A 56,822-nucleotide genomic window follows, 5' to 3' on the forward strand; every position below is an offset into this window, starting at 1 on the left:
ATTTCGTCAGCGAAATGTTTCATGACCAGGCGGATCGGGTTCGGGGCCGCCTGCCCCAGACCGCAGATCGAGGCATCGCCCAAGACCTGGCACAGGTCTTCCAGCAGGTCCTGATCCCACTTGTCGGCCTGCATCAGCTTCACGGCCTTTTCGCAGCCTGCCCGGCAGGGCGTGCACTGGCCGCAGCTTTCATCCTCGAAGAAGCGCAGCATGTTCAGTGCCGCATCACGTGCGGTGTCCTGATCGGAGAGAACCACCACGGCGGCGGACCCGATGAAGGTGCCCAGCGGCTGCAGCGTGTCAAAGTCCAGCGGGACGTCATCGATGGATGCAGGCAGCAGACCCGAAGACGGCCCGCCCGGTTGATATGCCTTGAACACGTGGCCTTCAGTCATACCACCGGCGGCCTCGATCACATCGAGAATGGTAGAACCCGCCGGCAACAGGTAAACACCCGGCTTGGCTACGCGACCCGAGATTGAGTAGCTGCGCAGACCCTTACGGCCATTCTTTTCTACGGAACTCAGAATCTGCGGACCTTCGCGGCAGATTTTAGAAACCCAATACAGCGTCTCGACATTGTGCACCAATGTCGGACGATTAAAGACCCCAACCTGCGCCACAAACGGAGGACGGTGACGCGGCAGGCCCTTCTTGCCCTCGATCGACTCGATCATCGCGGATTCTTCACCGCAGATGTAAGCGCCAGCACCCCGGCGCAGGTCGATGTAACCCGGCTCAACGATCCCGGCCTCTTCCAACGCAGCGATCTCGCGGGCGAGGATTTCCAGCACCGCCGGGTATTCATCACGCATGTAGATAAAGCAGGTCTCTGCCTCGACCGCCCAAGCGGCGATCAGCATGCCCTCGAGGAAGACATGCGGCGTGCGCTCCAGATAGTAACGGTCCTTGAACGTGCCGGGTTCGCCCTCGTCACCGTTCACGGCCAGATAGCGGGTGCCTTCGTTCATGCGAACAAAGCCCCATTTCTTGCCGGACGGGAAGCCAGCACCACCCAGACCGCGCAGGCCTGAGGACAGAACGTCTTCTTGTACTTTCTCCCAGTCGCCGCTCTCGCGCAGCTCTTTCAGCTTGGCGTAGCCACCGTTTGCCGCATAGGCACCAAAGGTTTCGTAATCGGGCAGATGGGCGTGAGTATCACCGGCGGCAATTGCGGCCTGCACCTTTTCAGGGGTCGCATGATCGATGTGGTTGTGACCAATCTCAAGCACCGGGGCCGTATCGCAACGCCCCATGCAAGGCGCGCGCACCACACGCACTTCGGATACATCCAAGCCATCTTCCAGCGCCTTCTGCAACTGCTGGGCACCGGCCATTTCGCAGGAGAGAGAGTCACAGACACGGATCGTCAACGCAGGCGGCGGCACCTCGCCTTCTTTCACCACGTCGAAATGGGCATAAAACGTCGCGGTCTCATAGATCTCGGCCTGACCGATCCGCATCTCAACCGCCAGCGCGGCGATATGGTCGGCGCTGATATGGCCGTGCTCATCCTGGATCAAATGCAGGAATTCGATCAACAGATCGCGACGACGCGGGCGGTCGCCCAGTAGGCGCGCAATCTCGGCCTGCGCCTCATCCGTGAACTGACGGCCTTTGGGCGTATGCCGCCCTTTGCCTTTACCTGACTTCCAGACGCCCTTGGGTGCGCCTGATGGCTTGGTATCTAATGGTGCCATGATGCCCTCCGATTAAGGCTCCGTGTCTCATCAGAATAGTATATCGTCAAATCGCTTATCGCTATCGCACGATAACGACACCTTATCACCGCAAAGACGTCACAACAGCGCGCAAAGCCCCGACCGTCGGCAATTCCGGGTCTCGGCTTAAGGTGGCCAGACAAATCGGTTTACTTACAACAGGATCGACCAGAGGCAGCACACGCGTCCCCTTAAGATCACCCAGCGCACGCACCAGAACGCGGGGGACAACTGTGGCTGCCAGCCCTTCACGCGCCATGACCATTGAGGCAGTAAAGCCACTGGTTTCAGCGACCACTTGGGGGTGGAGACCCTGCTCAGCGAAGATGCGGTCCAGTATGCGACGATTCTGCATCTGCGGCTCAAGCAGGCTGAGTGGAAACTCGGCGACCTGTGTCCACGGGATCGGCCCGGTTTCTTCGGTCATATGCGACGGTATCAACAGCACGTAAGTCTCTTCGTACAACGGCTGAACCTGCCGCAAGTCGGTGCCAATGCTGTCGCCATAAGTGATACCCGCATCCAGACTACCCTCATCCAACCGGTGCTGAATGGACGAGGCCGACATGGTTTCGATCCGTGTGACAACGCGCGGATGCGCCTGATGCAGCCGCTTGATCAGCCGTCCGGTAAAGGCAATCGCGGTTGGGATTACACCCAGTTTGAGTGTCCCGGTAATCTCTCCCTTCGAGGCCAGAACCTGCTGTTCCAGCGCCTTTGTCTCATCCAGAATGCGCCGCGCGCGCTGGACGATCATCTCGCCTTCTTCAGTCAGGCCCTGAAACCTGTTGGCGCGGCGCACGATTGAGACACCCAGCCGGTCCTCGAGATTCCGAATACGCATGGAAAACGCTGGCTGAGAAATTCCGCATTCCTCGGCCGCTTTGGCAAAATGGCGATGCCGGGCCAAGGCGCTAAGCAATTGCAGGTCGCGGATTTCGATCATGTTTCGGTATCCCAAGGTGAGGCCAGAAACCCAGATTAGCGGCTTTTACGTTGGGGGAAAGCGATGCGTTCAGGTCAAAGACAAGGCATAGACATTGTTGAGATAGCCCTGGTCTGCAATCCGGAACTGGGTCTCGCCAATCTGTACAAACCCATTGGCCAGATAGAAGGCGATGGCCGGATCGTTTTCTGCATTGGTGGTCAACCAGACGGAATCGGCCCGTTTCTCTCGGCAATGCGTCAGCGCTGCCGCAAGCAGGCGCGTGCCGATCCCTTTGCCGTGATGACGCGGCTGAACATAGAACGTCGAAATTTCCATACCCGACCACCCCACGACAGGGGCATCACAGACCGGAGAGACGCGAATGAACCCGTCGATCCCCTGTGTATTATTCGACACCAGAATGAACTCTTCCGGATCGCTGATCAGGGCACCGATACGCGCTGGCGTGAACTCGGTCAGCGCGTAATCCGCGAAAAAACCGCTAACCCCGCGTTTGAGATAGGTGCCAATCCAGACTTCAATCGAGATCGCAGCGATGCTTGACGCATCTGAATGGTCCGCTTCACGCAGGGTCAATCGGCACTCAGGTATTGAACAAAAAGTGCATCACATCGCCGTCTTTGACGATGTAGCCCTTACCCTCGGCCCGCATCTTGCCTGCTTCCTTTGCGCCTTGTTCACCATTGGCAGCGATATAGTCGTCATAGGCGATCGTCTCAGCGCGAATGAAACCTTTTTCGAAATCCCCATGGATCACACCAGCGGCCTGCGGCGCGGCGGTGCCCGTGCGAATGGTCCAGGCGCGGGCCTCTTTCGGGCCAACGGTGAAATAGGTTTCCAGCTTGAGCAGGTCATAGCCGGCACGGATCAGACGGTCGAGGCCGGGCTCTTCCAGACCCATTTCTTCCAGGAACATCTGTGCCTCGTCTTCTTCCAGAAGGCTGATCTCTTCTTCGATCTTGGCACTGATGATGACGTGTGAATTGCCTTGAGCAGCGGCCATTTTAGCCACTTTGGCGGAGTATTCATTGCCGTCGGCCGCTTCTTCTTCGGACACGTTGCAAACATAGAGAACCGGTTTTGTGGTCAGCAGCTGCAGCATCGTCCATGCTTTGGCGTCTTCGTCGGAAACTTCGACCAGACGCGCGGGTTTGCCGTTTTCCAGCATCGCTTGCGCCTCGGCCAGCAAGCGTTCCTGCTGCTGCGCCTCTTTGTCATTGCCTTTCAGCTTGCGCACCAGATTGGCGCGGCGCTTTTCGATGCTCTCCAGATCGGCCAGCATCAGTTCGGTCTCGATGGTGTCGGCATCGGCCACAGGATCAACGCGGCCGTCCACGTGGGTCACATCGCCATCTTCGAAACAGCGCAGCACGTGGGCAATGGCGTCGGTTTCACGGATGTTCGCCAGAAACTGGTTGCCCAGCCCTTCACCTTTCGAGGCACCCTTCACCAGACCCGCAATATCCACAAAGGTCATGCGCGTCGGAATGATTTGCTTGGAGCTTGCGATAGTGGCCAGCTTGTCCAGCCGGTCGTCGGGGACGGCCACATCGCCCACATTGGGTTCGATCGTGCAGAACGGGAAATTCGCCGCCTGCGCAGCTGCGGTTTTGGTCAGCGCATTGAAGAGGGTCGACTTACCCACATTCGGCAGACCCACGATTCCCATTTTAAAGCCCATGACGGCCTCCTGCATAGCATTCGAGCGCAGCTTCTATGCAGGTCGGGCACAATGCGCAAGCCAGCGGGCGCATTAGGTACGCAAGAGCGTTTTGACAACACAATTGATTGTCACGGCTTTGTGCGCTTGCGCACATTGAAACGAGAGCACTAGAATCACCAATTAGCAATCTAGAAAAATTGAATAGTGAATGCTGACATGAGATCTTTCGTTCTTGCCCTTGGGGTTCTTTTCGCCACGACCTCCGCACACGCACAATCAGTTGTCTTCGGTGCCGGATATGCAGATTTTTCCGAAAGTGACGCAAAAGACCAGGCCGCCTTTTCGGTCGAATACCATCATCGCCCTTTCTACGAGGCAACGCGCCTGTCCGCGACATGGGGCGGTGCGCTGACCGTGGACGAAGCCGGTGACGTCCATGTGGGCGCTGGCCTTATCGGTACATATAGCTTCGCGGAACGCTGGTTCGTAGAGGGCAGCGTCATGCCCGGCTATTTCTCTGAATCAGAGGAACTGAACGACCTCGGCGGCAGTTTCCAGATCCGCAGCCTGTTGGGCGTCGGTTATACGCTGAACAGCGGCAACAAAGTCTCTCTTGCGATTACGCATAAATCGAATGCAAGCACGCAACAGGAAAACCCGGGCGTCAATTCTGTGCTGCTGCGATACCACCTTGCGTTCTAGGGGCTTCGCAGCGAACCGGGATTGATTTCTTTTCAAAGTTTCTGCACATCAGGTCTGAACCTGATTGCAAGGACAGCTTATGACCCGTATCGACGCCAAGTTCGCCTCTCTGAAAGAACAGGGAAAGAAGGCGTTCGTCGCCTACATCATGGCCGGAGACCCAGATTTTGAGACTTCGCTTGAGATCGTAAAGGGCCTGCCCGGCGCAGGTGTCGATGTCATCGAACTGGGCCTGCCCTTTACCGATCCAATGGCAGACGGCCCGACGATCCAAGCCGCCGGTCAACGCGCACTGGACGGTGGAATGACCTTGCAGCGAACCTTGGATCTGGCCCGCGCCTTCCGCGAGACCGACGATACCACTCCGATTGTGCTGATGGGCTACTACAACCCGATCTATAACCGCGGCGTCGATAAGTTCCTTGCAGATGCCAAAGAGGTCGGCATTGACGGTCTGATCGTCGTCGACCTGCCACCAGAAGAAGATGAAGAGCTATGCCTGCCCGCACAAGCTGCAGGTCTGAACTTTATCCGTCTGGCCACGCCAACAACCGATGACAAACGCCTGCCGCGCGTTCTGCAGAACACATCGGGTTTTGTGTATTACGTGTCAATCACCGGCATTACCGGTGCGGCCGAAGCCCAAGCTACAAATGTTGGCCCCGAGGTCGCCCGCATCAAATCCGCAACCGATTTACCAGTGATCGTCGGGTTCGGAATCAATACACCTGAAAAATCACAGGCAATCGCAACTGTTGCTGATGGTGCAGTGGTCGGCTCTGCTATCGTCAGCCAGATCGCTGCGGGCAAGCCCACCGGCGAAGTATTGGATTTCGTGAAATCTCTGGCTGACGGCGCACACTCAGCCTGATCGAGACCTGATCAATTTTCAACGCGGTCGGCCCTGTCCGGCCGCGTTTTTTTCTTGCCCGGAATACATGGCGTCGCATCGCAAAGTCTCGGCGTTGCGAGGGCCTCAAATGGTTGGTAAACAAAAAGAACCAATCCTGCGAAGGCCGAAAAATATGCCCGTTATTACCAATATCGAAGACCTGAAACGCATCTACGAACGGCGCGTGCCACGCATGTTTTTCGACTACGCCGAAAGCGGCAGCTGGACCGAACAAACCTTCCGCGAGAACAGCTCGGATTTCGAAGATATCAGGCTGCGCCAGCGGGTCGCCGTGGACATGGACAGGCGCTCGACCGCATCGCAGATGATCGGACAGGATGTTGCGATGCCGGTGGCTCTGGCCCCCGTTGGCCTGACAGGCATGCAGCACGCGGACGGTGAGATGAAGGCCGCAAAGGCTGCCGAGGAATTCGGCGTGCCCTTCACCCTGTCAACCATGTCGATCAACTCGATCGAGGATGTCGCAGGGCATACAAGCAAACCCTTTTGGTTTCAGCTTTATGCAATGAAGGATCAGGATTACGTCGGTCGCCTGATCCAGCGCGCCAAGGATGCCAAATGTTCGGCATTGGTCATCACCTTGGACCTGCAAATTCTGGGGCAGCGCCACAAGGATTTGAAAAATGGCTTGTCCGCGCCGCCGAAACTGACCGCCAAGACAATTGCAAACCTCATGACCAAATGGGCTTGGGGGATCGAAATGCTGGGTGCACATCGGCGCGAATTTGGCAATATCGTTGGCCATGCCGAGGGCGTCTCTGACGCCTCATCGTTGGGCGCGTGGACGGCAGAACAATTCGACCCCAGCCTCGACTGGAAGAAGGTCGAAAAGCTGATGGAACAGTGGGGCGGCAAGGTGATCCTGAAGGGCATTCTGGATGCCGAGGACGCCAGGATGGCAGCTAAACTGGGCGCAGATGCCATCGTTGTTTCAAACCACGGCGGGCGACAGTTGGATGGAGCGCTCAGTTCGATCCGTGTTTTGCCTGAAATCATGGACGCAGTTGGTGGTGACGTCGAAGTCCATCTGGACAGCGGCATCCGGTCCGGGCAGGACGTTCTCAAAGCGCTGGCACTTGGGGCCAAGGGCACTTACATCGGTCGCGCTTTTGTCTATGGGCTGGGTGCGATGGGCCAACAAGGTGTCACGACTGCGCTGGACATTATCCACAAAGAGCTGGACACCACGATGGCCCTGTGCGGCGAGCGGGATGTGAGCAGTCTGGGTCGTCACAACCTGCTGATCCCCGAGGATTTCGGCGGCCGATGGCAAGCCTGATCTCGCAAGACCTTCCAGCAAACCTTGTTAAAGGGGGCTCTGCCCCCACCGCAGCAAGCTGCGATTCCCCCGGGATATTTTCTGCCAGATGAAGCAGGGGATCCGATCTTCATCTGGCCCCAAATATCCCGGAGCGCGAGGCAGAGCCTCGCAAAGTATGAAGACCGCTAAAAACCCCTTTTCAAACCTGACAATTCAAGCTAAGGACGCGGCTTCACGCGGGCATACAGCCTTGGAGGATGCCCGCCCTAACATTGGAGAATTATCATGGCTGGAGAGATTCCTGATCTCGTAGCTCTGGAACGGACGGGGACAGGCAAGGGCGCCGCTCGTCAGGCACGCCGCGACGGCATGGTTCCGGGCATTGTATTTGGTGGCGACAAAGAACCGCTGCCGATTCAGATCCCGTTCAACGAACTGTTCAAGCGCCTGAAAGCTGGCCGGTTCAAGTCGACCCTGTGGAACCTGAAAGTTGAAGGCCAGGAAGACGTTCGCGTCATCTGCCGCGACGTTCAGCGTGACGTCGTCAAAGACCTTCCGACCCACCTGGATCTGATGCGCCTGCGTCGGACCACTAAGATCGCGCTGTTCATCCCGGTTGAGTTCATCAACGAGGAAGAAGCACCCGGCATCAAAAAGGGCGGCGTTTTGACGGTTGTCCGTCCGGAAGTCGAACTGCTGTGCACCGCTGGTGATATTCCTGAGAAGATCACTGTTGACGTGACCGGCATGAACATCAACGACGTTGCCACCATTTCGTCGGTCGACCTGCCCGAAGGCACCAAGCCGACAATCGACCGTGACTTCGTGATCGCGAACATCTCGGCACCGACTGGTTTGTCGACAAGCGACGACGAAGAGGGTGAAGAAGGTGAAGTGGCCGCAGACGAAGTTGAAGTCGTCGGTCAGGAAGCCGAAGAGTAAGTTCAGGCTTAACTGTACTGGAAATGAAACGGGGTTCCATCGGAGCCCCGTTTTTTTCAAATGCACATTTTCGCATTTGATCGCAGACTGTGCTAAGTTCGCTGCCAGTGGCCCAATTGGAATGCCACCAGCTCATCGAATAGTTCAGCGTAGCACGCGATCATGAGACCCCAATCAAATTTTCTACCAGCCCTAATTTCAATGGCCGTCAGCGTCGGTTTCGGATCTTCGGTCACTGCGCAAGTGCAGGACACTCTGCCCAGTAAGGATGACGTTGCTGAACGTTTCACGTCTGATCATTTCTCGCCATATGCCGGTAGAAACTTTCCGACCCGACCGCTTTGGGGTGACACACATCTTCATACCCAGGTGTCCGTTGACGCCGGAACCATGACCCGTCTTAGCCAAGAGGACGCGTTTCGGTTCGCGCGAGGCCACGAAGTCACTACGACGCATGGATTGCAGGCAAAGCTTTCCCAACCACTGGATTGGCTTGTAGTCTCGGACCATGCCGAAATGTATGGGCTAATGCCCCAGTTACTTGGCGGGGATCAGAATGTTCTGTCGACCCCGCAAGGCAAAGCCTGGTACGACGCGCTTACCAGCAACGACAACGACATTGTCTTTGCCACCGCTATGGAAATCGTGGCGTCGTTGTCCGGGAATGAGCCCCCGATCGACAATCCCAAAGCCATCAAGGACGCTTGGCAGAACTATACGGCCCTTGCGGACCAGTACAACGAGCCCGGCGTCTTTACCGCTCTAATCGGTTACGAGTGGACGTCTGAGGGCGGAGACAACATCCACCGCAACGTGATCTTCCGGGATGCTGCGGCCAACGCCAATCAGGTACTTCCGTTCTCGCAATTCGACAGTAAGAACCCTGAAGACCTATGGGCACACCTGGCCGACTATGAGGATCGGACAGGCGGTGACGTGCTTGCAATTCCCCATAATGGCAACCTGTCCAATGGTCGCTTGTTTTCAGTTTCGAACTTTGACGGGACGCCCTTATCGGAAGAAAACGCGCGCCTGCGTGCACGGTTCGAACCGGTCATCGAAACTACGCAGATCAAAGGTGACAGTGAAGCGCATCCGTTTCTCAGCCCGATGACGAATTCGCGGATTTTGACACGTGGGACGCGTCAAACCTGAACGGGACCGAAGCCAAAACTCAGGACATGTTGCAATACGAGTATTCCCGCGAGGCTTACAAAACCGGTCTGATGCTGGAAGAACAACTGGGCATCAACCCCTACAAGGTCGGTCAGATTGGTTCGACTGACGCGCATACTGGCATGGCAGCCGTGGAAGAGGAGAACTTCTTTGGCAAGCATTCCGGCGTGGAACCGGAGCCAAACCGCTGGGAACATTTGGTTATCGAAGCCCCCGACCCCGAGTTCTCAATCTATGGCTGGAAACAGGCCTCGGGTGGATATGCTGCTGTTTGGGCCATGGAGAATACCCGCGAGGCGATCTTTGACGCGCTCGAGCGGCGCGAAGTCTACGGCACCACCGGTTCGCGTATGCTGGTGCGGTTCTTCGGCGGCTGGGATTTTGCAGAAGAAGATGCTCTGTCTCGCCTGCCTGCCGATCTTGGCTACGCTAAGGGCGTACCGATGGGTTCGGATCTACCCGCCAGAACCGGCGACGGTGCACCGAATTTCCTGATCGCAGCGCTGAAAGACCCCTATAGCGGCAATCTCGACCGTGTACAGGTCATCAAAGGGTGGCTGAACGCAGACGGGACGCGCGGAGAAAAGGTCTATGACGTGGCATGGGGCGGAGATCGTGTGCCCGACGCAGACGGAAAATTGCCTTTGGTCGGGAACACGGTCGATGTGGGAAACGCGACTTGGACCAACACAATTGGTGCACCGGAATTGATCACCTATTGGCAGGACCCGGATTTCGACCCGTCGCAGCGGGCCTTCTACTATGTCCGCGTCATCGAAATCCCGACGCCGCGCTGGACGGCCTATGAGGCCAAAAGGTTCAACGTCCAGATGGATGCCGACGTGCCGATGACCACAACCGAACGCGCCTATACCTCTCCGATCTGGTACACGCCCAAAGGCTGAAGCTCGTCTTTTGCACCTTGCCATCACTGGATTTTCGATCCATTTCGGGGCATGAGGGGCAAGTCCTACTAGGAGGCGCAGAGCAGAGTCATGAAACTTTTTGTCGGACTGGGAAATCCGGGGCAGAAATACGCCCGGAACCGGCACAATATCGGGTTCATGGCACTGGACAGGATTGCCGACGATCACGGTTTCGGCCCGTGGAAATCAAAGTTCCAGGCAGAAATCGCCGAGGGGCGGTTGGGCTCGGAAAAGGTGCTGCTGATCAAGCCACAAACCTTCATGAACCGCTCGGGTCAATCCGTGGGTGAGGCCATGCGCTTCTATAAGCTGGACTCGACAGATGTGACCGTTTTTCACGACGAGCTGGATCTTGCGCCCGGTAAGGTGCGTGCGAAAGCAGGTGGAGGTCACGCCGGGCATAACGGTCTGCGGTCGATCCATGACCATATCAGCCCGGCCTATGATCGAGTTCGTCTGGGCATTGGGCATCCGGGCCGCAAAGAACTGGTCTCGCCTTATGTCCTGAGTGACTTTGCCAAGGCAGATTCGGATTGGCTGGAAGACGTCTTGCGGGGGGTTTCCGACGGTGCCGGTCATTTGGCAGATGGCGATGGTGGCAGATTCATGAACGCGGTCGCATTGCGCACCGCACCGCCACGGTCATCAAAAACCGCTGCGGCCTCCTCGAAATCGGTCGCTGCAGCTACGCCTGAACCCGAGGCGGACACCAGGTCCGCCATGCAAAAACTGATGGACAAGTTCAAGTAAGGCCAACGATGGTGCCGCTACGTCTCAATTGCGAACTGCGCCAGTCCGCGCTCCAATGCACACCAAAAGCGGGAGGTAACATATGCGAACCCTGATGAAATGGGTGCTGCGCATCGTTTTGATGTTGGTGCTGGCAGCGGTGGTCGTTGGCGTTTGGAAGCGCGAAGAGATTCAGCGCCTGATGGCAGTGAACTCTTTGTTTTCCGAAGAAAAGATCATTTACAACTTCTCTCACATGGATGACGCCTTCCTGACTGTCGACCTGCCAAGGGGGGAAGGTGCGACATTCGAACTGCCCTACGGCCCCGGTTTTGACCTGCCCGAGGGCACGGACAAATGGGTCGAAGACCGGGCCGTAACCTCTTTGCTGGTGATGCAGGACGGGCAGATCAGGTTCGAAGAATACTATTTGGGGACCGCCCCCGAGGATCGCCGGATATCCTGGTCGGTCGCCAAAAGCTATCTGTCCGCCCTGTTCGGCATCCTGATGGCCGAAGGCGCCATCGACTCGCTGGACGATCCGGTGGTCAAATACGCCCCGAAACTGCAGGGCACCGCTTATGACGGCGCAACGATCCGCAATGTTCTGAACATGGCCAGCGGTGTGACCTTCGACGAGGACTATCTGGACTACAACTCCGACATCAACCGAATGGGTCGCGTCGTCGCCCTGGGTGGAGAGCTGGATGACTTTGCCGCCTCGCTGAACGAAACGTTCGTCGAGCCCGGCGAGACATGGCAATATGTCTCGATCGACACCCACGTTATCGGCATGATTGTTCGCGGTGCGACGGACCGATCTGTGGCTGATTTGCTGACCGAAAAGATCATTGAACCTCTGGGCCTTGAACGCGACGGTTACTATGTCACCGATGGTGCCGGCGTGGCTTTCGTCCTGGGCGGGTTGAACTTCACCACTCGCGACTTTGCCCGGTTTGGACAGATGATCCTGCAAAACGGCGAGCATAACGGTCAGCAGATTGTACCCGCCGATTGGATTGCGGAATCCGTTTTTCCAAGCGCCCCCACCAAGGCCGGAGAGATCGGCTATGGCTATCAGTGGTGGATCCCCCTTGGCGCGCATGAAGGTGAGTTTCTGGCCCGTGGCGTATATGGCCAGTACATCTATTTCGACCAACCGCGCGGTGTTGTTATCGTCGCAACCGGGGCTGATCGCAATTTCCGCGACGATGGTGTCAACGAGGCGAACATAGAAATGTTCCGCACGATCGCTCAAAGCCTGTAAGGTGTGCTCATGCAAAAACTGGACAGCATAAACGTTCTGGGGGGCGTCCTTGCCCCCTGCTCCCGCGATCCACAGACCGGGTTTTTTCGGGACGGGGCCTGTAACACCTGCGCCGAAGATCAGGGCAGTCACACGGTCTGCGCGGTCATGACGGCCGAGTTTTTGGCCTATTCCAAATATGTCGGCAATGACCTGAGCACACCGCGCCCTGAATTCGACTTTCCCGGTCTCAAACCCGGTGACAAATGGTGCCTTTGTGCCGGGCGTTTCCTGCAGGCCCATGACGAGGGCTGCGCGCCCCAGGCCGACCTTGAGGCCACGCATCAGCGGGCGCTGGACATCGTCCCTATTGGAATCTTACGCGAATACGCCGCGAAACCCGATTGACCTCGGGGACAAAAACACATCAAAGAAACCCGCCAGCCGACACTTTGTTTAGCAAGCGCAAAACCGTTAAAAACGAGGTAGGCTATGAGCTTTATCGCCATAAACCGCTTCAAAGTCCGTTTGGGCAGCGAAGCCGATTTCGAATCCGTTTGGAAAGACCGCGAAAGCCGCTTGAAAGAACTGCAAGGGTTTCAGGAGTTTCGCCTTCTGAAAGGCCCCGAAGGCGACGGATATCGGCTGTATTCCAGCCATGTGATCTGGGACAGTCGCAGCGATTTCGAAGCCTGGACCAAGTCCCAACAATTCCGGGATGCGCACAAAAACGCTGGCAACGGCAAGACGCAGTCGGCTCTTGTGGGCCCACCTCAGTTCGAGGGGTTCGAAACGGTTTTGCATCAGAACTGATCAATCCATGTCGCCAACACCGGATTGATGTTTACACGGCGCGCGCCAGATAGCCACGCGATGTGCGCGAGGGCGGACCAGTTGGAAAACTGTGCTCCGCCTCCAGCAGCCACCCCGCATCCTTTAGCATCTTGGCCACCTGTTGCGGCCTGTAGGACCGGTGACGCCATTGAAGCCAGATAATCGCGTTGCACCAGTGCGGTTTGCTAACGACCAGCCATAGCTTTGCCGCTGGCGTGGCCTGCCTGCGCATGTGGTGTAGGGCATCGGTGGGGTCGCTGCAATGTTCAAGGACATGGGCGGCGAGAATGCAATCAAATGGCTCGGCTGGGTGAAATTTCTCCAACCGTGATCGGGCAGTCTGGGTCGTAACGCCCCTTTGGGCCAATGCACCCTCGGCCTGTTTCAGCATTTTCCCGGATGGCTCGAGTAGAGTGACCCTACCTTTGGGTTGAATGACTGCACGTGCCTCGGCAAAAGCGCCGGTCCCGCACCCGACATCCAGCCCGTTCCGGCCTAAATCATCTGCTGAACCAGTCGACAGAAATCCCAGATAGGCGTCGAAATAGCCCAGCAAAGGCATTTTATCCGCCCAGCCGGGTGCCGCGGCATCGTATTTTTGATCGAGTCTATCTGAACTGGACGCGTCCTGCATGCCCACCAGCGTGGCATGAAACACCCGGGACTCAAAGCCCCGGGCGATAGTTAGCCAGCCGTACGTCCTTCGGTATCGGACATGTCGAAGTTCAGGTATTTGGCCACAGTCTGAACGTCCTTATCGCCGCGCCCGCACATGTTCATGCAGATCAGGTGATCCTTGGGCAGCTCTGGCGCGATCTTCATAACATGTGCCAGCGCGTGGCTGGGTTCCAACGCGGGGATAATGCCTTCGGTTGCACAGCACAGCTGGAACGCTTCCAGCGCCTCTTTGTCGGTGATCGAGACATAGTTCGCGCGACCGATGTCATTCAGCCAGGAATGCTCAGGCCCGATGCCGGGGTAATCCAGACCGGCCGAGATCGAATAGCCTTCAAGGATCTGGCCGTCATCATCCTGCAGCAGGTACGTGCGATTACCGTGCAGCACACCAGGGCGACCGCCGGTCAGCGAAGCGCAATGCTCCATCTTTTCGTTCACACCTTTGCCGCCCGCCTCAACACCGATGATGTTGACGCTCTTGTCGTCAAGGAACGGGTAGAACAGACCCATCGCATTCGACCCACCGCCGATGGCGGCGATAAGCGTATCGGGCAATCGGCCTTCGGCCTTTTGCATCTGCTCCTTAGCTTCCTTGCCGATGATCGACTGGAAGTCACGCACCATCGCCGGATACGGGTGCGGGCCCGCCACAGTGCCGATGCAGTAGAACGTGTCGCGCACATTGGTCACCCAGTCACGTAGCGCGTCGTTCATCGCGTCTTTCAGCGTGCCTCTGCCGCTCGTCACCGGAATCACTTCGGCACCCAGCAAACGCATACGGAACACGTTGGGCGCTTGACGCTGTACGTCATGCGCGCCCATGTAGACCACACACTTAAGGCCAAACTTGGCGCAGACGGTGGCGGTGGCCACGCCGTGTTGCCCTGCCCCGGTTTCCGCAATAATTCGGGTTTTACCCATGCGCCGCGCCAGAATGATCTGGCCCAGAACATTGTTGATCTTGTGTGCGCCGGTGTGGTTCAGCTCATCGCGCTTGAGATAGATCTTCGCGCCGCCCAGGTGCTCAGTCAGGCGTTCCGCGTAGTACAGCGGCGAGGGGCGACCCACGTAGTTCGCCCACAGATCGTCCATTTCAGCCCAGAAAGTCGGATCATCCTTGGCCTTCTCATATTCCTCTTCCAGCGACAGAATCAGCGGCATCAGCGTTTCGCTGACAAACCGTCCGCCGAAGATGCCAAAGCGGCCCTGTTCGTCGGGACCGGACATGAAGGAATTGAATAGATCGTTGGCCATGGGTGTCTCCCTCGTCGTACCCGTTGTTCATAGGAGGTGTTGACAGGTTTTGCCATGGCAAAACGCATCATTTTGTGGGCCTGTATCGATGCTTCCAGATCCGCAGGGCCTGCTCTTCGGTCGGCACCGCGATGCATGAGAAATGGTGGAACTCGTGCGTGATGGACAACCGGTCTGACACCGCAAGAACGCGCCTGTGTGGTCCCGAATGGGCAAATGTCAGCATGGCCTCGGCGTCTTGCCAAACACTGAGTGAAAAGTAGAGCCCACCGTGAGGGAACATCTGCGCATACTCGCATAATGGGTCTCCGCGCGCCTGCTTCAATGCCTGTCCCGCACGCCAAAAGAACTCTGGCGCGTTGTACCAATGGTTCAGGGTAACCCCGCCAATCGCCGCAAGCATCTTTGTTCCTCCCCGACGTTATATACGGGGGAGGTCAGCAAGCAGATCAATGGGCGGCGGAAACGAATTCAGAAATCTTAATGGAGTCTTTAACTCCGGGCGAACTTTCGACGCCGGAAGACACATCAACCTGTTTTGCGCCGGTCATACGGATCGCCTCGGCGACGTTGTCCGGCGTCAGTCCGCCGGCCAGCATCCACGGCTTTCGCCAGTATTTCCGGCCTGCGAGCAATCTCCAGTCAAAGGCAAGCCCGTTGCCGCCCGGCAGTTCGGAGGTGCGCGGCGGCTTCGCGTCGATCAGCAATTGATCAGCCACTTCAGAATACAGATCAATCGCGCTCAGATCCTCAGCCTCGGCGATGCCGATTGCCTTCATTACCGGCAGGCCAAACCTGTCGCGTACTTCTGAAACCCGCTGGGGTGTTTCCTTTCCATGCAATTGCAACATGTCCAAGGGCACGCGTGCGACGATACGGTCCAGTTCTTCGTCCGTCGCATTCACGGTCAGCGCGACCTTGGCCACGCCTGCAGGAACAAGCTGCGACAGCCCTGCCGCGGCATCAAGGTCCAGATGCCGTGGCGATTTTGAGAAAAAGACAAAGCCGACGTAGCGTGCACCGGCATCAGCCGCAGCGCGCACGTGATCGGGTGCGGTTAGCCCGCAGATTTTTACAGCTACATCGGTCATATAAAGGTGCCTTAGCTGGCTTCGTCCAGCAGAGCCAGAACGTCGTCCTTGCCCTCATTCTGCTTTTTCTTGAGCTTTTTGACCTCGCGCTCAAGCTTGCGCACCTCTCCGGTCTTGGTCGAGGCGTCGCGGCGGTGTTTGTGCTCGCGCAGCCATTCCCACAGGAACCCGATGATCAACCCGGCTACAACGCCGCCCAGCACCACAAGGAACAAAGGCAGGGTCGTCGCGAGGTTGAAACCCAGCAGTTCGGCCAAGGCATCCGGCATCAGTTTCAACTCGACCATCTGGCGATTGGCCAGCGAGATCGACACAAGAACGATCCCGAGGATCGCCAGGAAAGCATATCGAAGGTAACGCATCATGGTGTCAGGCTTTACCGTTCAATCGGTCCCTTAGCAACTTGCCAGTTTTAAAGAATGGAACACATTTTTCTTCGACCTGCACGGTCTCACCCGTACGAGGATTGCGGCCAACACGCGCGTCCCGTTGTTTGACCGAGAACGCACCGAAGCCGCGCAGTTCCACACGGTCGCCACGCGCCATGGCATCTGTCACTTCTTCGAACACGGTATTCACAATCCGCTCGACATCACGCTGATAGAGATGTGGGTTTTCGTCGGCGATTTTCTGAATCAGTTCTGAACGGATCATGAGTGTTACCCTCCCAGGCGACCGGTTAACCATGTCTATACTTCTGGACAGTATAGGAAAAAACCGTGATCGGGGGAACGTAAACTCTGTGTGCAAAGCATTCATTTTACAGCAAAGTCGCGCGATTTTTTGCTTGTTGAGGCAAAATCCACTCCTAAAGCGTGAACGACAGCCGCAATAAGCCCAAAATTCGGAACATATTGATTCGCAACAAAAACGGCCCCGCGCGTCTGCACGGGGCCGTAAATTCGGCTGAAAATCCAGCCTGAGCTTAGTCGCCGGATTTCAGCGCTGCACCCAAGATGTCGCCCAGCGATGCGCCCGAGTCGGAAGAACCGTACTGTTCCACGGCCTCTTTCTCTTCGGCGATCTCACGTGCCTTGATCGACAGACCCAGACGACGTGTCTTGCTGTCGACGTTGGTGACGCGGACGTCGATCTTGTCGCTGACCGAGAAACGCTCGGGGCGCTGCTCTGCACGGTCACGCGACAGGTCGGAACGGCGGATGAAGGACTTCATGCCTTCGTATTCCACCTCGATGCCGCCATCTTCGATCGCGGTGACCCCAACGGTGATGATCGAGCCACGCTTCACGCCGCCCACGGCTTCGGCGAACTTGTCACCGCCCAGGGCTTTGATCGACAGCGAGATACGCTCTTTCTCAACATCAACTTCCGAGACAACGGCCGAAACCATGTCGCCTTTGCGGTAGTTCTGGATCGCGTCTTCGCCACGTTCGTCCCACGACAGGTCGGACAGGTGAACCATGCCGTCGATGTCGCCTTCGAGGCCAATGAACAGACCGAATTCGGTGATGTTCTTGACTTCGCCTTCGACCTCGGTGCCCTCGGGGTGTGTTTCTGCAAACACTTCCCACGGGTTGCGCATGGTCTGCTTCAGGCCCAGAGACACACGACGCTTGGCGCCGTCGATTTCCAGAACCATGACGTCGACTTCCTGGCTGGTCGAAACGATCTTGCCGGGGTGGACGTTTTTCTTGGTCCAGGACATCTCGGACACGTGCACCAGACCTTCGACACCGGCTTCCAGCTCGACGAACGCGCCGTAGTCGGTGATGTTGGTGACGCGACCCTGATGGACCGAGCCCAGCGGGTACTTGGCAGCAACCAGATCCCATGGATCTTCCTGCAGCTGCTTCATGCCCAGGCTGATGCGGTGGGTCTCTTTGTTGATCTTGATGACCTGAACCTTGATGGTTTCGCCGATCGTCAGGATCTCGGACGGGTGGTTCACACGGCGCCATGCCATGTCGGTGACGTGCAGCAGGCCGTCAACGCCGCCCAGGTCAACAAATGCACCGTATTCGGTGATGTTCTTGACCACGCCTTCGACGGTCTGACCTTCGGTCAGGTTGCCAATGACTTCGGCACGCTGTTCGGCACGCGATTCTTCCAGGATAGCGCGACGCGAAACAACGATGTTGCCACGGCGGCGGTCCATTTTCAGAATCTGGAACGGCTGCTTCAGACCCATCAGCGGGCCGGCGTCGCGCACGGGGCGAACGTCAACCTGCGAGCCGGGCAGGAACGCAACTGCGCCACCCAGATCGACGGTGAAGCCACCTTTGACGCGACCAAAGATTGCACCTTCGACGCGCTGGTCGTCGGCATATGCTTTTTCCAGACGGTCCCATGCCTCTTCACGGCGGGCCATCTCGCGCGAGATGACAGCTTCGCCACGGGCGTTCTCTGCGGCGCGCAGGTAGACTTCTACCTCGTCACCAACTGCGATTTCAGGAGCTTCGCCGGGATTCGCGAATTCTTTCAGATCAACGCGGCCTTCCATTTTGTAGCCAACGTCGATGATGGCTTGGCCGGCTTCGATCGCCAGAACCTTGCCTTTGACAACAGAACCCTCTTCGGGCGTGTCCATTTCGAAGCTTTCGTTCAGGAGGGCTTCGAATTCCTCCATGGTTGTATCAGCCATCTGGCAGTGTTTTCCTTTACATACGTTTTTACTGGCCGAGCGGTTGTCTCCGCCGGTCTTGTTTCATGGTGTCATCGGACGTGACCCGGTGCGCCACTGAGCAAACAAACACAAAGGGCCGAGGTGACCCGGCCCTGCTCAGTAACGTCATCCGGACGTTGACCGCCCTTGTGTTGACAGCGCGCGTATAAGCCGAATTCTCGACATGTGCAAGAGGAAAGCCTTGATTTACAGGGCATCGGCCGCCGTCACACTCGGCGCGCCATGTCCCAAACGCACCCGTCCCGTTGCAACATGGCCTGCTCAATCGCATTCAATCGCGAATAGGCATCATCGGGACTATGCGCGCCGCCTTCTTTATGCCAAATGCGCAGCGCCGAGGCCGGGCTCCACGGCAAACAAGCTGAGGCAAGCCACAATCGCAATTCGGCAGGCAACGCGTCATAGGCCTGCATTGGCGATCCCGTCCGCCGGCGGCGTTTGATCCGGCTGCGCAAGTTTCGGTTCTTTCTGCGGTCAGTCATTGTGCGCTCCGTTCATCGGCGCGCACGAACCTAGACTGTCAGGTGTCAGTGGATATCGCCATGCTCGCTCGATAGTTTTGCTATGTTATTACATTGGTAATATCCATGTGCAACCGCACTCGTAATGGCATTGCTCGATTCCCGCGAAGAATGTCGTGTTTCGCACAGCAAAGTCTGCGCCAATTGCGAAACTTTGAAAAAGTCGGAGAATCTCATGCGTCAAGACCTGAACTTTCTCGCCATCGTTTCAGACGAACACCGCAAAGACGCGATGGGATGCGCTGGCCATCCGATTGTCAAAACGCCCAATCTGGATGCACTGGCCGCGCGCGGCACGATGTTTCAGTCCGCCTACACACCCTCACCCATGTGCGTACCCACACGGGCGGCGCTTGCGACCGGAGACTGGGTTCACACGACAGGAAACTGGGACAGCGCAACCCCCTATGACGGGCACCCGCGCAGCTGGATGCGGCAGGTGCGCGACGCAGGGCGCGAAGTCGTCTCTATTGGAAAACTGCATTTCAGGTCCAACGAAGACGACAATGGCTTCTCGCAGGAGGTCTTGCCGATGCACGTGGTCGGAGGTGTCGGCTGGGCCGTTGGGCTTTTGCGCGAAAACCCACCAGACTATGATTCGGCATCCGAGTTGGCGGGCGATGTGGGCGTCGGGCCCAGCACCTATACCGATTACGATCTGGACATTACCGCAGCAGCCGAGGCATGGCTGGCCGATCCCACACGCCAGGACAAACCCTGGGCTGCATTCATGTCGCTGGTCAGTCCGCACTATCCCCTGACCTGTCCCAAGGAATGGTACGACCTTTACGATCCAGCTCATATGGATTTGCCGGTCGGGTATGGCACAGGGCTGCCGGATCATGAAGAGCTGCGCAACATCGCTGCTTTCTTCAACTACGATGACTATTTTGACGAACAGAAAATGCGCGAGGCGAAATCGGCTTATTATGGCCTGACCTCATTGATGGACGATTGCGTGGGGCGCATCCTGAAAGCCGTGTCCGACAGTGGTCAGGCCGAAAATACGGTCGTGATCTATGTCTCGGACCACGGTGACATGATGGGGGATCAGGGGTTTTGGACCAAACAGGTGATGTATGAGGCCAGTGCAGGAATTCCGATGATCGCGGCGGGCCCGGGTATCCCGGTCGGCCGGCGTGTCACCACATGCACCAATCTGACCGATATCGCTGCAACCGCCCGGGACGTCTGCGGCGTCGAAGACGACGACGGCAACGCGGGTCAACCCGGCTTGTCTCTGATCGGGTTGGCCAAAGCACCGGACGACCCCGACCGAACCGGCTTCAGCGAATACCACGATGGTGGGTCAAGAACCGGCAGTTTCATGGTGCGATGGGGCGAATGGAAATACGTCTATTATGTCGGACAGCCCCCGCAATTGTTCGACCTGTCAACCGATCCTCAAGAACAGACCAACCGCGCGCTGGATCGGGTAAATGACCCGCAGGTTCAGGCTGCGCTGGTCGAAGGGGAACGCCGTCTGCGAGAAATCTGCGACCCCGAAGAGGTCAACGCCCGCGCCTTTGCCGACCAGCGGAAGAAAATCGAAGACCTGGGCGGAGAAGAAGCCTGCCGCACGGCCTTTGTCTTCAATCACACGCCCACCCCGTCCGAGCAGGAAAAGCTGCGTGAAGGACCCGCGCTTTAGCGCAGGCATTTTACATTTCTCTAGTAGGCCCTTGGTTCGCGCAGCGCAGTTCAATGCTGCCACCACCGCAAAGCTGCGCGGAGCGCTAGGACCTTCTAGAACAGTTGCAGGTCCTTCTTGCCGCTTTGGATTTCGGCAAGGTTCGGCATGTTCTGGATTGCCACGGGTGCAAGTTGTTCGCCCGGCATCGCGACGGTCGGTTGCATCGCAGCCGCCATACCAAAGGCTGGCGGTTGCTCCAGCTCTCCTCGGATATCGCGCAGCAGTGTTTTGTGATCCGGCATCGCCTTGAGGATCTGCGCAAGATCCACCTTCGCGCCCTTCCACCACTGGAACCAGATCGGTTTCTTCAACGGCCGCAGACGATCACGGATGCCAGTCCCATAGCCGGTGTCATAGACCTGCTTGCCCAAAAGAACCGTCTGATAAACGCGGAAATTAAACAGTGTGGCAAATTCGATATCGTGTTCCATGGGCAGGCGGTGCTGCCACAATTCCAGGTTTTCGGCCAAACGATCCGGTATCTTCATCTCTGTGCGCGCATCGATCCAATATTGATCATCCGTGCGGTTGCCCAGGCGATAGTGCAGACAGATGAAATCCAGGACCTCGTCATACATCTTGTTCATTTGCCGGTTATATCTGGCCCGCAGCGATGGTTCGATATCGCGTGTAGGCAGGTGTTCTGCGAACCAGCGCACCGCATGATCAACCATATGGATCGCGGTACTTTCCAACGGTTCAATGAACCCGCCGGACAAACCGATAGCCAGACAATTCTTGACCCAGGCATTGCGCACGCGCCCGATGCGCATCGGGATCACACGCGGCGTCAAACCTTTGCCGCTGTCGCCTAGCCATTCAAGATATTCATCGGCCGCCTGATCATCCGTGCGATGCGCTGATGAATACACATAGCCTGTGCCCACACGGTTGTAGAGCGGAACCCGCCACGTCCACCCCGCACCCAGTGCTGTAGAGCGTGTGACGCTTTCGATTTTCTCTGGGTCGGGATGTTCGATCTGCAACGCCATGGCGCGGTCGTTGGGCAGGTAATCCGAGTAATCCATAAACGGCTCACCCAGTGCTTTGTTGATGATCAAACCGCGGAACCCGGTGCAATCTATGACCATCTCGATGTCGTGGCGACCCTTACGCTCTAGCATCAGATGGCTGACATTGCCCTGTTCATCCAACTCAACCGCCTGCACCTCATCCTGGATATGCTCAACACCGCGCTTGGTGCAGACTTTGGTCAGCATGCCCGCAAATTTCACAGCATCCAGATGATATGCATAGCCAAACCGTTGCTCGAACTCGGGCTGACCCAGTGGTCGCCCCCCCTTGCACAGGCGGGCCAGATCGTCATGCGGCGAGATGGATTGCGTAAAGTCCCGATCGCCATTGCCAAAGCGCAAGAAATACTCGGCGGCTTCCAACCCTTCCAACAACTGACCGTGGGCAAAGGGGTTCACATAATCGATGCGATTGCCCTTTGCGTCCTTGTTCCAATTGCAGAACTTCACGCCCAGCTTGAACGATGCATTTGTCTCGCGAAAAAAATCCCGCTCGGAAATGCCCGCCTGACGCAGAGTGACCGGCATGCGCGGCACCGTGGCCTCACCAACGCCAACGGTGGCGATATTGGGGCTTTCGATCAGGCAGATGCGCGGGCGATCCTTGGGGGCCGAGGTGCGTGAAAACACCATGTCCAGTATCAGCGCGGTCATCCAACCCGCCGTGCCACCACCCACGATAGTGATCTTACGCAAACGATTATTCATATTGTTCTGTCCCTGTTGGCTTGAGGGATTTCTTGGCTGCTTCCCCTTTTTGTTTTTGAGGATTGTATGGCAGCCTTCCCTTCTGGCATGGGCAAAGCATAGCAGGTTTCCTGCGTCCAGCTAGGGTCTAGCGCGCCCTGACCTCAATGTACTTTCCTTCTTTCGGCAAGCGACGCTCGGTCACGGCACCCTGCCCTGGGCAGTACACTTAACCGCGATGCGTTAAAGGCAAACCGGGCCGCCAATGCACCGAAGCTTCTGCGAGGCAACTTGAAATCAGAGCAAACGTAATTCCTGGGCGCGTGTCAGATTTCCTCGCCTTTTTTCAGAAGTTCTTCGATCAGATCGCGCTGCAGATCCTGGCTGTCGCCCCCTCCAAACTCCGCCGCGCCGCCGGTGTACAAGGTGCCATAGGTCTTGGCGATGTTCACTGTCTGGGCCAGCCCCGAGATCAGCTGGTTCTTGTCCAGCCGGGATAGCGGATGGATGTACGCAGCCCACAAAATATCATTCGCAATCGCGTAACGCGCGTCCAGCGTACTGTCAAAATTCGCCTGCATCACGCGTTCAAGGTCAGCGGGCGACAAATCTTCGGCGCTACCAATCGCGACCATGGCCCGCATCCGGTCTGCATTGATATCCGTAACGACCAGCACCGTTACGTCCCCAACCTTCAGCTCAAACCCCGGTCCAAACGGTTTCGCGTCAGGATCGAGCGCAAAGATGATCTTTCCCAACCGCTCATACGTCATTGGGGGTTCCGGCTCAGCCGTCTCTTGAGCCAACGCACCTCCGGCAAGGAAAAACATCAAAAAGGCTAGTCGGATCATGGCATCGCTCCTGCAGGCTATAGACCGACAATAGGGTCGGGGCGCAGACCTGACCAAACAAAGCTTGGTGAACAGTATTTCGAAGGCACTGACAGCTTTGAACGATCTGCAAGATACTCGGGGCTTTCTGCGATAGCTCGTTCAGAACCGAGTTCCTAGCTTTGGTTCAGCGGCTGGCAGACCTGCTGGCCGGACTCTGAACCGGAAAGGAAACACAAATGAAATCTATCGTTCTTACCACCCTGATCGCCACATTGCCCCTGATCGCGGCCCCGGCCTTTGCTGCGGATGAAATCAACGTATCAAACGGTATTTCTGCCGCCGGTGCGCCGCTTGCCGCGCATGGGGTCGATCTGGTGACACTCGTTAACGACGGCAACCCGGTCGATGGCTTTGCCACACACTCGGCCACTTACGACGGCGCATCTTATTACTTCACCAGCGCCGCCAACCGCGAAGCGTTCGAGGCCAACCCGGCGGCCTACCTGCCACAACATGGCGGGTTCTGTTCGTTCGGCGTTTCTGTCGGCAAAAAATTCGACGGCGATCCGGATCAATACCTGGTGGCTGACGGAAAGCTGTATCTGTTCCTGAACGCAGATACCCGCGCGGCGTTCCTTGAAGATGTCTCTGCCACATCTGAAACCGCTGACAATCAGTGGTCCAAGATCAAAAGCATCGCGGTCGGAGAGCTGTAATCTAACAGCCAAAGGCCCGCGAAGTTACGATTTTGCGGGCCTTGCCTTCTCGATGACCTCGACAGCCTTTGCTAAGGCGGCTTCGATGCTCAGATCTGACGTGTCCAGCAGGACTGCATCCTCTGCTGGCTTCATGGGCGCGGTGCTGCGTTCCGTATCCCGCGCGTCGCGCTCTTTTACGTCCGACAGCACCTGTTCCCGCGAGATATCATTGCCCTTCGCGGTGAGCTCAAGAAACCGACGCTCGGCCCGAACTTCGGGGCTGGCGGTGACGAACAGTTTCACCTCGGCCTCGGGACAAATCACAGTACCGATGTCGCGACCATCCAGCACCGCGCCCCCGCTGCGGCGCGCAAACGCCCGCTGAAAGTCAACCAACGCGGCCCGAACCTCGGGGATCACGGCTACTTTTGAGGCTGCTTGCGCAATCTCGGCCGTACGCAAATCGCCCTGCTCCAACTCTTCGGGGGTCAGGGCGTGCGCTGCCGCAATCGGCTCGAGTCCCTGCAAAGTCCGCCTGCCGACCGCGCGGTACAAAAGCCCGGTGTCCAGATGCGCGAAGCCAAACCGGGCCGCGACCGCCTTTGAGATCGTGCCCTTCCCTGCCGCAGCTGGTCCATCAATGGCGATAGTGAATTGTGAATCCGACATCAAACCTACCGATTATTTCGTTGCAGTTTCGCACCCAACGTGGCCATCAAAGGTTCAAAAATTGGGAACGACGTGGCGATCGGGCCCGCGTCGTCGACGGTTACACCCTTTTTGGCCCCCATCCCCAAAATCATGAACGACATGGCGATCCGGTGGTCCAGAAAGCTTTCGCAGGTGCCGCCACCGGAGACGTTGCCGATGCCCAGCCCTTCAACCGACCACCATTCATCACCTTCTTCGACAGTTACACCATTGGCGCGCAGGCCCCGAGCCATTGCGTCGATCCGGTCGCTTTCCTTTACGCGCAGTTCTTTTACGCCGCCCATCATCGTGACGCCGGTGGCATTTGCCGCAATCACGGACAAAACCGGGTATTCATCAATCATCGAGGCCGCGCGTTCGGGTGGAACATCGATCCCCTTCATATTCGGCGAGTACTTTGCGCGCAGATCGGCGACAGGTTCGCCGCCCTCTTCGCGCTCATTCTCATAGGACAGTTCTGCACCCATCTCGCGCAGCGTAGTGAACAACCCCGCACGAGTGGGGTTCAGGCCGATGCCCGGCACCAGAACGTCCGACCCAGGCGTGAGCAGCGCCGCGCAGACCGGAAAGGCCGCGCTGGACGGATCGCGCGGAACGGCGATGACCTGCGGTTTCAACTCGGGGCGACCGGTCAGGGTGATAACTCGGCCTTCATCAGTGTCCTCAACGGTGATTTCCGCGCCAAAGCCCGCCAGCATACGCTCGGAATGGTCGCGTGTGGCCTCTTTCTCGATCACCACAGTTTTGCCGGGAGCATTGAGGCCAGCCAGCAGCACCGCAGATTTCACCTGGGCCGAAGGCACCGGCACCTCGTATCGCACCGGCGTGGAGTCAGCCGCGCCGACGATAGTCATCGGCAAGCGCCCCCCTGAACGGCCCACCGATTGTGTTCCAAACAGCGCCAGCGGATCTGTGACCCGCGCCATGGGGCGTTTGTTCAGGCTGGCGTCGCCAGTAAAAGTCGCCGTGATCGGACAGGTAGCCATCGCGCCCATGATCAGCCGAACGCCGGTACCCGAGTTGCCGCAATCGATCACCTGATCGGGTTCGGCAAAGCCACCGACGCCCACGCCGTGCACGGTCCATTCGCCGCCACCGTGATCGGTGACCTCGGCCCCGAAGGCGCGCATGGCCTTGGCGGTGTCCAGAACATCTTCGCCTTCCAACAGGCCCGAGATCCGGGTCTCGCCCACGGCCATCGCGCCCAGGATCAACGACCGATGCGAGATTGACTTGTCACCGGGCACCTCTGCCGTTCCGGTCAGCGGGCCGCAAGGATGCGAGGTCATCGGGATGGGCGTGCCGTGTCCGGACATGGGGGCTCCTGTTTTCGCTATCAGTTCAAGGCGGATTAGCGAATTGGGGCCGATTGGTCCAGCCGCAATCAGTCTTTGCGGCGGAAGGTCAGATAGTGTGGCGTACGGCCTTCACGCAGGGCCTTTTGTTCATAGCGGGTGGAAATCCAGTCATCCCACGGTTCGCGCCAGTCTGTGGGACGCTCGGCCAGCCATTCAAAACCGGCGCGGGGCACTTCTTCCAGCGTCTGGCGCACATAGTCGGGAATGTCCGTCGCGACGCGAAAGATTGAGCCGGGTTTCAGGGCGCGGGCCAAAGGCTCCAGATGCTCCTGAGTCACAAAGCGGCGGCGGTGATGCCGCGTCTTGGGCCACGGGTCGGGATACAGAAGAAAGGCTCGAGAGATACTGGCCTCGGGCAGAACGTCGAACAGGTCACGCGCATCGCCTGGATGCACGGCCAGGTTTCCGACCCCGGCTTTACGGATTTTTCCCAACAGCATGGCGACGCCGTTGATGTAGGGCTCGGCCCCAATAATGCCGATATCAGGGTTGCTCGCAGCCTGATGCACCAGATGTTCACCGCCGCCGAAGCCGACCTCGAGCCAGACATTCTTGCCGCCGAACAGCGCCTGCAGGTCCAGCGGATGCCGCTCGGGGTTGGTTTCCCAGTCGACAGCACCCGGCGACAGGGCGTCAAGGTCTTCGTTCAGATACGTCTTTTGACTCTGCTTCAAGGTCTTTCCCTTAAAGCGGCCATAAAAGTTTCTGCGCGGGCGTTGTGGGGTCTGGGTGCTCATGGCGGTGCCCATAATGCGCTGGTCGAAGTGTTGCAACCCCGATGCCTGAACGAAAAAGCGCGCCGGTTACGGCGCGCTTCGATTAATTTGGATCACACCGCTGCTTTCAAAGCGTCGACCAGATCGGTGCGTTCCCAGCTAAAACCGCCATCCGCCTCGGGTTCGCGGCCAAAGTGGCCGTAAGCCGCCGTGCGCTGATAGATAGGCTTGTTCATCTGCAGGTGCTGCCGGATACCGCGCGGGGTTAGATCCATGACCTGGCCAACAGCCTTTTCGATTTCTGCGTCCGGGATTTCACCAGTGCCGTGAGTGTCGGCATAGATAGACAGCGGCTTGGAAACACCAATCGCATAGCTTAGCTGGATCGTGCAGCGTTCTGCCATTCCGGCGGCCACAACGTTCTTGGCTAGGTAACGCGCGGCATACGCGGCCGAACGGTCCACCTTGGTCGGGTCCTTACCCGAGAACGCGCCGCCGCCGTGCGGGGCTGCGCCACCATAAGTGTCTACGATGATCTTGCGCCCGGTCAGACCTGCGTCACCATCCGGGCCACCGATCACGAATTTGCCAGTGGGGTTCACGTGCCACTCGGTTTCGTTGCTCAACCACCCTTCGGGCAGTGTTTCACGAATGTAAGGCTCAACAATCGCGCGGATGTCGGCGGAACTCAGCGCTTCGTCCAGGTGTTGTGTCGACAACACGATCGAGCTGACACCCACAGGTTTGCCGTCACGGTAAACGACCGACAACTGCGATTTCGCGTCGGGACCAAGCGCCGGCTCGCTGCCATTCTTGCGCACTTCGGCAAGACGGCGCAGGATCGCGTGTGAATACTGGATCGGTGCCGGCATCAACGCAGGCGTTTCCGTGGTCGCATAACCGAACATGATGCCCTGGTCACCGGCACCTTCGTCCTTGTCTGCGGCGGCATCCACACCTTGGGCGATATGCGCGGACTGTTCGTGCAGCAGGTTCGTTACCTCAACGGTTTCGTGGTGGAACTTGTCCTGCTCGTACCCGATGTCTTTGATACAGGCGCGCGCAATTTCGTCGATGCGGCCCATGTAATCGTGCAGCTTTTCCTGATCAGACAAACCTACTTCGCCACCGATGACGACCCGGTCGGTCGTAGCAAAGGTTTCACACGCTACGCGCGCTTCGGGTTCTTCATTCAGAAAGGCGTCAAGCACGGCATCGGAAATCCGGTCACAAACCTTATCCGGGTGCCCTTCGGAAACGGATTCCGATGTAAATGTATAGTTCTGTCGGGACATGAAAGTGCTCCATTGAATTTTTCCATCACGCCAGGAAGCCGTTGTGATGAGCATGCAACCCGATACGCACCATGAAACACAGCGTCAATCCGAAAATACTATTGCTGTACTCTGGCGTTGCGCCAAAGCAGCGCAAAAAACGCCAACAGCGCGACAAAGACCGGTGCATCACCCAGCCGGGCGTACACAGTCGGAGCCAGCGCATTGGGCAATCTCGCATCGACAAAACCGGCCTGGCCCAGGGGCAATGCCTCGGTAACCCGACCCAGCGGGTCAATCATCGCTGATACTCCGGTATTGGCCGACCGCATCATCGGCAACCCCTGCTCGATGGCGCGCATTTGCGCCTGGGCCAGATGCTGATACGGCCCCGAGCGCGTTCCGAACCACGCGTCGTTGGTGATCTGCAAAAGAAAATCGGCACGACCCGGTGCTGACAAGACGTCTTGGGTAAAAACCGCCTCATAGCAAATAAGCGGCAAAGCTTTTCCCAGCTTGCCAGCGTCCATCAGCGAAGCCCCCGGTCCCGCGCTAAAGCCATTACCGGTGGTGGCAGCCATTCCGTAAACTCCGAACTGGGCCAGAATCTCACCAAACGGGACATATTCGCCAAAGGGCGCCAAGTGATGCTTGTCATAAAGCCCCTGCTGCCGGCCATCTTCATCCAGATAGATCATCGAATTGAAAATGCGCGGGCCGTCCCCTCTCTGAATACCCAGAAATACGGGCGTCCCCTGCGCGGCATCGGCGATTGCGGTCAGATAAGGCTGCGCACTGCCCAGCCATGCAGGAACCGAGGTTTCCGGCCAGACAATCAAATCTGGTCGCGGTGACGCCGCCGTGAACTCTAGTTGACGGGTAAAAAACAGCGGGGCGTAATCCGGATCCCATTTCTGATGCTGGGGCGCATTTGGTTGAATGAGGCGAACAACATTCTCAGTGTCCGCAATGGCCGGGCGCGATGCGGCATAAATCAATGCGAAACACGCGGTTCCAACAGTTAGGACTAACGGAACCACATAGCCATCGCGCTGCGACAGCGCGGCCCCAAGCGGCAAAGTCGCCAGCAAAGTCACCGCGCCCAGCCCATATGGACCGAACAGAGACAAAAGCTGTGCGCCCTGTGTGTCCACCCAGACCTGCGCCAGCCCCGCCCAGGGAAACCCCGTCAGAACATAGCCTCGCGCAAATTCCAGCAATGAGATTGAAATCGCCAGAAACACGGCCTGTGATACGCCATCGCTGTCGGGACGCCGCACCAGCCAAAAAGCTAGCGCCCAAAACAGCGCGAGGCCGCCTGCCATGAATGTTAGGGCAAAAGGCGCCATCCATCCGTGACGTTGGACATCAACAAGGAACGGCTCGACAATCCAACTGAGCGCATGCGCGAAATATCCGGTCGCAAAGGCCCAGCCCAACCAGGCCGCCTTCACCCGCGTCTCAGTCGTTAGAAACAGAGGCGACAGCAGGACCAATGCGATCACTGTTGCCGGCCAAATGCCGAACGGAGCAAGCCCAAACGCCGCGATCGCGCCCAGCAGAGCTGCGGATATTAACCGAAGCCAAAACGGCCAGCCCTGTGCAGGGTTCATTCAACGCGATCCGGCAACATGACACGCAGACGTTTGATCCGGCGCGGGTCGGCGTCGATCACCTCGAACTCGGGACCTTCGGGATGCAACACGACCTCGCCTCGTGCGGGGACGCGACCAGACAGCATGAAGACCAATCCGCCCAACGTGTCGATTTCTTCCTCGTCCACGTCTTCGTGACTTGTCAGAGAACGCCCGATCTCGGCCTCGAAATCTTCTAGCGGAACGCGCGCCTGCACGACATAGCAACCGGGCTTGTCCTGAATCCAAAGCTGACCTTCGTCGGCATCGTGCTCATCGGCGATCTCACCGACCACCTGTTCGATCAGATCCTCGATCGACACAAGACCATCAACACCGCCGTATTCGTCAATCACCAGCGCCATGTGGCGGCGTTCGGTCTGCATCTTCGTCAACAACACGCCAATCGGCATCGACGGCGGCACAAACAGCAACGTCCGCAGCATCGAGACCAGATCAAATTCAGACCCGGTGCCATTAAAACCATGTGTCAGAGCAAAGTCTTTGAGGTGCACAAACCCCAAAGGAGTATCAAGTGTTCCTTCGTAGACCGGGATACGGGACAGGCCGCTGTCGCGGAAAACCTGGGCCAGTTCATCTTTGCTGATCGTTGATGGCACGGACACGATTTCCGCCGTGGGAATAGCCACATCTTCGACCCGCATTCGCCGCAGGTTGATCATGCCGCGAGGCTGAACCATGTCGACCTCATGTCCATTGGTCGCGTTGACCTCTTCGTCGCTCTGCGGCGAGAACGCGTCCACTATTCGAGAAAAGAAGCCAGTTTTTTCGCTGGCATTTTCACCGCTGTCCTTCGGTTGCGCGCTCTGCGCCGCCATAGAACTGCCGTCTGTATCGCCCATAATCCTGTTCCAAATGATCGGCCAATGCGGCCACTATTACATACTATATGGGTCATCTATACCCATTTTGCCAAGTATCTCGACCTCGACCCCTTCCATCAAAGTGGCGTCGGGGTCACGAATGTGATCATAGCCCAGCAAGTGCAACACTCCGTGAACGATCAGATGCGTGACGTGATCGTCCATAGTTTTGTTGGCGTCGGCCGCTTCGCGTGCGCAAGTGTCAAAGGAAATCGCAATGTCGCCCAGCGCGATTTCGCCCGTAAAGTCTGGCGCGGGTCGGGCAGGTCTCTGCCCCGCTTCATCAGCGGCCAGATCTTCGGCAGGCCAACTCAGCACATTGGTCGGAGTGGGCTTTTCCCTAAATTCCGCGTTCAGATCAGCAATTCGCGCATCATCGCAGGCCAGCAGGCTGACTTCGCACAGCTCGGCGTCCAGATCGCAAAAGTCCAATACAGCCTTTGTCGCGCGCGCGGCCAACGGTTCAAGCTGTTGCCAGCGCGCATCTTCGATCGTCACTTCCAGGTTCATCTCACCGTGTCCAAAGCCCTGTGGCCGCACCCGGGCCGACTATGCTTTCTCGCGGCCCGAGTCGGCCTCATACGCTTCGATAATGGCGGCGACAAGCGGATGGCGCACAACATCCTTGGACGTGAAATAGTTGAAGCTGATATTCGGGATCGTGCTCAACAAACGCTCGGCATCGGCCAGCCCTGACTGAACACCGCGCGGCAGGTCAACCTGCGAGCGGTCACCGGTGATCACCATTCGACTTCCTTCACCCAGACGCGTCAGAAACATTTTCATCTGCATGGTCGTGGCGTTCTGAGCTTCATCCAGCACAACAAACGCATTCGCCAAGGTGCGTCCCCGCATAAAGGCCAGCGGCGCGATTTCGATTCGCTTTTCTTCAATCAGTTTGGCCAGTTGCTTGCCCGGCAGAAAATCATTCAAGGCATCGTACAACGGCTGCATGTACGGATCGACCTTGTCTTTCATGTCACCGGGCAGATAGCCCAGCTTTTCGCCAGCTTCGACTGCAGGGCGGCTGAGAATGATCCGATCTACATGGCCACCGATAAACATCGATACGCCAGCGGCTACGGCAAGATAGGTCTTACCCGTACCGGCAGGGCCAATCCCAAAGGCCAGTTCGTTCTGAAACAAGGATTGGACGTATGCCTTTTGCGCATCCGTGCGCGGCTCGACCAGTTTCTTGCGCGTCTTGATTTCGACCGTGCCGCCTCTGAACATCTCAAGCTGATCACCGTCGCGGCTGCCGGTTCCCGTCTCGGAGCCCCCCATCCGCAGCTCGCGATCCACATCGGCCGCTTCGACGTCACGCCCACCTTCCAGGCGCGTGTACAGTGCCTGCAAAACCTCAATGGCCTGCTTTTGGGCGTCTTCGTCACCCATCACAGCCAGCTGATTCCCGCGACGTACAATTTGAACAGATAACTTTTGCTCAATATCTGTCAGATTGCGGTCATATTCCCCGCACAGGTCAATTAATAATCGGTTGTCTGGAAACTCAACAAACGCTTCGCGCTGAGGCATTTCATCTTGCGGTGGGTTTAGGGCACCGATGGCCAATCCGCTCTCCTGTCTTGGCGTTTCACCTTGAGCGTAGACAGGAAGTCTTGGTGGGCGCAAGCCACAGTTTCATTTTTTCCGCCCAAATGGCAAAACCGCCAATGCGCCCGGCCCGTGCGCGGCTCCTGTTGGTGCCGCTGTTTCAGTCGGCGTGTCAGAACCGATAATTCAAACCCAACTTCAGACCGCGATACTTCGGCGTCGATCTGGTCGACGTTCCATTGCCGAAATCCACGTTTTCCGCGCTGAATTGAACGTATTCGAACTCACCCGTGATCGACCATTGGTCGGTCAGGTTATGTTCGGCCCCGATGCTGGCGGTAAAGCCGCTGCGTCGGCCGCCACTTTCGAAGAATTGAGACCCCCCCTGGACGGCCTGTCTGCTTGTTGTGTTGATGTCGCCATTCACATATCCAGCCGACACAAAATACAACACTGTACCGCTTTTGTTGGTCAGACCATTGCGCAGCCGAATCGAGAACACGTCAGATATTTCAGACCCGCCCGTGACTGTCTGGCCGTTGATCTGGTTGGAGGCGTCATCGCTAAGCGAGCCGAACTCGTATCCAAGCTCAAACCCATACACATAGTCGCGCCCACCGCGCGCTGGCAAAACGCCGCGCCACCCGGCCCGTACGCCACCCAACGAACCGCTCAGGTCCAGGTCACCTACTGCCGAGGTTCCGCCGGGTCCAGTCAGTCCAAATCGATCGTCGCCTCCGAAAGCGTACGCGCCCGTAGCACCCAGGTAAAAGGCGCTGACGTCACTGCCGAACCGTTTGGGGTTGACGACAGGAGGGTCAGAGAGACCTTGATCCAGATTGCCTGCAGCGGTCACACCGGGAAGCGCCGTAATAGCGATCGCGGTGGTAAGAGCGGATTTCAACAGCCGCCCTGAAAAACGTTTCAAAGTCTTCACTCGTACCCTTTCCATTCACCGACCTGCTCATCCCGCCGGCAAGAGATGAGGTTTCCCAAAGGCGCAAAACACTCGCCCCCTAGGCAACCTGATTTTTCTCGGAACATAATTCCGAGTAATAAATCAAGGGTAAATTTGGAATTAACAAAACCGTATGGTTTCCAAAATCCAAATAACGGACGCGTTACCGCAACGCACCCGCCAGTGAATTTGCACCCGAGGACATAATCCGGACATCGCGCAATTCGCCCACCGCGACATCAGCGTCGGACACGTGAACCGAATGAAGATACTCGGATTTTCCGACCATCTGACCTGGCAGACGACCCGGTTTTTCAAACAGCACTTTCACGTCCCGGCCAACCATCGCGTCCTGAATCTCGCGCTGGTGACGGGTAATCAGCCCCTGAAGCCGCTGCAGACGGTCGTCCGCAGCCTTGGGATCAACCTGAGACCGCTCAGCCGCCGGTGTTCCGGGGCGGGTCGAGTACTTGAACGAATACGCATATCCGTATTTGACCTCTTCCACCAAATCCATGGTGGCCTGAAAATCCTCTTCGGTCTCTTCAGGGAAGCCGACGATGAAGTCGCCGGACATCACGATATCCGGGCGCGCGGCGCGAATGCGCTCTATCAGGCGCAGATAGCTCTCGGCGGTGTGGCTGCGGTTCATTCGCTTGAGGATGCGATCCGAACCCGACTGAACCGGCAGGTGCAGATAAGGCATCAGCTTGTCGCACGTCCCGTGCGCCTCGATCAGGTCGTCGGCCATGTCGTTGGGGTGTGAGGTGGTGAACCGGATCCGCTCCAGCCCGTCGACCTTGTTCAGCTCCCAGATCAGACCGGCCAGCGTCATGTCACCATTCGGACCAGCGCCGTGATAGGCGTTGACGTTCTGGCCCAGCAGAGTGATCTCGCGCACCCCGCGTTCGACCAGATCGTTCGCCTCACGCAGGATACGATCAGCGGGACGGCTGACTTCGGCCCCGCGCGTATAAGGCACCACGCAGAAGGCGCAGAACTTGTCGCAGCCCTCTTGCACCGTCAGAAACGCAGTCGGACCACGTTTGGCCTTTGGTCGGCCTTTGAGTTTCTCAAACTTGTCCTCTTCGGGGAAATCCGTGTCCAGTGCCTTGGCACCGGTGCGCGTCTTCGCCTCCATCTCGGGCAGGCGGTGATAGCTTTGCGGGCCAACAACAAGGTCGACCATCGGCTGGCGACGCATGATCTCTTCGCCTTCCGCCTGCGCAACACATCCCGCAACACCGATCTTGAGGTCGGGCTTTTCAGTCTTCAAACCTTTGAACCGGCCAAGCTCGGAATAGATTTTTTCCGCGGCTTTTTCCCGAATATGGCAGGTGTTCAGCAGGATCATATCCGCATCATCGGGGCTTTTGGTTTCCACGTAACCCTGACCGCCCAGCGTTTCCGCCATACGCTCGCTGTCGTATACGTTCATCTGGCAACCATAGGTCTTGATGTACAGCTTTTTGGGTTCTGACATGAAAACGGCCTTTGCATTCGCGGGATCGGCGTCGTCTATACCCAACGAACGCCGCTTGCAATGGCGACGCGATTACCTGATTTTGACCCGAAACTCCAGCAAGGCGGCAGCGGACAGGCAATGCAATACGAATCTCTCGACTCTTTTTTGCAAACGGGCAAGGCCGCTTTGGCAAAGGGACCCCTCGCGTTGGTTTTCGTCGAAGATGACGTCGAAATTGATAGCACCATCCGTCACCATCTGAATCTGGGCTTTGAGTCTTTGATCGTATTCATGCCGCAGGAATTTGTGCTGGACCCCGAACTTGGGGATCAAGTTCACCGCGTCACTCTCAGCTGCGTTCCCCGCACCATCGTGTTTGAGACGATCAACAAGATCATTCAGGCGGCACCAGGTTTGTGGATGTATTACTGCTTTAACGCCGAGTACCTCTTCTTTCCCTTTTGCGAGACGCGTTCAATCGGAGAGATGCTGGCGTTTCACACTGAAGAGCGCCGCGACTCGATGCTGAGCCATGTTGTCGATCTGTATGCCGAGGATCTGAACGAATTCCCGAATGGCGTCGCACCTCAACGCGCGATGATGGATCGCACAGGGTATTTTGCCCAGGCGCGTCTGGATTCAATGAAGCACCCGAAGGAGCGCCAGCTGGATATGTCTGGTGGTTTACGATGGCGGTTCGAAGAACACGTTCCCGCACAAAACCGCCGAATTGACCGGATCGCCCTGTTCAAATCCAAAAGTGGATTGTTATTGCGGCCGGATCACACGTTTAACGACGAAGAATACAATACGTATTCTTGCCCGTGGCACCACAATTTGACTGCTGCGGTGTGCTCGTTCCGGGCAGCCAAAGCCTTGAAAACCAACGCAGGATCTACCTTCGACATTCCAACATTCCGCTGGCGCAATTCGATCCCGTTCGAATGGTCGTCAAACCAGTTGCTTGAGATGGGGTTGATCGAAACGGGCCAGTGGTTCTGACCCGCCTCTTTGACCTCTTCGGTGTCTGATCACCGCCGCAGCAACATCGGAAACCAATCCTCGCGCAAGCGCTGGCCTGGAATCATGTCATGCCCCGGAAACGGCGGCGATGTCCGGCCTGGCCGCTCGACATATCGCGCATCGTCACCAACCAAACGCAGTGAAAATGCGCGGCGGCGGCTGTCGGATTGATTTCCTCGCGCGCCGTGAAGCGTGCGATAGTTGAAAGCAACCGCGTCGCCCGGCTCCATCTCGAACTCGACAACCCGCATCCCTTCGGCATCCGGGTCCGGGGCCGGGATGTACTGGCCTTCGTCGGGAAAGAACCCGTCTTCCGAAACCCAGCGGGTCGGCAAGACCTCTTTCTCCCACCGGTGCGAGCCTGCCACACAGCGCAGTGTGGCTTGCGTGACCGGATCAAGCGGCGACCAAAAGCTGATCGTTTGCTGCCCTTCAACAAAGTAATAGGGCCCATCCTGATGCCACGGCGTCGCCATCGAGGTTCCGGGCTCTTTGACCAAAACGTGGTCGTGGAACATCTGCACTGTATCCGACTGCATCAAATCTGCCGCGACTTCTGCCGCCGGGGATTCGTGAATGACCGTCTGAAATTGTTCAATGCGCGACCAGTTGCAATAATCGTCGAAAAACCGACCCGTCTGGCCTTCTTTCTTGTTCTCGGAAGCATACGGCCCGGGATCCGCCATATTCGCTGCCACCCCTTCGCGCAGGGCCTCAACGTGATCGGCAAATAGCCCTTTGATCAGGACAACGCCGTCCCGTTGATAGGTGTCGATCATTTCGTGAGTAACCAAGGGGTGCGTCATGTCTGTCTCCGTGCCGGTGGTAGGACGATCTGCACATGGATGACCCCTCTGTTCAAATAATATCTTTCTAAGATAGGTTTAATTTCATGTTATATATTTCACTTCGCCAATACGAATATGTCTGTGCTATCGGCCGCTTCGGCAGCTTGTCTGCCGCGGCGCAACAGCTGAATGTCTCACAACCTGCGCTGTCCACCGCTCTGACGCGCGTCGAATCGCATCTTGGCCATCCGTTATTTTCGCGAAAACGCGGGGCCGCGCTGGCGCTGACCCCGCAAGGACGCAGATTTATCGAAGACGCGGAAAACTTGCTGACCAATGCGGCCCGGCTTGAGAAAGCGGATCAGGTCAGCGCAACCAGGGCACAGTTGCGATTGGGGTGTTTCGTGGATTTGGCCCCGTTTTTGCTGGCCAAGGCGCTGCACCCTCTGCGTGCGGCACTGCCGGATTTGACCATTTCGTACAAAGTGGACGGGTTCGAAGGGCTGATAACCGGCCTGATCGACGGGGCCATAGATTTGGCGCTGACATACGGCTTGAGCATGGATACCGGATTTCGACAGCAGACCCTTTTCCCCAGCAGGCCAAATGCCATCATGGCCCCGGATCACCCATTGGCGCAAGCGCCGTCTGTTTCGCTGAGCGAGCTGGCCGCCCATCCGCTGATCCTGTCAAACGAAGGCCTCTCATCACAGCACGTGCTTGGACTGTTTCGGCAGATCGGATTGCGGCCTTCAGTGGCACACCGGGCGGCAACGCTGGAAATCCAGCGCAGTCTTGCCGCTCATCATGAGGGGGTCGCGATCAGCTATGCCACCCCGCCCTCGAACGTCAGCTATGACGGAATCCCCCTGGTCAGTCGCCGAATCCTGGATGACATCGCTGCGGAACCTGTGGTTCTGGCCCGCCACGGCATCGGCCCTACAGAGCCGCACATCGCGCAGGCGGAACAGATTCTGATGGAGTTGTTGGCCTGAGTTACTTTTTCCGCAGACGGATCACTACGTCGACCGACGCGATTTCAACGCCCTCGGGCGCTTCGGGCAGGCGTTGAATCACCAATTGATCCGACGGCGCATCACTCAGGCGGCTTTCGTCTTCCCAGAAAAAATGCGGATGATCGTGGGTATTGGTATCGAAATAGCTTTTCGAGCCATCAACCGTGATCTCCTGCAGAACCCCGGCCTCACAAAACGCGCGCAGCGTGTTGTAGACCGTTGCCAGAGATACGGCGTCCCCATTCTTTTTGGCCGCCTCAAACAGGCTTTCGGCAGTGACATGCCGATGGCGACCATCGCCGACTAAAAGCTCGGCCAAAGCGACACGCTGGCGCGTTGGGCGCAGCCCCGCGTCAACCAACCAATCTGTGGCTCTGTTCTGGCTCTGAGGTGTCATCAATCCGAAACCCAATTGTTGCTGAACCATATATAGGTGCTGTGTTCGGGTAATTTCAAATGAAATTCATTCGCAAAGAATGCCGTCTGCACAACAGGATGTGACGTGCTGCTCTTGCAGGACCTTGCATACGGGTGCTAGACGAGGCCAGATATAACGAACGGACCCCTGGCAGGAGAGGCGGCAGAATGGCCCAATTCCCGAGCAGCTTTGACAAGGACGATCTGCTGAAATGCGCCCGTGGCGAATTATTCGGCCCCGGTAATGCGCAATTGCCTGCACCTCCGATGCTGATGATGGATCGGATCACCGACGTCTCGGCCGATGGTGGCGCGCATGGCAAAGGCCACATACTGGCCGAATTCGACATCACCCCTGACCTGTGGTTCTTTGATTGCCACTTCCCCGGCAACCCCATCATGCCCGGCTGTCTTGGACTGGACGGCCTATGGCAGTTGACCGGTTTCAACCTGGGCTGGCGTGGCTGGCAGGGACGCGGCATGGCCGTAGGCGTCGGCGAGGTCAAGCTGACCGGCATGGTCCGCCCGGACCGCAAGATGCTGACCTACAAGATCGACTTCAAAAAAGCGATCCAGACCCGCCGCCTGACCATGGGTGTGGCGGATGGTATCGTCGAAGCGGATGGTGAAATGATTTACGATGTCAAAGACATGAAAGTCGTTCTGTCCGAAGCCTGAGCCTGACCGGCCCGAAATAAGGAGCACGCACATGCGTCGAGTAGTTGTCACCGGTTTGGGGGTCGTGTCCTCCATCGGGAACAATGCCCAGGAAGTATTGGCCTCTCTCAAGGCCGGAAAGTCCGGCATCGAGGCCAACGAGCAGATGGTCGAACACGGCTTTCGCAGTCAGATCGCCGGAACGCTCAAGATCGATCCGGCTGAGCATGTAGACAAGCGTACCCTTCGCTTCATGGGTCCCGGTGCAGCATACGCGCATATCGCCATGAATCAGGCAATCGTCGATGCTGGCCTGACAGAAGACCAGGTCGTGAACCCGCGCACCGGTTTGGTCGCCGGTTCCGGCGGTCCGTCGACCAGCGCAATGCTGACGGCGCATCAGACTGTTCTGAAAACCGGCGCGACCAAGCGTATCGGCCCCTTCGCCGTGCCGAAATGCATGTGTTCGACGATCTCGGCCAACCTTGCGACCGCGTTCAAGATCAAGGGCATCAATTATTCAATCACCTCGGCCTGCTCGACCTCGCTGCATTGCATCGGCAACGCGGCGGAACAGATCATGCTGGGCAAACAGGATGTCATGTTCGCCGGTGGCGGAGAAGAACTGGACTGGACCCTGTCCTGCCTGTTCGACGCGATGGGTGCCATGTCCTCCAAGTACAACGACACTCCGGAAAAAGCATCCCGGGCATTCGACCAGGATCGCGACGGATTCGTCATCTCCGGCGGCGGCGGGATCGTCGTTCTTGAGGATCTGGAACACGCGCTGGCCCGCGGCGCAAAAATTTATGCCGAAGTGACTGGGTATGCGGCCACGTCGGATGGCCACGACATGGTGGCACCATCCGGTGAAGGTGGCGAACGCGCGATGCGTCTGGCTCTGTCGACCATGCCCGAAGGGCGCAAAGTCGGCTACATCAACGCCCACGGCACCTCGACCCCGGTTGGAGACGTTGGCGAAGTTGAAGCCGTGCGCCGAATCTTTGGTGAAGGCAATGTGCCCCCGATCTCATCGACCAAGTCGATGACCGGACACGCACAGGGTGCGGCAGGCGCGCTGGAGACGATCTTCTGCCTGTTGATGCTGGACAATGATTTTATTACGCCGTCGATCAATGTCGACACGCTTGCCGAAGGCATCTTGCCCGGTGAAATTGCAACTCAAGTAGTTGAAAACGCAGGATTGGATAGTGTGATGACCAACAGCTTCGGCTTTGGCGGCACCAACGGGTCCATGATCCTGTCGAAGTATAACGGGTGAATGTAATGTCGGATCTTCTAAAAGGTAAACGCGGCCTGATCATGGGCGTGGCCAATGACCGCTCGATTGCGTGGGGCATTGCCAAGGCCATGCATGAGGCCGGTGCCGAACTGGCATTCACATATCAGGGCGAGGCGTTCGGTAAACGTCTTGAGCCATTGGCCCAAAGCCTGGGCAGTGATTTCATGGTGGACGCGGACGTCACGGATGACACCTCGCTGGATCGCGCATTCGAAGAGCTTGGCGCGCGCTGGCCCACCATCGACTTCGTGGTTCATGCGATTGCCTTTTCGGATAAATCCGAACTGACGGGACGTTTTCTGAACACCACGCGTGCCAACTTCAAGCACTCGCTGGACGTGTCGGCGTATTCCTTCATCGAGGTCGCGCGCCGCGCTTATCCGCTGATGCAAGAGAATGGCGGCACGCTGCTGACCCTGACGTATCAGGGATCGAACAAGGTTGTTCCGAACTATAACGTCATGGGTGTGGCCAAAGCCGCACTGGAATCGGCGACCCGCTATCTGGCCAACGATCTCGGTCCAGAAGGCATTCGAGTCAATGCGATCTCGCCCGGCCCGATGAAGACGCTGGCAGGTGCTGCAATCGGCGGTGCCCGCAAGACTTACAAATTCTGCGATCAGAACGCGCCGATGCGCTCGAACGCAACGCTCGAGGCTGTTGGCGGCACGGCCGTTTACCTCACTTCAGATGCGGGCGCATGCACCTCGGGCGAGATCATTCGCGTCGATGGCGGCTTCCACGTTCTGGGCATGCCACAGCCCGATCACATGTGACCTGATCTTTCCCTGCCGGTGCCAAGATTTGACCATCTTTCACGGGCAGGGATATCGGCATGAGCAAAGCCGAACATATCCTTACCAGCAACACTCGCAGCATCCGGTCACGCCGCAGATCCGGTTTTCTGGGCACGCGCGGACTAGTCGCGTTATTGGCCCTGACCACCCTATTGTTGTTTGTGTTTTTCACACAGCCGCAGATGCGGGAAACCGTCAAAGCCTGGATCAGCCTCATAACAGGCTGATCCAACTCGTTTCATTGGTCAGTTAATTGAAACGACCTCGATATCGAAAATCAGATCCTGACCAGCCAATGGATGGTTAGCATCCAGCGTGACGGTTGCTTCGTCGACCTCGATCACCGTCACCGGAACCGCCTGTCCGTCTGGCGTTTGCATTTGCAATTGGGTGCCAGGATCCAGCGGAATATCGTCCGGAATGCCTTCACGCGGGATCTGCTGGCGCGCTGCGGGGTTGATCGGGCCATAGGCGTCCACGCAGGCGATCTCGACCCGCTTTTTGTCCCCAATGTTCAAACCCGGCATCGCCGAATCCAAACCCGGGATAATCTGGCCCGTGCCAACGACGAATTCCAGCGGGTCACGTCCTTCGGAACTGTCAAAGACGTTTCCGTCCAACAGCGTTCCTGTGTAATGGATGCGAACCGTGTCGCCTTGTTTGATTTCCGTCATATTGGTCTCCGGCCTCTTTTGGGGTTTAGCGGCCAAGCCTTGGAGGTAACACGACATTGTAAACCCCACCCTCTTTCATGCCCGTTATTGTTGTGCAAACCTGCGCCGGACGATCAGGAGGGGACCGGATGCCAATCACAACCTGCATTTTCGATGCGTATGGAACGCTGTTCGACGTGGCCGCCGCCGCACGACAAGCAGCCGGGGAACCGGGCTTTGAGAAACTGCAACATAAGTGGCCCGAACTCGCCAATCATTGGCGCCTGAAACAGCTGCAATACACCTGGCTGCGCGCAGTCACAGACGCACACGCGGATTTCTGGGATGTCACGCAGGATGGCCTCGACTGGGCGCTTGAGGCGACCGGCTTGGACGGCGACGCAACACTGCGGCAACGGCTTCTGGATCTGTACTGGGAATTGCAGGCCTATCCCGAAGTTCCAGAAATGCTGCGCGCATTAAAAGCGGGTGAGTTGCAAACAGCGATCTTGTCAAATGGTTCGCCACCGATGCTTGATGGCGCAGTTCAGTCAGCGGGTATCGGGGACGTTTTGGACGACGTGTTGTCCGTGGAAAGCGTCGGAGTCTTCAAGCCGGATTCGCGGGTCTATGACCTTGTGCAGGAACGGTTCTGCTGTGCCCGGAACGAAGTGCTATTCGTCAGCTCGAATGGCTGGGACGCAGCCGGGGCCAGCGGGTACGGCTTTGTCGCCGCCTGGGTCAATCGCGCCGGGGAACCGACGGAACGCTTGCCATGGAAACCTGCGCATGTACTGTCCGACCTGACGACTATTCCGCAACTCGCTGGGCTTTAATGGCTTTTTTCACAACTTCTGATGACAGACGTCTTTACTTTGAGGACTCTGGATCTGGTACGCCGGTGCTTTGCCTTGCCGGGTTAACCCGCAACAGCAAGGATTTTTCGTTCCTCGGGCCGCATCTGGGCGATATGCGGATGATCGCGATGGATTACCGCGGGCGCGGGCGCTCGGAGCATGACCCGGATTTCATGAACTACAACGTCCTTCGCGAAGCTCAGGACGCGACCGAATTGTTGGACCATCTTGGCTTGGACCGGGTGAACGTGGTCGGGACGTCTCGTGGCGGGCTGATCGCCATGGCGCTTGCCGCCAGCCATCACGAACGACTGTTGAGTGTTGTCCTGAACGATGTCGGCCCAGTGCTGGAACCATCGGGCATCACCAAGATCATGGAATATGTCGGCAAGCAGCCCGTGTCCAAAACATACGATCTGGCGGCACGTGCGCTGCAACATGTCATGGAACCTCAGTTCCCCGGTGTACCACTTGAGCGTTGGCGGCAGCAGGCTGAATTCCAGTTCGATGAAACGGCTGATGGCCTGACACTCAGCTATGACCCCGCGCTGCGCACCGCGCTTCTGGAACAGGCCGCTTCTGGACCTGCCCCGGACCTATGGCCGCTCTTTGACGCGCTGCAGGGCATTCCGGCAGGCGTCCTGCGCGGCGAGAATTCGGACGTTTTGGGCAAAGACACGCTGACTGAAATGCACAATCGCCACCCCGATCTTATATCGGCAGAAATACCCGACCGTGGTCATCCCCCGTTTCTGGATGAACCACAGTCGGTAGAACTCATTCGCAAGGTACTGGTCACCGCATGAGCACACTTGAAATGATCGAGGCCGCCGCCGAGCGCCTCAGAGGGCATGTTCGCGAAACACCGATTCTAACCTCGCCGTTTCTGGACGAAATCGCGGGCCGACGCGTGCTGGTGAAACCCGAGTGCCTGCAACACACCGGCAGCTTCAAGTTTCGCGGTGCCTGGTCGGCCATTTCGGCGCTCAGCGACGCGCAACGACAACGCGGCGTGATTGCCTATTCTTCGGGCAATCACGCGCAGGGCGTGGCCTTTGCTGCAGCTCAGCATGGGATTTCGTCGGTCATCGTCATGCCCTCTGACGCACCGCAGCTAAAGATCAACAACACCCGGGCGCTGGGGGGTGAGGTTGTCTTGTACGACCGCGCGAACGAAAGCCGCGAAGAGATTGGTGAGGCGTTGGCGTCCCAACGCGGCCTGACCCTGATCCGGCCTTACGACGAACCTTTGGTCATCGCAGGTCAAGGCACCGTCGGGCTGGAACTGGCGCGACAGACGGCCGATTTGGGTATCGAGAAGGCGGATGTTCTGGTGTGCTGCGGCGGCGGCGGGTTGACCTCGGGCATTGCGCTGGCACTGGAAGGTCACGCGCCGGGGCTGCGGGCCCGCCCGTGCGAACCTCAGGGGTTCGACGACGTCAAACGGTCTTTGGCCATGGGGCATATCCAAAGCAACAACGCCGCATCGGGCAATATTTGCGATGCTATCCTGACGCCGCAACCGGGCCAGATCACATTTCCGATTCTGAACCGGCTGTGCGGTCCGGGCTTGTCGGTGTCCGAGGAAGACGCCCTGCGCGCCATGGCGCATGCGTTTTTGCGCCTCAAAATCGTTCTGGAACCGGGCGGGGCGGTGTCGCTTGCCTCGGCCCTGCACCGCGCGGACGAAATCGAAGGCGAAGCAGTGATCGTGGTAGCATCGGGTGGCAACGCCGACCCCGAAGTCTTTGGAAAAGCGCTGGAATACCTGACCTGACAAGTCGTTTAGGCTGGGGCAACCTGACATGTGGGCGTGTGACGCCAGGGGATTGAGTCGTGCAGATCGCAGACATTGGAAACATTCAAATCCACTACCGGATCGATGGTGATCCAGCCGGCGCACCAATTGTGTTTGCCAATTCTTTAGGAACCGATCTGCGGCTTTGGGACGATGTGTTGCCGCACCTGCCCGCAGGACTGCGTGTGATCCGCTTTGACAAGCGCGGGCACGGTCTTTCGTCGCAACCCCCGGCCCCCTATTCGATGGGTGCGCTTGTGCGGGACGTGGAAGGATTACTTGATTTTCTTGAAGTGCGCGATTGTGTATTTGTCGGCCTTTCGATCGGCGGGCTGATCGGGCAAGGACTGGCTGTCAAACGTCTGGATCAGGTCCGCGCCTTGGTGCTGTCCAACACCGCAGCCAAGATCGGCATACCCTCGATCTGGCAGGACCGCATGGACGCGGTACAAAAGGGTGGGATCGAGGCCCTGGCTGATGCCACCATGGAGCGTTGGTTTTCCAAGGCATTCCGCGCGTCAACCGAACATCTACTGTGGCGCAACATGATGGTGCGCCAGCCGGTTGACGGCTATTTGGGCTGCTGCGCGGCAATCTCAGGTACGGACTTCTACACCCCCACCAGCGGCCTGCGTCTGCCGACACTCGGCATCGCCGGCAGCGAGGACGGATCGACCCCACCGGATCTTGTGCGGGAAACCGTTGACCTGATCCCCGGTTCCCGATTCGAACTGATGCGGCGCGTTGGGCACTTGCCTTGTGTGGAACAACCGGCAGAATACGCGGCACTACTCCACAGCTTTCTGACTGATATCGGACATGTGTGAAGGAGAATTGGTTTGGCCGATCTTCTGTTAGTCCACGGATCCTGTCACGGTGCCTGGTGTTGGCGCGACCTCATCCCGGCGTTGGAAGCGCTGGGGCACGAGGTACGCGCCATTGACATGCCCAGCCACGGATCGGATCCGACGCCCGTTGCCGATGTGACGCTGGACAGCTGTCGCAACACAATTTTGGATGCGACCTCGCGCAATACAATCATTGTCGGGCATTCCTGGGGTGGGTACCCAATCAGTGCTGCGGCCGAAGCCGCGCCGGAGGCCATGCGCGCCCTTGTTTTTCTTGCCGCCTACGTCCCGCAGGATGGTCTTTCGATGGTGGAAATGCGCAAACGGTCGCCCCGGCAAACGATCCAAGATGCGGTTGAAAAATCAACCGATGGCCTCTCGTATACGGTGATACCAAGCAAGGTGCATGACCTGTTCTATCACGATTGCCCGCCCGAAACCGTGCCATTCGCATTTGCACGCTTGTGCCCGCAAGCCATCGCGCCACAGGACACCCCCCTGCACCTGACCGGCAATTTCGACCGGGTTCCCAAGGCATATATCCGGGCGACCGATGACCGGACGATCCCGACCGAATACCAGGAACAGATGAGCCACAGCGCCCCCGAGGCGATGCGTCATACGATTGACACGTCGCATTCCCCATTCTTTGCACAACCGCAAAAACTGGCTGAATTGTTGGACAAAATCGCAAAAGACCTGCCAGGATCACAAGTCTGAGCGTGTCCCTTTCAACCTGCATTTTCTGCGGATAAGGTCCGCCCAAATTCTCATCCTTGCGGTTCAAATGCGTCTTCCCTTTTTCTTCGTCCTTCTCACGGTCATGATCGACGCTATGGGCATCGGCCTTGTCTTGCCTATCATGCCGGAACTGATCGTCGAGGTTCAGGGCGGCACGTTGGCGACGGCTGCGATCTGGGGCGGTATTTTAAGCACCGCGTTTGCCGCAATGCAGTTCGTGTTCGGCCCGGTTCTGGGCAACCTTTCAGATGCGCATGGGCGACGGACGGTCTTGCTGGTCTCGCTGTTCGTCATGTCACTGGATTACGTCGTCATGGCGCTTGCAGGCAGCATCTGGTTACTGTTGGTTGGCCGCATCGTCGGAGGCATTACAGCGGCCACGCATGCGACGGCAGCAGCCTTTATGGCGGATGTGTCCAAACCTCATGAAAAAGCAGCGAATTTCGGTTTGCTGGGTGCCGCGTTTGGGGTGGGGTTTGTGTTCGGTCCGGTACTTGGCGGGCTACTGAGCGAATATGGTACGCGTGCGCCGTTTTGGGCGGCAGCTGGTTTGTCTGCTCTGGCCTTTGTTATCGGTGTTTTCGTCATGCCCGAGACGGTCACCGACAAGACGCGCCGGGCCTTCAGCCTGCGGCGCGCAAACCCAGTGAACTCGCTGCGCGCGATTGCGTCGTTGCCCGGTATCCGGCCGATGCTGTGGGTCTATCTCCTGTACTCCATCTCGATATATGTCTACCCGGCAATTTGGGCGTATTTCACAACCGAACGGTTCGGCTGGTCACCACAAATGATCGGCCTGTCACTGGGCGTCTACGGGATCGGCATGGCGGCTGTTCAGGGCGGCCTGATCCGTCCCGCAACCAAGTATCTGGGGGAACGCGTTACAATCATCTACGGCATGGGGTTCGAGCTGTTTAGCTTTTTTCTTCTGGCCTTCCTGACCAATGGGATCATTGCCTTGATGCTGATCCCGATCACCGCCATCGGAGCGGTTGTGACCCCTGCCCTGCAGGCCCTGATGTCGCGCAAGACGCCCGACTCGCAACAGGGTGAACTGCAGGGTGTACTGACATCCTTGCACGCTTTGTCGATGGTCATCGCACCGTTGCTCATGACCAGCGTGTTCGCTCAGTTCATCAAGCCCGACGCGGCGATCTACTTGCCGGGCGCACCATTCCTCTTGGCATTCGTCATGATGGTGATCTGTCTTCTTGTGTTTTCCCGTTCACGTGGGGTCATGGCATAACTACGACATCCCTTTGACGGATTCCGCCTTGCAGCGTCCCGATAAGCGCGCCACCGTAGCGCAAAGTGAGAGAGGGACAGCATGCAAACCATCAAAGCCGCCGTTTGCCGGGCGTTCGGTGAACCTCTGGTCATCGAAGATATTCAGATCGCACCGCCCAAGTCAGATGAGGTCGAGGTGACACTGGATGCGGTGGCAATTTGCCATTCGGACATTTCATTTGCCGGTGGTGCGTGGGGCGGGCATCTTCCTGCCGTCTACGGGCACGAAGCAGCGGGCATTATCACTGCGGTTGGCGACTCGGCAGGCGAATTTCAGGTTGGGGACCCGGTTGTCGTTACCCTGATCCGGGCATGTGGCTCGTGCCCCTCTTGCGCGGGGGGGAAACCAACTGTCTGCGAAACGCCTTATGATAAGGTCAACGGGCCGTTGCGCACAGCAGATGGCGGACCACTGGAGCAGGCAATGGCCTGCGGAGCTTTTGCAGAGAAGGTTGTGGTCAGCCACCGGCAGATTGTCAAAATTCCACAGTCGATGCCCAAAGACATTGCCAGCCTGCTGTCCTGCGGCGTGATCACGGGCGTCGGCGCCGCCGTCAACGCCGCCGGGCTGCGGCCCGGACAGGATGTGGTGGTGATCGGTGCCGGAGGTGTCGGGCTGAACGCAATTCAGGGCGCCCGCATCGCCGGTGCACGCCGTATTGTGGCCGTGGACATGACCGAAGAGAAGCTGACCATTGCCAAGGAATTCGGCGCGACCCACGGCGTATTGGCCGATCAGAAAGCCCCCTGGAAGGCCGCTTACAAAGCACTTGGTGGTCGTGGCGCAGACGCTGTGTTGATTACTGTCGGAGCAATCCCTGCCTATGATCAGGCCCCTCGTTACTTGGGCCCCGGTGGCAAGGCGATTATGATCGGAATGCCCCACTCAGGGGGTATGGCAAGTTACGAACCGGTCGTTCTGGCTGCACTGGGTCAGGGTTTGATCGGGTCGAAAATGGGCGATGTTGTCATTCAGCGCGATATTCCATGGATGATCGACCTTTACGATCAAGGTCGCCTGAAACTGGATGAACTGATTTCGGGCCGATGGTCGCTATCGCAGATCAACGAAGCGATCGAGGACACCAAAACCGGATCTGCCAAGCGAAACGTGATCGTTTTCGACAGGGCTTAACCCAGCAGGGCAGGAGATCACCTGATGAAGCTGCAAGACCTCGACATCATCGTCACAGCCCCTCCTGCGCCTGGTTGGGGCGGGCGGTATTGGATACTGGTCAAAGTCACGACCGATACCGGGATCACCGGCTGGGGCGAATGCTATGCATCCTCAGTTGGACCCGAGGCAATGCGCTATGTCATTCAAGACGTGTTCGAACGGCACATGCAGGGCGAGAACCCCGAAAACATCGAACTGATGTTCCGCCGAACATACTCCAGCGGATTTACACAGCGTCCTGATCTGACGGTCATGGGCGCCTTTTCCGGACTGGAAATCGCGTGTTGGGATATTCTGGGCAAGGATCGCGATCGCCCGGTCTATGCCTTGCTAGGGGGATTGGTGAACGAACGCATAAGGGCCTACACCTATCTGTACCCTCTGCCCCAACATAACCTGAACGATTTCTGGACGTCGCCTGAACAAGCTGGCGAATGTGCCGCCGAAATGGTCCGGCGCGGGTTCACAGCCGTCAAGTTTGACCCCGCCGGGCCTTACACTGTTCGGGGCGGGCACATGCCTGCGATGTCCGATATCTCGATGTCTGTTGCGTTCTGCAAAGCGATCCGAGAGGCCGTGGGCGACAAAGCCGATCTGCTGTTCGGCACCCACGGCCAGTTCAACACCGCGGGCGCAATTCGTCTGGGTCAAGCGCTCGAGCCCTATTCACCGCTTTGGTTCGAGGAACCCACCCCCCCCGACATGATCGAAGACATGGCTCGTGTCGCGCGAAATGTTCGGATTCCGGTCGCGACCGGTGAACGCATGACCACTAAGGCCGAATTCGCGGCCGTTTTGCGGGCTGGGGCGGCAGAAATCCTTCAACCCGCGCTGGGTCGTGCCGGCGGGATTTGGGAGATGAAGAAAGTCGCGGCCATCGCTGAAGTCTTCAACGCCCAGATGGCCCCACATTTGTATGCCGGTCCGGTTGAATGGGCCGCGAATATCCATCTGGCCGCGTCCATCCCCAACCTGCTGCTGCTTGAGACCATAGACACGCCGTTCCACGATCAACTCATTAACAACTCATTGCAGGTTGAGGCCGGATTTGTCCCTGCGCCGACCGCACCCGGCCTTGGCATCGAGGTGAACGAAGATCTTGCCCGGGCGCACCCTTTTAACGGTGATGGCTTGCATCTGCAGATGCAGGAAGAGCCCTGTGATTACGTGAACGGAAACGCCTTTCAAGGTGGTGCCCCTGCAACCGAGGGGTGACAACCCAATAGGTCTTGGGGCACATTGACCCAACCAATGGGCGTTAAAAAGGCCACACGTGACACTTGAAGACGACCAAACCCAACAAACCGAAGCCGCGCTATCTGAAATGAAAGAAAGCGCGGCTCGGGCCTCTGCGTTTCTGAAAACGCTCGCGCATGAGGGTCGGTTGATGATCTTGTGCCATCTGGCCGACAGCGAAAAATCCGTGGGTGAGTTGGAGGCCTTGCTGCATATCCGTCAAGCTGCAGTCAGTCAGATGCTGGCGCGCCTGCGCGCTGAAAACATTGTTGCAACGCGCAGGGACGGAAAGTCCATCTATTACTCGCTGAACAACGACGGCGCGGCGCAGGTGATCGCCGTTCTTTACGATATGTTCTGCGGCCCCGACAGCGAATAACCCTTAGTTCGATACATAGCCCGCTATCACCTGCAACAGTTTGAACGCGGTTGCGGCATCATTTTCGACCACGGCCAGGAATTCCTCTTCACCAATACGCAGGCACGACAATTCCGTCTCGGCGATCATGCTCAGCGCCCTAGGTTCCTTGCGGATCAGGCCCAACTCTCCGACCAGGGCACCGGGGCCGACCGTGGCAATCAACTGATCCACTCCGTCGGTTTGCGGAAGGTACAGCCCGGCTTCCCCGTCCAGCACCACATAGGCGCCGTCGGTTGGCTGATCGTCCTTAAGGAAAACAACCTCTCCTGCTTTGGCATCGAACCAGCGCGCACCAAAGGCCAGCAGGCGCAGCTGTCGACGGTCCAGCCCGGAAAACAGCGGTGTCTGTTCCAGCGCGCGCAGCTTGCGCGAAAGGTCAGCTGAGGCGGCACTGTCTTCTTCCACGTCCGCAGGTCCTTCGTCCGAGACGACCCGACCTTGCCTGATTTCCACATACATGTCGAACACGCTCGGGTTTTCGAACTGGTCGTTCAGGTAGATCACCGTGGTATCCGGCAGCAAAGCGCGTAGATTTTTGTACACGGCCACTTTCGAGGCCATGTCATAACTGGCCAGCGCATCCTCAAGGATCAGGATATCCGGTTTCTTGATCGTCGCGCGCGTAAATGACAGAGGTTCAGCAAAAACCGCGGGCAGGTTTTGACCGCCAAGCGCCACCGGCACGTCATAGATCAGTTCGACCACCAACGGGCGCGCACCGTTTTCGTTCAATACATCCACGATCAGTTTGCGCGCCTCGTCCGAACGGGCGCCGCCGATCTGACTGACCTTTCCGAACAAAGCGTTTTCCAGAACCGTCAAGCCAGGCGCGAACTTCGTTTTGTCTAACGGGACAAATACATCGAGCAACCGTTCCAACAGCTTTTCGGAATGGCTATGCCGCAACTCAAGAATGCGGTCTTTGAGGTCGTCGGTGAAGGCTGGTCCAATCTGTTCCGCCGAAATCACGAACGGAACGGCCAACAGGTTTGCCAGCTGTTCATCATTCAGCCCCGATACGCCCTCGTTCCGGGTCTTTTCGACCAGCTCGACCGCAGCCTCGTACGTTTGCGCCTCTAGTCCCAGTTTTCGAAACAGCGGGTGATCGGTGCCGTCCAGGCCGAAAATCTGGCGCAGCATCTCAATCACATCGCGTGTCAGGCTCACCAGAGTCTCATCCAGACCAAATTCGCGCAATTGCTCAAGGAACACGGTCTGCTGCGCCAAAAGCTCCTGCGTGACCGGCACTTTGGGCGTGGCGAACAGCAAGTTCTCCGCAACTGGCAAGGCAGGGTTATAGCTGTTGCGATCAAAGATCAGGGCCTGTTGCTCCAGCCCTGATGCTTTCACCGCATCCTGAACCAAAGGTCGCAGTTCGACCAGTTTGTCGGCCAGCTCGGGATGCTCGGCGGCATCGAAGACCTGTTCGGCCCCGCGCAAAAACAGCGCCGCGCCGGAACCCATCCCGTCAATCAGTTTCAACCACCAGTCGCGTACCTCTTCGGCGCTGTCCAATCCCGCAGTCGTCGGGTCCAGCCAATTTGCCCTGAAGGGGTCCGAGCTATTGCCGGCCCGCAACGTCTCATCATATCCAGGGTCGTTTGTTTCGGTTGTTTGCGGCTTGAACCGCATCGGCATCATGACGTTGTCGCCCAGCGTGCCCTGGAACATCACAGGCCGTGACGAAGCATACCCAATACGGGCGGCCACGACGCTTTGATGCAGCTCTGACAAACGGATACCACCGATCTGCACCCGGCCCGAGCTGGGCAGAATTTCCCGTGTCAGCAACTCGGCCATCGCGCGGCGATCTTCTTCGCTGGGGGCCGCGATCCCGATGATTTTCCCGCTGGGAAAGGACAGATCCAAATCATCCAGAACCTGGTTACCGTCCATATCGCGAACCGAGACATGGTCGAGCACTATGTCACCGTTCAGCCTTGGCGTGGTCTCGGGTTCGCCATCGAACAGTTTTTCGTCATGCATTCCGGAAGGTGCAAACCGTTCCGTCACCACGTCCCAGCGCAGCGACATGTCCTGTGTCTGGTTATAATAGGTCAGCAGTTCCTTCCACGGTGAGCTGAGATCCTTATACGCAGCCAGGGCCGCAACCAGCGCACCAAGCGAAACCGACCCCTGCAGGACCAGAAGACCGCCAACCAAATAGAACAGGAACGGTGTCATCTGCGAGATGAAGTTGTTTATGAATTTCATAAAGAACTTCTTCTGGTAGATCTCGAACCGGATACCAAAAAGGCGCCCCAGCTGCTCAGACACCATCGCCCGGCGGTATCGCCACCCACCATTGGCACGCAACGTAGACGCGCCCGCCGCGTTCTCGCCGATTTGGGCGGCCAGCAGGCGAACCTCCTGAATGCGTTTTTTGTTCAGAAGGTTGATCTGACGCTGCAGTTTCGGAATCAGCCAGGCTTGCAGAGGGATCAGCGCGACTGCCGCCAGCCCAAACCAGAAGCTTTGCAGAAAAAGGAAGGACAGGATGGTGATCATCTGACCCGCCTGCAAAACCGGTTGGCTGATCGCGTCCCCCATGAGCCCGCCCATCGGCTCGCTTTCGGCGGTGACCATCGACACCAGCTCACCTTGGCTGACGCGTTCGAAATAGGGTTGCGGGAAACGCAACGCGCGGCTGATCAGCACGTACCGGAACCGGCGCAACATACGCTCGCTCAGCACGCCTTTCATTGTGTTGATGCGCATTTTCATCAGGCCATGCGCCAGCACCGCGATCAGAAACGCGATACACAGAATGATGAGGAATGTCGTCTGAGGTAGGCTATGACCCCAGACATCTACAACCGGGCTGGCCGCGCCAATCGCATCGTTGATGATGCGTTTGGGCAATTCGAGCGTCAGATAAAGTAGTGGAAACAACGTCGAGGTCACGGCCAGCAGAATCAACTGGTCGCGTTTCGAGTATTTCCAAATAAACTGGAAAATTGAACGTTCTATGGAACCTGCCCCTACTAAGGATCACTGAAACGATCTTGACGAAAGTGTCGTAAACCCAACACTCTGAATTTACCTTAGTCCAGCCAAAAGAGGCAAATAGTTTCCAATTTGATCAGTTAATTGCCGAGTGTGAACAAGTTCATTTGCGCAACCACAGATTAGTGCCTAGACTCTGTCTGGGACGATATCGGGAGGCCTCATTTGACTGCCAGTATAGGCGCAGTGCTATTGATGCTCTGCTTGTTGCAGATCAAACATATGTTTGCGGATTTTTTTCTCCAGACTCCGAAAATGTTGGCAGGGCGCGGTGAGTATTTTCACGTGGGCCGTGCGCAGCATGCGGGCGTGCATGTCATCGGGTCAGTGATTGTCTTTTTGATTTTTGGCGCGCCGTGGTCGTTTATTTTGATAATTGCTGCACTGGAATGGGTTGTTCACTTCAATATTGATTTCGCCAAAGCCAGCTATTCGGACAAAAAACAACTGATGCCGACGCAAGCCGCGTTTTGGCGGGCTGCGGGTCTGGACCAGTGCCTGCACAACCTGACATACATCGCCATGGTTTGGGCCTGGGCTGAATTCGCGACCTGATCAGCGATTGCTTCAGGCGACATTTTCCAGGGATTGCGGACAATACGCGTCTAGCCACATTCGATCCAATTGGTCGATTCTAGCGGCGTCGAAACGTTCTTCTTCCTCCCAATAGCGACCAGACGAAACGAAGTAATTCAACTGTGCCTCTGCCTGCAGTGCCGCTTGCATACCCTTTGTCGAAAGCAGCCTGTCAGACATTAGGGTGTCAGTCGTCACCGAAGGAAAGACCAGCCGGCTTTCACCCTGCGACAGTCGAACCACGCGGCAGTTCTGCGCGGCACCGAACAAAGCCAACCGGGCGGATTTTGCCTCGAGCGATCGCAGCGTCACATCAGCGCGCAAAGGGTCGGCTGCTCCATTGCCGTAAAAATGGGTCTTGCCGGAATTCGGGTAAATCATGTCACAGCCAAAAAAGGCCAAGACGGCTGGCTGAAGCGCGGCCAAGGCCCAGTAACCAGCCGTAAACGCCATCGTGCCACCGGCATAAACAAATCCGCCAAACTTGTTTTGATGCGGAACGTATTCATCCGCCTCGACGGTGCTTTGGCTGCGAACCAGCTCGTCCGGGCGATTGCAGATAGGGAAGTCCTCGGGATGGATGAGAAAATCCCAATCGTCGCGGATACGCCAGGCGTTGTTGATTGCAACGATGTGGGTAAACGGATCCCGCGACCACTCCCGAGCTGCAGCGGCGGCCGGTGCACTTCCAAGAATCAAAACGCGATGCGTCGGTTCGGCCATTCTGGGCCCTGCCCTTTTCCAGTTCCCCGGAAGGATAGGGCGATTTTTTTCTTTAACTACCCCAGTACAGAAAAACTGCTTTCTTCGTTGATCGGGCGCTTGCGGGAATAGAACCCCACATCAATGCTCCGACCGATATAGGGAAGTTCGTATTGCAGCGGCTGCGCATCGTGATCCGCGCCGCCTTCACAATACGCGATCAGGGCCGTCATCATCTTGCCTGCGATCGGCGCATTCTTGTACTGGTTCCCACTGGTCCCGCAGGCCATGTAGAACCCCGGCAGGCTGGATTTGTCATATATCGGAATCCAGTCTGTGGATGCGTCATACAGGTCCACAACTCCGCGCGTTTTGGACGGGATGCCAAGACTTGGGACGCGCTGCGCGTATCGCATGGCCTGCGTTGTCCACTGGTCGGTGAAATCGTGGTTGTAATCCACATCATCCTCACACCACTGATGCGGGTCACATTCCGGATCTTCCGAGCCAATCAGAATGTGGTTGCCGTGCTCGGGTCGACAGTAGCAGGCAATATCGCTGTCCGAGACAATCGTTCCGTCGTTTTCGAAATCAAACCCCTCGGGTGCGGGGACGTGCACAACCTCTTGCCGCAACGGGCGGGTTTCGATCGTCATATCATCCAGGACACCCGCCATCTTGTTGATGATCGCTGAGCCGGGGCCCGCGACGTTCACGACGACTTTTGCGTGGATTTCTTCGCCCGAGACAAGTTTAACACCCGAAACCCGACCGTCGCTGGACAATATCTCGACCACTTCGGCACCAGTGCGCACTTCTGCGCCATGCAGCTTGGCAGCATCCATCAAGTTCTGCGCGGACAAAGCCGGGTCCGTGACATATCCCGCCTGCGGCCAGAACACGCCGCCCTGCATCTTGCGCCCGTTCGGATGCCCGAATTCCGGATCATCCATCCGGCGCGCCGGCGCGAAACTGTCCTGCGAGTAGATCGGCAAGCGCTCACCGACTTTATCTGATGACCATTCTTCGAACGGGCAATCCAGATCGGCGCTGTTCTTCATGTGCTTTTCAAGCAAGCCATTGGCATCGGTCTTCATCACCAGACAGCCGGTCTCGCGGAATTGCGCCAGATTAGCATCCTCGGGCAGGCCGAGGTAGTCCGCCCAATCGCGCCAATAGTGGTAACCTTCCCACGCAAACGCCGTTCCATCGAAGGTCGAATAGTGCATCCGAATAATAGCACATGACCCCGCGGTCGAACCGTGGCCAACCTGACTGTTTCGGTCCAGCGACAAGGTTTTCCAGCCTGCTTTGGCCATTTCAAAGGCGATGGCCGCGCCGATCACACCTGTTCCGATGATGATTGCGTCAGGTTGACTCATGAGGCTTCTCCCTTCCAATAGCGCGTTGAATAGGCGCTGAATTCTTCAACTTCTTCGGGCTTGGGCTCAACCCCGGTGAAGACATAAAGGTAATGCGGAACCATTGCGATCCGCGTGGACATTGGTTCGTTCAACTGGGCCAGATCGTACCCGATCTGCATGTAGTACAGAACGCGCGCGCGGGTTTCGGCCTCAACTTCGGAATAGCCGTACCGCGCGAACATGTCGTGAAGCGCTTCGAGCCTGCGCGCATCCGACTGATCGAGCGCCCGGCGTACTTTCCCCGATTTGCGCGCCCAATCCCGGACGGCAAAATCCAGCGCGGTATCGAACAATTCGGTGTTCACCACGCAACGATGCACGTTGCAGACGGCTGCGGTTATCGTATCCGCTGGGGCCTTGGCCTGCGCAACCAAAGCCGCTGTATTCGTCGCATGCCAGCGCGCTAGCAGGGCATCCAAAAGCTCTTGCCGGGATTTGAAGTACCAATAGAAAGACGACCGCGACACGGCCATCCGTTCAGCCAGGTTCAGGACCTTGATCTGATCTACACCGTCCGAGATCAGCACATCCATAGCCACGTTCAGCCAGTCGTCACGCGTGACCTTGATGTTACCAACCAAGGGTTCCGCTTCGGGGTCATCCCGGTGCAGGATGGGTTTTGTGCTCATTCAACTCTCCGGCGGTGCGCCGCCGTCAGCCGTACGGCGCGTAATATAGTCTCGCAAGGCACCAATGCGGTCACTGTCTGTGGGCGGGGCCTTAAAGTCATTCACAATGCCTTTCCAAACCCTGGTTGCGCGATGATTGGCATCCACTGACCCGCGTTCCGTCCAGGTTCCGAAATTTGCGTAATCGTGCAGATGCGGCTCATAGAATTCGGTGTTGTACCGCTCCATCGTCTGGCTCGAGGCAAAGAAGTGCCCGCTTGGTTCGACCTCGCTCAGCGCTGTATCGAAACCGATCTCAGCTTTGCCCGCCTGCGCCCCCGCGCACAGTTCGGCGACCATGTTCAGGACCTCGGCGTCACAGATCATTTTCTCAAAAGAAACGGTCAAGCCACCCTCGAGCCAACCAGCTGAGTGAATGATTACCGTCGCCCCTGCCATTAGACAGCCCCAAAGACCAAACTGGTTTTCATTCGCTGCCTGTACATCGTTGATGTTCGACGCTGATCCGGCAGCTGACCGCCAAGGCAGCCCAAGGTGCCGCGCCAACTGGCCTGCGGCAAGCGAAGCCTGGAAATGTGAGGGTGTTCCAAATGCGGGCGCACCCGATTTCATATCTACGTTGCTGGTGAACGTGCCATAACACACCGGCGCACCCGGTTTGGTCAGCTGTGTCAGCGTCAGCGCCGCTAACGCCTCAGCATGTGAAAGCGTTATTGC

The 56,822-nt window shown here is 57.6% G+C and carries 58 protein-coding genes, 1 pseudogene and 1 riboswitch (2 of these 60 cut by a window edge); of the genes and pseudogenes, 27 read left to right on the plus strand and 32 right to left on the minus strand.

The genetic code is table 11. The features are described 5' to 3' along the window. From AC2FGC_RS18180 to ychF, 4 genes are all read right to left on the minus strand, one after another. Window positions 1–1,700, minus strand: the 5' portion of a protein-coding gene (locus AC2FGC_RS18180; protein ID WP_496726831.1) for an NAD(P)H-dependent oxidoreductase subunit E. Its footprint begins 4 nt before the window's first position; the window shows 1,700 of its 1,704 coding nt (coding positions 1–1,700); the start codon lies at window positions 1,698–1,700; its stop codon lies off the left edge, out of view. A gap of 85 nt (window positions 1,701–1,785) precedes the next feature. Continuing rightward, complete coding sequence (locus tag AC2FGC_RS18185; RefSeq protein ID WP_109312573.1) at window positions 1,786–2,667, minus strand: LysR family transcriptional regulator; 882 nt, start codon at window positions 2,665–2,667, stop codon at window positions 1,786–1,788. Window positions 2,668–2,736: 69 nt separating this feature from the next. After that, complete coding sequence (locus AC2FGC_RS18190; protein ID WP_496726830.1) at window positions 2,737–3,246, minus strand: GNAT family N-acetyltransferase; 510 nt, start codon at window positions 3,244–3,246, stop codon at window positions 2,737–2,739. A 7-nt stretch (window positions 3,247–3,253) separates the two neighbouring features. Then, complete coding sequence (ychF, locus tag AC2FGC_RS18195; RefSeq protein ID WP_496726829.1) at window positions 3,254–4,351, minus strand: redox-regulated ATPase YchF; 1,098 nt, start codon at window positions 4,349–4,351, stop codon at window positions 3,254–3,256. Window positions 4,352–4,549: 198 nt separating this feature from the next. Between ychF and AC2FGC_RS18200 the strand changes: the two genes are divergently transcribed. The 9 genes and pseudogenes from AC2FGC_RS18200 to hmuQ all read left to right on the plus strand — a co-directional run bounded on the left by AC2FGC_RS18200 (window position 4,550) and on the right by hmuQ (window position 13,041). Then, window positions 4,550–5,035 (plus strand): acyloxyacyl hydrolase, encoded by a 486-nt coding sequence (locus AC2FGC_RS18200; RefSeq protein ID WP_496726828.1) that lies wholly within the window; start codon window positions 4,550–4,552, stop codon window positions 5,033–5,035. Window positions 5,036–5,114: 79 nt separating this feature from the next. Beyond that, window positions 5,115–5,906: a tryptophan synthase subunit alpha gene (gene trpA / locus AC2FGC_RS18205; RefSeq protein WP_496726827.1), complete on the plus strand. Its 792-nt coding sequence runs from the start codon at window positions 5,115–5,117 to the stop codon at window positions 5,904–5,906. 154 nt (window positions 5,907–6,060) lie between these two features. Continuing rightward, window positions 6,061–7,227 (plus strand): alpha-hydroxy acid oxidase, encoded by a 1,167-nt coding sequence (locus AC2FGC_RS18210; protein ID WP_496726826.1) that lies wholly within the window; start codon window positions 6,061–6,063, stop codon window positions 7,225–7,227. A gap of 267 nt (window positions 7,228–7,494) precedes the next feature. Then, window positions 7,495–8,151 (plus strand): 50S ribosomal protein L25/general stress protein Ctc, encoded by a 657-nt coding sequence (locus AC2FGC_RS18215; RefSeq protein WP_496726825.1) that lies wholly within the window; start codon window positions 7,495–7,497, stop codon window positions 8,149–8,151. Window positions 8,152–8,352: 201 nt separating this feature from the next. Beyond that, window positions 8,353–10,232: pseudogene (locus AC2FGC_RS18220) on the plus strand (DUF3604 domain-containing protein). A gap of 90 nt (window positions 10,233–10,322) precedes the next feature. Next, on the plus strand, window positions 10,323–11,003 hold the full coding sequence (gene pth / locus AC2FGC_RS18225) for an aminoacyl-tRNA hydrolase (RefSeq protein WP_496726824.1): 681 nt from the start codon (window positions 10,323–10,325) through the stop codon (window positions 11,001–11,003). Window positions 11,004–11,085: 82 nt separating this feature from the next. Further along, entirely contained in the window at window positions 11,086–12,249 is a 1,164-nt protein-coding gene (locus tag AC2FGC_RS18230) for a serine hydrolase domain-containing protein (RefSeq protein WP_496726823.1), read from the plus strand. A gap of 9 nt (window positions 12,250–12,258) precedes the next feature. Continuing rightward, on the plus strand, window positions 12,259–12,636 hold the full coding sequence (locus AC2FGC_RS18235) for a DUF2237 family protein (protein WP_496726822.1): 378 nt from the start codon (window positions 12,259–12,261) through the stop codon (window positions 12,634–12,636). Between the two features lie 84 nt (window positions 12,637–12,720). Then, window positions 12,721–13,041: a heme-degrading protein HmuQ gene (hmuQ, locus tag AC2FGC_RS18240; protein WP_496726821.1), complete on the plus strand. Its 321-nt coding sequence runs from the start codon at window positions 12,721–12,723 to the stop codon at window positions 13,039–13,041. 31 nt (window positions 13,042–13,072) lie between these two features. Here the strand turns inward: hmuQ and AC2FGC_RS18245 are convergent, their stop codons facing one another. From AC2FGC_RS18245 to AC2FGC_RS18280, 8 genes are all read right to left on the minus strand, one after another. Next, complete coding sequence (locus AC2FGC_RS18245; protein ID WP_496783083.1) at window positions 13,073–13,720, minus strand: class I SAM-dependent methyltransferase; 648 nt, start codon at window positions 13,718–13,720, stop codon at window positions 13,073–13,075. 26 nt (window positions 13,721–13,746) lie between these two features. After that, complete coding sequence (gene trpB, locus AC2FGC_RS18250) at window positions 13,747–14,994, minus strand: tryptophan synthase subunit beta (RefSeq protein WP_108860968.1); 1,248 nt, start codon at window positions 14,992–14,994, stop codon at window positions 13,747–13,749. 67 nt (window positions 14,995–15,061) lie between these two features. Further along, entirely contained in the window at window positions 15,062–15,397 is a 336-nt protein-coding gene (locus tag AC2FGC_RS18255; RefSeq protein ID WP_496726819.1) for a hypothetical protein, read from the minus strand. 46 nt (window positions 15,398–15,443) lie between these two features. Then, a complete protein-coding gene (locus AC2FGC_RS18260; RefSeq protein ID WP_496726818.1) occupies window positions 15,444–16,085 on the minus strand; it encodes a phosphoribosylanthranilate isomerase in 642 nt (213 codons plus the stop codon). 11 nt (window positions 16,086–16,096) lie between these two features. After that, a complete protein-coding gene (locus AC2FGC_RS18265) occupies window positions 16,097–16,447 on the minus strand; it encodes a lipopolysaccharide assembly protein LapA domain-containing protein (RefSeq protein ID WP_496774739.1) in 351 nt (116 codons plus the stop codon). Window positions 16,448–16,454: 7 nt separating this feature from the next. Further along, the gene (gene ihfB, locus AC2FGC_RS18270; RefSeq protein WP_037310872.1) at window positions 16,455–16,739 is read right to left on the minus strand and encodes an integration host factor subunit beta; all 285 of its coding nucleotides are present in this window, start codon (window positions 16,737–16,739) and stop codon (window positions 16,455–16,457) included. Between the two features lie 271 nt (window positions 16,740–17,010). Continuing rightward, on the minus strand, window positions 17,011–18,687 hold the full coding sequence (rpsA, locus tag AC2FGC_RS18275; protein WP_496726816.1) for a 30S ribosomal protein S1: 1,677 nt from the start codon (window positions 18,685–18,687) through the stop codon (window positions 17,011–17,013). A gap of 248 nt (window positions 18,688–18,935) precedes the next feature. Beyond that, window positions 18,936–19,211: a DUF6525 family protein gene (locus AC2FGC_RS18280; protein WP_496783085.1), complete on the minus strand. Its 276-nt coding sequence runs from the start codon at window positions 19,209–19,211 to the stop codon at window positions 18,936–18,938. 214 nt (window positions 19,212–19,425) lie between these two features. On the opposite strand from AC2FGC_RS18280, the gene AC2FGC_RS18285 reads away from it, so the two are divergent. After that, on the plus strand, window positions 19,426–20,901 hold the full coding sequence (locus AC2FGC_RS18285) for a sulfatase family protein (protein ID WP_496783086.1): 1,476 nt from the start codon (window positions 19,426–19,428) through the stop codon (window positions 20,899–20,901). A 95-nt stretch (window positions 20,902–20,996) separates the two neighbouring features. Here the strand turns inward: AC2FGC_RS18285 and AC2FGC_RS18290 are convergent, their stop codons facing one another. After that, window positions 20,997–22,685, minus strand: coding sequence for a tryptophan halogenase family protein (locus AC2FGC_RS18290; RefSeq protein WP_282152620.1), 1,689 nt, complete (start codon window positions 22,683–22,685; stop codon window positions 20,997–20,999). Between the two features lie 305 nt (window positions 22,686–22,990). Next, on the minus strand, window positions 22,991–23,515 hold the full coding sequence (locus tag AC2FGC_RS18295; RefSeq protein WP_496779565.1) for a hypothetical protein: 525 nt from the start codon (window positions 23,513–23,515) through the stop codon (window positions 22,991–22,993). A 218-nt stretch (window positions 23,516–23,733) separates the two neighbouring features. Between AC2FGC_RS18295 and AC2FGC_RS18300 the strand changes: the two genes are divergently transcribed. Beyond that, window positions 23,734–24,213 (plus strand): YHS domain-containing (seleno)protein, encoded by a 480-nt coding sequence (locus tag AC2FGC_RS18300; protein ID WP_496726812.1) that lies wholly within the window; start codon window positions 23,734–23,736, stop codon window positions 24,211–24,213. Window positions 24,214–24,237: 24 nt separating this feature from the next. On the opposite strand, the gene cmk is transcribed toward AC2FGC_RS18300, so the two are convergent. The 10 genes from cmk to miaB form a co-directional block, all read right to left on the minus strand. After that, window positions 24,238–24,864 (minus strand): (d)CMP kinase, encoded by a 627-nt coding sequence (gene cmk / locus AC2FGC_RS18305; RefSeq protein WP_496726811.1) that lies wholly within the window; start codon window positions 24,862–24,864, stop codon window positions 24,238–24,240. 5 nt (window positions 24,865–24,869) lie between these two features. Beyond that, window positions 24,870–26,222 (minus strand): 3-phosphoshikimate 1-carboxyvinyltransferase, encoded by a 1,353-nt coding sequence (aroA, locus tag AC2FGC_RS18310; RefSeq protein WP_496726810.1) that lies wholly within the window; start codon window positions 26,220–26,222, stop codon window positions 24,870–24,872. A gap of 68 nt (window positions 26,223–26,290) precedes the next feature. Continuing rightward, entirely contained in the window at window positions 26,291–27,001 is a 711-nt protein-coding gene (gene trmB / locus AC2FGC_RS18315; protein WP_496726809.1) for a tRNA (guanine(46)-N(7))-methyltransferase TrmB, read from the minus strand. Between the two features lie 92 nt (window positions 27,002–27,093). Next, on the minus strand, window positions 27,094–28,275 hold the full coding sequence (metK, locus tag AC2FGC_RS18320; RefSeq protein WP_496726808.1) for a methionine adenosyltransferase: 1,182 nt from the start codon (window positions 28,273–28,275) through the stop codon (window positions 27,094–27,096). A 5-nt stretch (window positions 28,276–28,280) separates the two neighbouring features. Continuing rightward, a riboswitch (SAM-SAH riboswitch) is annotated at window positions 28,281–28,328 on the minus strand. Window positions 28,329–28,373: 45 nt separating this feature from the next. Next, complete coding sequence (lnt, locus tag AC2FGC_RS18325; protein ID WP_496726807.1) at window positions 28,374–29,867, minus strand: apolipoprotein N-acyltransferase; 1,494 nt, start codon at window positions 29,865–29,867, stop codon at window positions 28,374–28,376. After that, entirely contained in the window at window positions 29,864–30,751 is an 888-nt protein-coding gene (locus AC2FGC_RS18330; protein WP_496726806.1) for a hemolysin family protein, read from the minus strand. The genes lnt and AC2FGC_RS18330 overlap by 4 nt, the downstream gene beginning before the upstream one ends. A gap of 36 nt (window positions 30,752–30,787) precedes the next feature. After that, on the minus strand, window positions 30,788–31,282 hold the full coding sequence (ybeY, locus tag AC2FGC_RS18335; protein ID WP_496726805.1) for an rRNA maturation RNase YbeY: 495 nt from the start codon (window positions 31,280–31,282) through the stop codon (window positions 30,788–30,790). Between the two features lie 39 nt (window positions 31,283–31,321). After that, entirely contained in the window at window positions 31,322–32,344 is a 1,023-nt protein-coding gene (locus tag AC2FGC_RS18340; protein ID WP_496726804.1) for a PhoH family protein, read from the minus strand. 154 nt (window positions 32,345–32,498) lie between these two features. Continuing rightward, the gene (locus tag AC2FGC_RS18345) at window positions 32,499–33,263 is read right to left on the minus strand and encodes an outer membrane protein (RefSeq protein ID WP_496726803.1); all 765 of its coding nucleotides are present in this window, start codon (window positions 33,261–33,263) and stop codon (window positions 32,499–32,501) included. Window positions 33,264–33,447: 184 nt separating this feature from the next. Beyond that, entirely contained in the window at window positions 33,448–34,767 is a 1,320-nt protein-coding gene (gene miaB / locus AC2FGC_RS18350) for a tRNA (N6-isopentenyl adenosine(37)-C2)-methylthiotransferase MiaB (RefSeq protein WP_496726802.1), read from the minus strand. A gap of 120 nt (window positions 34,768–34,887) precedes the next feature. On the opposite strand from miaB, the gene AC2FGC_RS18355 reads away from it, so the two are divergent. Beyond that, entirely contained in the window at window positions 34,888–35,751 is an 864-nt protein-coding gene (locus tag AC2FGC_RS18355) for a hypothetical protein (RefSeq protein WP_496726801.1), read from the plus strand. Window positions 35,752–35,780: 29 nt separating this feature from the next. Here AC2FGC_RS18355 and AC2FGC_RS18360 read toward each other — a convergent pair whose 3' ends face one another. Further along, a complete protein-coding gene (locus AC2FGC_RS18360; RefSeq protein WP_496726800.1) occupies window positions 35,781–36,578 on the minus strand; it encodes a phytanoyl-CoA dioxygenase family protein in 798 nt (265 codons plus the stop codon). 86 nt (window positions 36,579–36,664) lie between these two features. Between AC2FGC_RS18360 and AC2FGC_RS18365 the strand changes: the two genes are divergently transcribed. Beyond that, window positions 36,665–37,555, plus strand: a complete 891-nt coding sequence (locus AC2FGC_RS18365) for a LysR family transcriptional regulator (protein ID WP_496726799.1) — start codon at window positions 36,665–36,667, stop codon at window positions 37,553–37,555. A 1-nt stretch (window position 37,556) separates the two neighbouring features. Here AC2FGC_RS18365 and irrA read toward each other — a convergent pair whose 3' ends face one another. After that, the gene (gene irrA, locus AC2FGC_RS18370; protein WP_109312620.1) at window positions 37,557–37,973 is read right to left on the minus strand and encodes an iron response transcriptional regulator IrrA; all 417 of its coding nucleotides are present in this window, start codon (window positions 37,971–37,973) and stop codon (window positions 37,557–37,559) included. A 188-nt stretch (window positions 37,974–38,161) separates the two neighbouring features. On the opposite strand from irrA, the gene fabA reads away from it, so the two are divergent. The 4 genes from fabA to AC2FGC_RS18390 are packed head-to-tail and all read left to right on the plus strand — an operon-like array spanning window position 38,162 to window position 40,977. After that, entirely contained in the window at window positions 38,162–38,671 is a 510-nt protein-coding gene (gene fabA, locus AC2FGC_RS18375) for a bifunctional 3-hydroxydecanoyl-ACP dehydratase/trans-2-decenoyl-ACP isomerase (protein ID WP_282152633.1), read from the plus strand. 31 nt (window positions 38,672–38,702) lie between these two features. Continuing rightward, window positions 38,703–39,932 carry a beta-ketoacyl-ACP synthase I gene (fabB, locus tag AC2FGC_RS18380; RefSeq protein WP_496783088.1) on the plus strand — a complete coding sequence of 410 codons (1,230 nt, stop codon included), beginning with the start codon at window positions 38,703–38,705 and terminating at the stop codon, window positions 39,930–39,932. A gap of 5 nt (window positions 39,933–39,937) precedes the next feature. Beyond that, the gene (locus AC2FGC_RS18385; RefSeq protein ID WP_496735389.1) at window positions 39,938–40,729 is read left to right on the plus strand and encodes an enoyl-ACP reductase FabI; all 792 of its coding nucleotides are present in this window, start codon (window positions 39,938–39,940) and stop codon (window positions 40,727–40,729) included. Between the two features lie 59 nt (window positions 40,730–40,788). After that, on the plus strand, window positions 40,789–40,977 hold the full coding sequence (locus tag AC2FGC_RS18390) for a hypothetical protein (RefSeq protein WP_496783090.1): 189 nt from the start codon (window positions 40,789–40,791) through the stop codon (window positions 40,975–40,977). A gap of 18 nt (window positions 40,978–40,995) precedes the next feature. Here the strand turns inward: AC2FGC_RS18390 and AC2FGC_RS18395 are convergent, their stop codons facing one another. Then, window positions 40,996–41,424, minus strand: a complete 429-nt coding sequence (locus tag AC2FGC_RS18395; RefSeq protein ID WP_496783092.1) for an FKBP-type peptidyl-prolyl cis-trans isomerase — start codon at window positions 41,422–41,424, stop codon at window positions 40,996–40,998. A 128-nt stretch (window positions 41,425–41,552) separates the two neighbouring features. Here AC2FGC_RS18395 and AC2FGC_RS18400 point away from each other — a divergent pair, with 128 nt between their 5' ends. From AC2FGC_RS18400 to AC2FGC_RS18440, 9 genes are all read left to right on the plus strand, one after another. Then, entirely contained in the window at window positions 41,553–42,239 is a 687-nt protein-coding gene (locus tag AC2FGC_RS18400) for a haloacid dehalogenase type II (RefSeq protein ID WP_496783094.1), read from the plus strand. Further along, window positions 42,239–43,066: an alpha/beta fold hydrolase gene (locus AC2FGC_RS18405; RefSeq protein ID WP_496726797.1), complete on the plus strand. Its 828-nt coding sequence runs from the start codon at window positions 42,239–42,241 to the stop codon at window positions 43,064–43,066. The genes AC2FGC_RS18400 and AC2FGC_RS18405 overlap by 1 nt, the downstream gene beginning before the upstream one ends. Then, the gene (locus AC2FGC_RS18410; protein ID WP_496726796.1) at window positions 43,063–44,037 is read left to right on the plus strand and encodes a threonine ammonia-lyase; all 975 of its coding nucleotides are present in this window, start codon (window positions 43,063–43,065) and stop codon (window positions 44,035–44,037) included. The genes AC2FGC_RS18405 and AC2FGC_RS18410 overlap by 4 nt, the downstream gene beginning before the upstream one ends. 59 nt (window positions 44,038–44,096) lie before the next feature. Continuing rightward, complete coding sequence (pcaD, locus tag AC2FGC_RS18415; protein WP_496726795.1) at window positions 44,097–44,885, plus strand: 3-oxoadipate enol-lactonase; 789 nt, start codon at window positions 44,097–44,099, stop codon at window positions 44,883–44,885. Window positions 44,886–44,897: 12 nt separating this feature from the next. Further along, complete coding sequence (locus AC2FGC_RS18420) at window positions 44,898–45,626, plus strand: alpha/beta fold hydrolase (RefSeq protein WP_496783096.1); 729 nt, start codon at window positions 44,898–44,900, stop codon at window positions 45,624–45,626. Window positions 45,627–45,693: 67 nt separating this feature from the next. Further along, a complete protein-coding gene (locus AC2FGC_RS18425; RefSeq protein WP_496783098.1) occupies window positions 45,694–46,893 on the plus strand; it encodes a TCR/Tet family MFS transporter in 1,200 nt (399 codons plus the stop codon). Between the two features lie 81 nt (window positions 46,894–46,974). Beyond that, on the plus strand, window positions 46,975–48,069 hold the full coding sequence (locus AC2FGC_RS18430; protein ID WP_496726792.1) for a Zn-dependent alcohol dehydrogenase: 1,095 nt from the start codon (window positions 46,975–46,977) through the stop codon (window positions 48,067–48,069). Between the two features lie 24 nt (window positions 48,070–48,093). Then, the gene (locus AC2FGC_RS18435) at window positions 48,094–49,326 is read left to right on the plus strand and encodes a mandelate racemase/muconate lactonizing enzyme family protein (RefSeq protein ID WP_496726791.1); all 1,233 of its coding nucleotides are present in this window, start codon (window positions 48,094–48,096) and stop codon (window positions 49,324–49,326) included. A 109-nt stretch (window positions 49,327–49,435) separates the two neighbouring features. Then, window positions 49,436–49,726 carry an ArsR/SmtB family transcription factor gene (locus AC2FGC_RS18440; protein ID WP_496726882.1) on the plus strand — a complete coding sequence of 97 codons (291 nt, stop codon included), beginning with the start codon at window positions 49,436–49,438 and terminating at the stop codon, window positions 49,724–49,726. 3 nt (window positions 49,727–49,729) lie between these two features. On the opposite strand, the gene AC2FGC_RS18445 is transcribed toward AC2FGC_RS18440, so the two are convergent. Continuing rightward, complete coding sequence (locus tag AC2FGC_RS18445) at window positions 49,730–52,726, minus strand: cyclic nucleotide-binding domain-containing protein (RefSeq protein ID WP_496783113.1); 2,997 nt, start codon at window positions 52,724–52,726, stop codon at window positions 49,730–49,732. Window positions 52,727–52,969: 243 nt separating this feature from the next. Here AC2FGC_RS18445 and AC2FGC_RS18450 point away from each other — a divergent pair, with 243 nt between their 5' ends. Continuing rightward, on the plus strand, window positions 52,970–53,329 hold the full coding sequence (locus AC2FGC_RS18450; protein ID WP_373455762.1) for a DUF3307 domain-containing protein: 360 nt from the start codon (window positions 52,970–52,972) through the stop codon (window positions 53,327–53,329). Window positions 53,330–53,341: 12 nt separating this feature from the next. Here the strand turns inward: AC2FGC_RS18450 and AC2FGC_RS18455 are convergent, their stop codons facing one another. The 4 genes in view from AC2FGC_RS18455 to AC2FGC_RS18470 are tightly spaced (at most 56 nt apart) and all read right to left on the minus strand, a layout consistent with a single transcriptional unit that may run on beyond the window. Beyond that, window positions 53,342–54,073, minus strand: a complete 732-nt coding sequence (locus tag AC2FGC_RS18455; RefSeq protein ID WP_496783100.1) for a hypothetical protein — start codon at window positions 54,071–54,073, stop codon at window positions 53,342–53,344. Between the two features lie 56 nt (window positions 54,074–54,129). Continuing rightward, window positions 54,130–55,434: an NAD(P)/FAD-dependent oxidoreductase gene (locus tag AC2FGC_RS18460; RefSeq protein WP_496783102.1), complete on the minus strand. Its 1,305-nt coding sequence runs from the start codon at window positions 55,432–55,434 to the stop codon at window positions 54,130–54,132. Continuing rightward, complete coding sequence (locus AC2FGC_RS18465; RefSeq protein WP_282120739.1) at window positions 55,431–56,105, minus strand: TetR/AcrR family transcriptional regulator; 675 nt, start codon at window positions 56,103–56,105, stop codon at window positions 55,431–55,433. Before AC2FGC_RS18465 ends, AC2FGC_RS18460 begins: the two co-directional genes overlap by 4 nt. Next, window positions 56,106–56,822, minus strand: partial view of a trimethylamine methyltransferase family protein gene (locus AC2FGC_RS18470; protein ID WP_496726879.1) — the 3' end only. 831 nt of this gene lie beyond the right edge of the window; 717 of the gene's 1,548 nt are visible here — the last part of the coding sequence; its start codon lies beyond the right edge, outside the window; its stop codon occupies window positions 56,106–56,108.

It is taken from the genome of Ruegeria sp. CDSC054, assembly GCF_059610645.1.

Bases quoted from the DNA above. Each gene is read 5' to 3' on its own strand.
- AC2FGC_RS18185 (WP_109312573.1), bottom strand. From the start codon at position 2,667: ATGATCGAAATCCGCGACCTGCAATTGCTTAGCGCCTTGGCCCGGCAT.
- ychF (WP_496726829.1), bottom strand. From the start codon at position 4,351: ATGGGCTTTAAAATGGGAATCGTGGGTCTGCCGAATGTGGGTAAGTCG.
- AC2FGC_RS18200 (WP_496726828.1), top strand. From the start codon at position 4,550: ATGAGATCTTTCGTTCTTGCCCTTGGGGTTCTTTTCGCCACGACCTCC.
- trpA (WP_496726827.1), top strand. From the start codon at position 5,115: ATGACCCGTATCGACGCCAAGTTCGCCTCTCTGAAAGAACAGGGAAAG.
- AC2FGC_RS18210 (WP_496726826.1), top strand. From the start codon at position 6,061: ATGCCCGTTATTACCAATATCGAAGACCTGAAACGCATCTACGAACGG.
- AC2FGC_RS18215 (WP_496726825.1), top strand. From the start codon at position 7,495: ATGGCTGGAGAGATTCCTGATCTCGTAGCTCTGGAACGGACGGGGACA.
- pth (WP_496726824.1), top strand. From the start codon at position 10,323: ATGAAACTTTTTGTCGGACTGGGAAATCCGGGGCAGAAATACGCCCGG.
- AC2FGC_RS18230 (WP_496726823.1), top strand. From the start codon at position 11,086: ATGCGAACCCTGATGAAATGGGTGCTGCGCATCGTTTTGATGTTGGTG.
- AC2FGC_RS18235 (WP_496726822.1), top strand. From the start codon at position 12,259: ATGCAAAAACTGGACAGCATAAACGTTCTGGGGGGCGTCCTTGCCCCC.
- hmuQ (WP_496726821.1), top strand. From the start codon at position 12,721: ATGAGCTTTATCGCCATAAACCGCTTCAAAGTCCGTTTGGGCAGCGAA.
- trpB (WP_108860968.1), bottom strand. From the start codon at position 14,994: ATGGCCAACGATCTATTCAATTCCTTCATGTCCGGTCCCGACGAACAG.
- AC2FGC_RS18255 (WP_496726819.1), bottom strand. From the start codon at position 15,397: ATGCTTGCGGCGATTGGCGGGGTTACCCTGAACCATTGGTACAACGCG.
- AC2FGC_RS18260 (WP_496726818.1), bottom strand. From the start codon at position 16,085: ATGACCGATGTAGCTGTAAAAATCTGCGGGCTAACCGCACCCGATCAC.
- AC2FGC_RS18265 (WP_496774739.1), bottom strand. From the start codon at position 16,447: ATGCGTTACCTTCGATATGCTTTCCTGGCGATCCTCGGGATCGTTCTT.
- ihfB (WP_037310872.1), bottom strand. From the start codon at position 16,739: ATGATCCGTTCAGAACTGATTCAGAAAATCGCCGACGAAAACCCACAT.
- rpsA (WP_496726816.1), bottom strand. From the start codon at position 18,687: ATGGCTGATACAACCATGGAGGAATTCGAAGCCCTCCTGAACGAAAGC.
- AC2FGC_RS18280 (WP_496783085.1), bottom strand. From the start codon at position 19,211: ATGACTGACCGCAGAAAGAACCGAAACTTGCGCAGCCGGATCAAACGC.
- AC2FGC_RS18285 (WP_496783086.1), top strand. From the start codon at position 19,426: ATGCGTCAAGACCTGAACTTTCTCGCCATCGTTTCAGACGAACACCGC.
- AC2FGC_RS18290 (WP_282152620.1), bottom strand. From the start codon at position 22,685: ATGAATAATCGTTTGCGTAAGATCACTATCGTGGGTGGTGGCACGGCG.
- AC2FGC_RS18295 (WP_496779565.1), bottom strand. From the start codon at position 23,515: ATGATCCGACTAGCCTTTTTGATGTTTTTCCTTGCCGGAGGTGCGTTG.
- AC2FGC_RS18300 (WP_496726812.1), top strand. From the start codon at position 23,734: ATGAAATCTATCGTTCTTACCACCCTGATCGCCACATTGCCCCTGATC.
- cmk (WP_496726811.1), bottom strand. From the start codon at position 24,864: ATGTCGGATTCACAATTCACTATCGCCATTGATGGACCAGCTGCGGCA.
- aroA (WP_496726810.1), bottom strand. From the start codon at position 26,222: ATGTCCGGACACGGCACGCCCATCCCGATGACCTCGCATCCTTGCGGC.
- trmB (WP_496726809.1), bottom strand. From the start codon at position 27,001: ATGAGCACCCAGACCCCACAACGCCCGCGCAGAAACTTTTATGGCCGC.
- metK (WP_496726808.1), bottom strand. From the start codon at position 28,275: ATGTCCCGACAGAACTATACATTTACATCGGAATCCGTTTCCGAAGGG.
- lnt (WP_496726807.1), bottom strand. From the start codon at position 29,867: ATGAACCCTGCACAGGGCTGGCCGTTTTGGCTTCGGTTAATATCCGCA.
- AC2FGC_RS18330 (WP_496726806.1), bottom strand. From the start codon at position 30,751: ATGGGCGATACAGACGGCAGTTCTATGGCGGCGCAGAGCGCGCAACCG.
- ybeY (WP_496726805.1), bottom strand. From the start codon at position 31,282: ATGAACCTGGAAGTGACGATCGAAGATGCGCGCTGGCAACAGCTTGAA.
- miaB (WP_496726802.1), bottom strand. From the start codon at position 34,767: ATGTCAGAACCCAAAAAGCTGTACATCAAGACCTATGGTTGCCAGATG.
- AC2FGC_RS18355 (WP_496726801.1), top strand. From the start codon at position 34,888: ATGCAATACGAATCTCTCGACTCTTTTTTGCAAACGGGCAAGGCCGCT.
- AC2FGC_RS18360 (WP_496726800.1), bottom strand. From the start codon at position 36,578: ATGACGCACCCCTTGGTTACTCACGAAATGATCGACACCTATCAACGG.
- AC2FGC_RS18365 (WP_496726799.1), top strand. From the start codon at position 36,665: ATGTTATATATTTCACTTCGCCAATACGAATATGTCTGTGCTATCGGC.
- irrA (WP_109312620.1), bottom strand. From the start codon at position 37,973: ATGACACCTCAGAGCCAGAACAGAGCCACAGATTGGTTGGTTGACGCG.
- fabA (WP_282152633.1), top strand. From the start codon at position 38,162: ATGGCCCAATTCCCGAGCAGCTTTGACAAGGACGATCTGCTGAAATGC.
- fabB (WP_496783088.1), top strand. From the start codon at position 38,703: ATGCGTCGAGTAGTTGTCACCGGTTTGGGGGTCGTGTCCTCCATCGGG.
- AC2FGC_RS18385 (WP_496735389.1), top strand. From the start codon at position 39,938: ATGTCGGATCTTCTAAAAGGTAAACGCGGCCTGATCATGGGCGTGGCC.
- AC2FGC_RS18390 (WP_496783090.1), top strand. From the start codon at position 40,789: ATGAGCAAAGCCGAACATATCCTTACCAGCAACACTCGCAGCATCCGG.
- AC2FGC_RS18395 (WP_496783092.1), bottom strand. From the start codon at position 41,424: ATGACGGAAATCAAACAAGGCGACACGGTTCGCATCCATTACACAGGA.
- AC2FGC_RS18400 (WP_496783094.1), top strand. From the start codon at position 41,553: ATGCCAATCACAACCTGCATTTTCGATGCGTATGGAACGCTGTTCGAC.
- AC2FGC_RS18405 (WP_496726797.1), top strand. From the start codon at position 42,239: ATGGCTTTTTTCACAACTTCTGATGACAGACGTCTTTACTTTGAGGAC.
- AC2FGC_RS18410 (WP_496726796.1), top strand. From the start codon at position 43,063: ATGAGCACACTTGAAATGATCGAGGCCGCCGCCGAGCGCCTCAGAGGG.
- AC2FGC_RS18425 (WP_496783098.1), top strand. From the start codon at position 45,694: ATGCGTCTTCCCTTTTTCTTCGTCCTTCTCACGGTCATGATCGACGCT.
- AC2FGC_RS18430 (WP_496726792.1), top strand. From the start codon at position 46,975: ATGCAAACCATCAAAGCCGCCGTTTGCCGGGCGTTCGGTGAACCTCTG.
- AC2FGC_RS18435 (WP_496726791.1), top strand. From the start codon at position 48,094: ATGAAGCTGCAAGACCTCGACATCATCGTCACAGCCCCTCCTGCGCCT.
- AC2FGC_RS18440 (WP_496726882.1), top strand. From the start codon at position 49,436: ATGAAAGAAAGCGCGGCTCGGGCCTCTGCGTTTCTGAAAACGCTCGCG.
- AC2FGC_RS18450 (WP_373455762.1), top strand. From the start codon at position 52,970: ATGCTCTGCTTGTTGCAGATCAAACATATGTTTGCGGATTTTTTTCTC.
- AC2FGC_RS18455 (WP_496783100.1), bottom strand. From the start codon at position 54,073: ATGGCCGAACCGACGCATCGCGTTTTGATTCTTGGAAGTGCACCGGCC.
- AC2FGC_RS18460 (WP_496783102.1), bottom strand. From the start codon at position 55,434: ATGAGTCAACCTGACGCAATCATCATCGGAACAGGTGTGATCGGCGCG.
- AC2FGC_RS18465 (WP_282120739.1), bottom strand. From the start codon at position 56,105: ATGAGCACAAAACCCATCCTGCACCGGGATGACCCCGAAGCGGAACCC.